This window comes from Gilliamella sp. B3127, assembly GCF_026536935.1.
Taxonomy (GTDB): Bacteria; Pseudomonadota; Gammaproteobacteria; order Enterobacterales; family Orbaceae; genus Gilliamella; species Gilliamella apicola_E.
The window spans coordinates 1-57671 of the sequence record NZ_JAFNNI010000006.1 but is presented as its reverse complement, the minus strand read 5'-3'; the positions used below and the strand labels follow the sequence as shown (position 1 = coordinate 57671).

Annotated in this window: 52 protein-coding genes and 4 tRNA genes (1 of these 56 running past the window's edge); 17 read left to right on the top strand and 39 right to left on the bottom strand. The window is 33.8% G+C overall.

Features of this window, described 5'->3' with window-relative positions:
* The 4 genes from J3U00_RS09740 to frdD all read left to right on the top strand — a co-directional run.
* On the top strand, positions 1–129 hold the 3' end of the coding sequence (locus tag J3U00_RS09740) for a hypothetical protein (RefSeq protein WP_065562408.1). Its footprint begins 384 nt before the window's first position; 129 of the gene's 513 nt are visible here — the last part of the coding sequence; its start codon lies beyond the left edge, outside the window; it ends in the stop codon at positions 127–129.
* A 99-nt stretch (positions 130–228) separates the two neighbouring features.
* Positions 229–759 (top strand): hypothetical protein, encoded by a 531-nt coding sequence (locus J3U00_RS09735; RefSeq protein ID WP_065562409.1) that lies wholly within the window; start codon positions 229–231, stop codon positions 757–759.
* 385 nt (positions 760–1144) lie between these two features.
* Positions 1145–1576, top strand: a complete 432-nt coding sequence (locus tag J3U00_RS09730; protein ID WP_065562410.1) for a hypothetical protein — start codon at positions 1145–1147, stop codon at positions 1574–1576.
* 14 nt (positions 1577–1590) lie between these two features.
* Complete coding sequence (gene frdD, locus J3U00_RS09725; RefSeq protein WP_065562411.1) at positions 1591–1947, top strand: fumarate reductase subunit FrdD; 357 nt, start codon at positions 1591–1593, stop codon at positions 1945–1947.
* A 63-nt stretch (positions 1948–2010) separates the two neighbouring features.
* On the opposite strand, the gene J3U00_RS09720 is transcribed toward frdD, so the two are convergent.
* The 5 genes from J3U00_RS09720 to J3U00_RS09700 form a co-directional block, all read right to left on the bottom strand.
* Positions 2011–2871, bottom strand: coding sequence for a hypothetical protein (locus J3U00_RS09720; RefSeq protein WP_267330011.1), 861 nt, complete (start codon positions 2869–2871; stop codon positions 2011–2013).
* A gap of 69 nt (positions 2872–2940) precedes the next feature.
* Positions 2941–4686 carry a microcin C ABC transporter ATP-binding protein YejF gene (yejF, locus tag J3U00_RS09715; protein WP_267332275.1) on the bottom strand — a complete coding sequence of 582 codons (1746 nt, stop codon included), beginning with the start codon at positions 4684–4686 and terminating at the stop codon, positions 2941–2943.
* On the bottom strand, positions 4683–5714 hold the full coding sequence (locus J3U00_RS09710) for a microcin C ABC transporter permease (RefSeq protein ID WP_267330009.1): 1032 nt from the start codon (positions 5712–5714) through the stop codon (positions 4683–4685). The genes yejF and J3U00_RS09710 overlap by 4 nt, the downstream gene beginning before the upstream one ends.
* Positions 5714–6802, bottom strand: a complete 1089-nt coding sequence (locus J3U00_RS09705) for a microcin C ABC transporter permease YejB (RefSeq protein ID WP_324169899.1) — start codon at positions 6800–6802, stop codon at positions 5714–5716. The genes J3U00_RS09710 and J3U00_RS09705 overlap by 1 nt, the downstream gene beginning before the upstream one ends.
* Before the next feature lies 1 nt (position 6803).
* Positions 6804–8750 (bottom strand): extracellular solute-binding protein, encoded by a 1947-nt coding sequence (locus tag J3U00_RS09700; protein ID WP_267332273.1) that lies wholly within the window; start codon positions 8748–8750, stop codon positions 6804–6806.
* Between the two features lie 399 nt (positions 8751–9149).
* On the opposite strand from J3U00_RS09700, the gene J3U00_RS09695 reads away from it, so the two are divergent.
* Positions 9150–9308, top strand: a complete 159-nt coding sequence (locus tag J3U00_RS09695; RefSeq protein WP_176701513.1) for an HD domain-containing protein — start codon at positions 9150–9152, stop codon at positions 9306–9308.
* Between the two features lie 33 nt (positions 9309–9341).
* Here J3U00_RS09695 and J3U00_RS09690 read toward each other — a convergent pair whose 3' ends face one another.
* The 13 genes from J3U00_RS09690 to J3U00_RS09635 all read right to left on the bottom strand — a co-directional run bounded on the left by J3U00_RS09690 (position 9342) and on the right by J3U00_RS09635 (position 19998).
* Complete coding sequence (locus J3U00_RS09690; protein ID WP_267330006.1) at positions 9342–9575, bottom strand: hypothetical protein; 234 nt, start codon at positions 9573–9575, stop codon at positions 9342–9344.
* Between the two features lie 37 nt (positions 9576–9612).
* Complete coding sequence (locus J3U00_RS09685; RefSeq protein WP_267332272.1) at positions 9613–10128, bottom strand: ClbS/DfsB family four-helix bundle protein; 516 nt, start codon at positions 10126–10128, stop codon at positions 9613–9615.
* A 1-nt stretch (position 10129) separates the two neighbouring features.
* Entirely contained in the window at positions 10130–10288 is a 159-nt protein-coding gene (locus J3U00_RS09680) for a hypothetical protein (RefSeq protein ID WP_267332271.1), read from the bottom strand.
* Complete coding sequence (locus J3U00_RS11700) at positions 10255–10401, bottom strand: chorismate mutase (RefSeq protein ID WP_416380194.1); 147 nt, start codon at positions 10399–10401, stop codon at positions 10255–10257. Before J3U00_RS11700 ends, J3U00_RS09680 begins: the two co-directional genes overlap by 34 nt.
* A gap of 129 nt (positions 10402–10530) precedes the next feature.
* Positions 10531–10606 (bottom strand) — tRNA-Ala (locus tag J3U00_RS09675).
* A gap of 120 nt (positions 10607–10726) precedes the next feature.
* On the bottom strand, positions 10727–11725 hold the full coding sequence (secF, locus tag J3U00_RS09670) for a protein translocase subunit SecF (protein WP_416379915.1): 999 nt from the start codon (positions 11723–11725) through the stop codon (positions 10727–10729).
* 12 nt (positions 11726–11737) lie between these two features.
* Positions 11738–13594 carry a protein translocase subunit SecD gene (secD, locus tag J3U00_RS09665; protein WP_267332269.1) on the bottom strand — a complete coding sequence of 619 codons (1857 nt, stop codon included), beginning with the start codon at positions 13592–13594 and terminating at the stop codon, positions 11738–11740.
* 45 nt (positions 13595–13639) lie between these two features.
* Positions 13640–13969: a preprotein translocase subunit YajC gene (gene yajC, locus J3U00_RS09660; protein ID WP_267332268.1), complete on the bottom strand. Its 330-nt coding sequence runs from the start codon at positions 13967–13969 to the stop codon at positions 13640–13642.
* Between the two features lie 123 nt (positions 13970–14092).
* Positions 14093–15595 (bottom strand): NADH-quinone oxidoreductase subunit N, encoded by a 1503-nt coding sequence (locus J3U00_RS09655; RefSeq protein ID WP_267332267.1) that lies wholly within the window; start codon positions 15593–15595, stop codon positions 14093–14095.
* Between the two features lie 207 nt (positions 15596–15802).
* On the bottom strand, positions 15803–17341 hold the full coding sequence (locus J3U00_RS09650) for a complex I subunit 4 family protein (protein ID WP_267332266.1): 1539 nt from the start codon (positions 17339–17341) through the stop codon (positions 15803–15805).
* 17 nt (positions 17342–17358) lie between these two features.
* A complete protein-coding gene (locus J3U00_RS09645) occupies positions 17359–19206 on the bottom strand; it encodes an NADH-quinone oxidoreductase subunit L (protein ID WP_267332265.1) in 1848 nt (615 codons plus the stop codon).
* Positions 19203–19505, bottom strand: a complete 303-nt coding sequence (nuoK, locus tag J3U00_RS09640; protein ID WP_065562424.1) for an NADH-quinone oxidoreductase subunit NuoK — start codon at positions 19503–19505, stop codon at positions 19203–19205. Before nuoK ends, J3U00_RS09645 begins: the two co-directional genes overlap by 4 nt.
* Position 19506: 1 nt before the next feature.
* Positions 19507–19998 carry an NADH-quinone oxidoreductase subunit J gene (locus tag J3U00_RS09635; RefSeq protein ID WP_065562425.1) on the bottom strand — a complete coding sequence of 164 codons (492 nt, stop codon included), beginning with the start codon at positions 19996–19998 and terminating at the stop codon, positions 19507–19509.
* Positions 19999–20321: 323 nt separating this feature from the next.
* On the opposite strand from J3U00_RS09635, the gene ppc reads away from it, so the two are divergent.
* Positions 20322–22964 (top strand): phosphoenolpyruvate carboxylase, encoded by a 2643-nt coding sequence (ppc, locus tag J3U00_RS09630; RefSeq protein ID WP_267332264.1) that lies wholly within the window; start codon positions 20322–20324, stop codon positions 22962–22964.
* A gap of 10 nt (positions 22965–22974) precedes the next feature.
* On the opposite strand, the gene J3U00_RS09625 is transcribed toward ppc, so the two are convergent.
* The 5 genes from J3U00_RS09625 to aspS form a co-directional block, all read right to left on the bottom strand.
* Positions 22975–24048, bottom strand: coding sequence for a tetratricopeptide repeat protein (locus tag J3U00_RS09625; protein ID WP_267332263.1), 1074 nt, complete (start codon positions 24046–24048; stop codon positions 22975–22977).
* Between the two features lie 192 nt (positions 24049–24240).
* Positions 24241–25704, bottom strand: a complete 1464-nt coding sequence (ubiD, locus tag J3U00_RS09620; RefSeq protein ID WP_267332262.1) for a 4-hydroxy-3-polyprenylbenzoate decarboxylase — start codon at positions 25702–25704, stop codon at positions 24241–24243.
* 50 nt (positions 25705–25754) lie between these two features.
* A complete protein-coding gene (locus J3U00_RS09615) occupies positions 25755–26171 on the bottom strand; it encodes a hypothetical protein (protein WP_267332261.1) in 417 nt (138 codons plus the stop codon).
* 15 nt (positions 26172–26186) lie between these two features.
* Positions 26187–26636 carry a dihydroneopterin triphosphate diphosphatase gene (nudB, locus tag J3U00_RS09610; RefSeq protein WP_267332260.1) on the bottom strand — a complete coding sequence of 150 codons (450 nt, stop codon included), beginning with the start codon at positions 26634–26636 and terminating at the stop codon, positions 26187–26189.
* Between the two features lie 10 nt (positions 26637–26646).
* Positions 26647–28404, bottom strand: coding sequence for an aspartate--tRNA ligase (gene aspS, locus J3U00_RS09605; protein WP_267332259.1), 1758 nt, complete (start codon positions 28402–28404; stop codon positions 26647–26649).
* Positions 28405–28689: 285 nt separating this feature from the next.
* Between aspS and J3U00_RS09600 the strand changes: the two genes are divergently transcribed.
* From J3U00_RS09600 to dusC, 6 genes are all read left to right on the top strand, one after another.
* Positions 28690–29235 carry a cysteine hydrolase family protein gene (locus J3U00_RS09600; protein ID WP_267332258.1) on the top strand — a complete coding sequence of 182 codons (546 nt, stop codon included), beginning with the start codon at positions 28690–28692 and terminating at the stop codon, positions 29233–29235.
* Positions 29236–29267: 32 nt separating this feature from the next.
* The gene (locus J3U00_RS09595; protein WP_065562433.1) at positions 29268–30044 is read left to right on the top strand and encodes a DUF3100 domain-containing protein; all 777 of its coding nucleotides are present in this window, start codon (positions 29268–29270) and stop codon (positions 30042–30044) included.
* A 10-nt stretch (positions 30045–30054) separates the two neighbouring features.
* Positions 30055–30504, top strand: coding sequence for a hypothetical protein (locus J3U00_RS09590; protein ID WP_220225223.1), 450 nt, complete (start codon positions 30055–30057; stop codon positions 30502–30504).
* A 20-nt stretch (positions 30505–30524) separates the two neighbouring features.
* Positions 30525–31844: an amidohydrolase gene (locus J3U00_RS09585; RefSeq protein ID WP_220225224.1), complete on the top strand. Its 1320-nt coding sequence runs from the start codon at positions 30525–30527 to the stop codon at positions 31842–31844.
* A 76-nt stretch (positions 31845–31920) separates the two neighbouring features.
* Complete coding sequence (locus J3U00_RS09580) at positions 31921–32700, top strand: molybdopterin-synthase adenylyltransferase MoeB (RefSeq protein WP_220225225.1); 780 nt, start codon at positions 31921–31923, stop codon at positions 32698–32700.
* Entirely contained in the window at positions 32691–33641 is a 951-nt protein-coding gene (gene dusC, locus J3U00_RS09575; protein ID WP_267332257.1) for a tRNA dihydrouridine(16) synthase DusC, read from the top strand. Before J3U00_RS09580 ends, dusC begins: the two co-directional genes overlap by 10 nt.
* Here the strand turns inward: dusC and J3U00_RS09570 are convergent.
* The 5 genes from J3U00_RS09570 to J3U00_RS09550 form a co-directional block, all read right to left on the bottom strand.
* Positions 33638–34573: a hypothetical protein gene (locus J3U00_RS09570; RefSeq protein WP_267332256.1), complete on the bottom strand. Its 936-nt coding sequence runs from the start codon at positions 34571–34573 to the stop codon at positions 33638–33640. The two genes, dusC and J3U00_RS09570, sit on opposite strands and share 4 nt — an antisense overlap.
* Positions 34574–34601: 28 nt before the next feature.
* Positions 34602–36140: a murein biosynthesis integral membrane protein MurJ gene (murJ, locus tag J3U00_RS09565; protein ID WP_267332255.1), complete on the bottom strand. Its 1539-nt coding sequence runs from the start codon at positions 36138–36140 to the stop codon at positions 34602–34604.
* 138 nt (positions 36141–36278) lie between these two features.
* Positions 36279–37634, bottom strand: a complete 1356-nt coding sequence (locus J3U00_RS09560; RefSeq protein WP_267332254.1) for a citrate/2-methylcitrate synthase — start codon at positions 37632–37634, stop codon at positions 36279–36281.
* Positions 37635–37651: 17 nt separating this feature from the next.
* The gene (gene icd, locus J3U00_RS09555; protein ID WP_267332253.1) at positions 37652–38914 is read right to left on the bottom strand and encodes an NADP-dependent isocitrate dehydrogenase; all 1263 of its coding nucleotides are present in this window, start codon (positions 38912–38914) and stop codon (positions 37652–37654) included.
* Positions 38915–38932: 18 nt separating this feature from the next.
* Entirely contained in the window at positions 38933–41197 is a 2265-nt protein-coding gene (locus tag J3U00_RS09550) for an aconitate hydratase (protein WP_267332252.1), read from the bottom strand.
* A 392-nt stretch (positions 41198–41589) separates the two neighbouring features.
* Between J3U00_RS09550 and J3U00_RS09545 the strand changes: the two genes are divergently transcribed.
* Entirely contained in the window at positions 41590–43149 is a 1560-nt protein-coding gene (locus tag J3U00_RS09545) for an AbgT family transporter (RefSeq protein WP_267332251.1), read from the top strand.
* Between the two features lie 21 nt (positions 43150–43170).
* On the top strand, positions 43171–44400 hold the full coding sequence (pepT, locus tag J3U00_RS09540) for a peptidase T (RefSeq protein ID WP_267332250.1): 1230 nt from the start codon (positions 43171–43173) through the stop codon (positions 44398–44400).
* 284 nt (positions 44401–44684) lie between these two features.
* Here the strand turns inward: pepT and J3U00_RS09535 are convergent.
* From J3U00_RS09535 to znuA, 8 genes are all read right to left on the bottom strand, one after another.
* A tRNA-Lys gene (locus tag J3U00_RS09535) sits at positions 44685–44760 on the bottom strand.
* Positions 44761–44896: 136 nt separating this feature from the next.
* Positions 44897–45640, bottom strand: a complete 744-nt coding sequence (gene ybgF, locus J3U00_RS09530; protein ID WP_267332249.1) for a tol-pal system protein YbgF — start codon at positions 45638–45640, stop codon at positions 44897–44899.
* A 67-nt stretch (positions 45641–45707) separates the two neighbouring features.
* Positions 45708–46181, bottom strand: a complete 474-nt coding sequence (gene pal, locus J3U00_RS09525) for a peptidoglycan-associated lipoprotein Pal (protein WP_267332248.1) — start codon at positions 46179–46181, stop codon at positions 45708–45710.
* Between the two features lie 171 nt (positions 46182–46352).
* Complete coding sequence (gene tolB, locus J3U00_RS09520; protein ID WP_416379916.1) at positions 46353–47648, bottom strand: Tol-Pal system beta propeller repeat protein TolB; 1296 nt, start codon at positions 47646–47648, stop codon at positions 46353–46355.
* A 373-nt stretch (positions 47649–48021) separates the two neighbouring features.
* Entirely contained in the window at positions 48022–48831 is an 810-nt protein-coding gene (gene mutM / locus J3U00_RS09515) for a bifunctional DNA-formamidopyrimidine glycosylase/DNA-(apurinic or apyrimidinic site) lyase (protein ID WP_267332246.1), read from the bottom strand.
* Positions 48832–48844: 13 nt separating this feature from the next.
* Positions 48845–51169 carry a bifunctional glycosyl transferase/transpeptidase gene (gene mrcB, locus J3U00_RS09510; RefSeq protein ID WP_267332245.1) on the bottom strand — a complete coding sequence of 775 codons (2325 nt, stop codon included), beginning with the start codon at positions 51167–51169 and terminating at the stop codon, positions 48845–48847.
* 124 nt (positions 51170–51293) lie between these two features.
* Positions 51294–52655 carry a murein DD-endopeptidase MepM gene (gene mepM / locus J3U00_RS09505; RefSeq protein ID WP_267329985.1) on the bottom strand — a complete coding sequence of 454 codons (1362 nt, stop codon included), beginning with the start codon at positions 52653–52655 and terminating at the stop codon, positions 51294–51296.
* 29 nt (positions 52656–52684) lie between these two features.
* Positions 52685–53617, bottom strand: a complete 933-nt coding sequence (gene znuA, locus J3U00_RS09500; RefSeq protein ID WP_267332244.1) for a zinc ABC transporter substrate-binding protein ZnuA — start codon at positions 53615–53617, stop codon at positions 52685–52687.
* Positions 53618–53711: 94 nt separating this feature from the next.
* Between znuA and znuC the strand changes: the two genes are divergently transcribed.
* From znuC to J3U00_RS09485, 3 genes are all read left to right on the top strand, one after another.
* Positions 53712–54482, top strand: a complete 771-nt coding sequence (gene znuC, locus J3U00_RS09495) for a zinc ABC transporter ATP-binding protein ZnuC (RefSeq protein ID WP_220225240.1) — start codon at positions 53712–53714, stop codon at positions 54480–54482.
* Positions 54482–55282, top strand: a complete 801-nt coding sequence (znuB, locus tag J3U00_RS09490) for a zinc ABC transporter permease subunit ZnuB (protein ID WP_267332243.1) — start codon at positions 54482–54484, stop codon at positions 55280–55282. The genes znuC and znuB overlap by 1 nt, the downstream gene beginning before the upstream one ends.
* Before the next feature lie 119 nt (positions 55283–55401).
* The gene (locus tag J3U00_RS09485) at positions 55402–56925 is read left to right on the top strand and encodes a YifB family Mg chelatase-like AAA ATPase (RefSeq protein ID WP_267332242.1); all 1524 of its coding nucleotides are present in this window, start codon (positions 55402–55404) and stop codon (positions 56923–56925) included.
* Positions 56926–56929: 4 nt separating this feature from the next.
* On the opposite strand, the gene J3U00_RS09480 is transcribed toward J3U00_RS09485, so the two are convergent.
* The 3 genes from J3U00_RS09480 to J3U00_RS09470 all read right to left on the bottom strand — a co-directional run bounded on the left by J3U00_RS09480 (position 56930) and on the right by J3U00_RS09470 (position 57563).
* Positions 56930–57268 carry a DUF413 domain-containing protein gene (locus J3U00_RS09480; protein WP_065562455.1) on the bottom strand — a complete coding sequence of 113 codons (339 nt, stop codon included), beginning with the start codon at positions 57266–57268 and terminating at the stop codon, positions 56930–56932.
* 134 nt (positions 57269–57402) lie between these two features.
* A tRNA-Trp gene (locus J3U00_RS09475) sits at positions 57403–57478 on the bottom strand.
* Between the two features lie 8 nt (positions 57479–57486).
* Positions 57487–57563, bottom strand: a tRNA-Asp gene (locus J3U00_RS09470).
* Positions 57564–57671: the final 108 nt, after the last annotated feature.

Genomic DNA, 57671 nt, shown 5'->3' with positions numbered 1-57671 from the left:
TTTAAACTAGATAGAGGGCAGATTATAGTTGTTTCCAGTAATAATTCTGAGTTTGAAGTAAAAGGCAAAACATTAATCCCCATTAAGCCAATTAAGATCTATGAAAATATGGATAAAAAACTGAAATAAACTGCTAACAAATTGTTTTAAACAATTTAGAGGTTAAACAAGAAGACATAGTCTGTTTTATGGCCATACCTAAAGCAAAAAAATATTAAGAAATTAGAAATGAATAAAATAATAATACTATTAGTGATAACATTCATATCAATAGTAACATTAACCAGTTGCAACAGTGAAAGACCTTTAGAAAAAGCATTAAAAGATATAGAAGAAAATCACCCTCAAACCATAACCTTATCTGATTATACTAATTTTAAATGGGATGAAGCATGGTTAATCTATGGCAATATTAGCGGACGTTATATTACATTAATGCGGGAACAAAATATTAATGTTAAGAAAGTAGAATTTTCTGATAAAAATCCTGATTTTGGAAAATATCAAGAGCATTCTGATGCTGTAGTGTATGTATATAATAAAAAAGTAGTTTATTACGAATTCCCTCCGGATAACAGGGACAGGGAATTTTCTCCTTTAGGTTTTGTAGAGCCATTTCCACTTTTAGAGTTTAACTTAGAAAGAGGTCAGATAATAGTTGTTTCCAGTAATAATTCTGAGTTTGAAGTAAAAGGCAAAACATTAATCCCTATTAAGCCAATTAAGATCTATGAAAACATGGATAAAAAATTGAAATGATCCCTAATGCATTAACAATTCTAGATATTCTGAAAATTTCAAATGCCATGATTTTTATATTTACTTATTGAAATATTATCCCCAATTAAAAAATATAAAAATCTATCGTACACAATTTAGTTTTTATGATATCTAGTGTTTAATCATACTAATTATCTGCTTAAAGGTAATTTGTTAATCTCGCAACAATGCGATATAGATTTCTTTTATACTTAATATGAATTAAGCCCAACGCACTTTCTGCCTAGTGTTGATAAGTAAAAAACCGATATCATTCGTGACTTTAATTTGACGATATTAATCACTTAGTGTTTATAATACTGAAATGAACATTGATCGCTTAAAAGATTAATAACGTGATAATACTACCTCCATTGAGAATGTTATGATTAAAAAAAATAATGAAAATTATCAATCCAATACTAAGTTAATTAATACTAACAATCAGCCTGAACATATTAATTTATCAAAAAAACAGGCGCGATTTTTTTCAATTGTTAATAAATTAACCCCTTTTTCCATGATTTGGGTAAGTATAATATTGATGTATGGGGTTATTTGTATGTACACAAACGCAATGGGGCAAGACGAGTTTTATCGTTTTATCTTTTTCTTGCAAAAGCCTTTAGTTGTTGTCATCAATTCTATTGCTTTATTACTTGCTTTATTTCATTCAATTAATTGGTTTAGATTAATACCGAAAGTTATTTTTAAGCAAGATTCGCATAAAAAGGGTAAAGTATATTTACTTATTATTGGCTTTTGGTGTGTAACACTTTTACTTTCATATTACTTACTATTATTGATTATTAAATAAGTGGTGTTTGATTAATGAAAAAACAAGAAAATCAACCAATACGCTCTGATTCAACAGTGGCAAAAGGACTATTTGCTTTAGGTGGACTTTGGGCAGCTATTTTTGCTCCCGTGGTATTGGGTATCATTGCATTTATTATCCCTTTTGGTGATGCAATAACGCGTTCATCAATTCTTAAATTAGCCAATACTGAATTAGGCAAACTATTTTTATGCTTAATGATTTCGCTACCAATTTGGTGTGGATTACAACAGATTCTAACTTTGCTGCATCATTTCAACATACATCCAAAACGAGAAAAGCTACTAACTTTCTGTTTAGCATTCGCATGGACTGCTCATGCAATTTATATTTTATTTGTCAGAGTCTAAAGCTACTTTGATATTAATTTATTGGCGCTATCGATTACTTTTGATAACGCCATTTAAATTTGATTAATAATAGGTAATTTGTCGAACAATATTAGTCTGTTTGTTTTTTCTATTTTGTTTAGACTGACTTGCACTAAGCCAATCATTTTTTTCATTAAAAGTTAAGAAATCGGTTATATAATTTGTTGTATCTTTACCCACCATTGAATAAGCTGAATGAATGGCGATTAATCGGTTAATTTCATCAAATTGGTAAGAAAAATTACTTTCATTTTGGGTTTTATTGCTATATTGCGCTGACACTTTTGCTAATTGATGATTTTGGTAAGTAAATGAATATACCGAAGCACCTTTTTGAACAGTTCCAACTACATCTCCATTAGCATTCAACTCTTTTAGCTGCCATTGAACATTTTTATTAACTAAACAATTGTTATTATCAAACTGATAATTGTCATTCTCAATAAATGTAAAATCAGGAGCCTTCTTTATTTGTTCCGACGCAATAATACGCCCTTTTTCATCTGTTTTGAATTGAATCGTACTGTTAGTTTTATCTTCAATATCTTGAATAACATTTTGCCAACCAAATTCTGTTTTTTGTAGATGCTCAGAATAAAGTTTTTCATTTTTATCAGAATAAAGGTCGTAATGACTTTCAGTAATTAAGCCATTGGAATCATAATTTAAACTATGTTTCGCAATTGAACGGATCGCACCTGTATCTGATGTGATTGTTGAAGTTCTAACTTCTTGTTTTATACCTTTAGCTTTAGAATCAATAAAATCTAATATTTTGAAGATATAATTATTTGCCTCAACTTTATTTTGCTCAACATCATCAGAACACGTTAATGCCATGACATTTATTGAGACAAATGATAAACATGAAGCAGTTAAAAATCGGAATACTCGTTTTTGCATAATTAACCTGTTTAATCTTTTTTACTAAATTAAATTTTTAATTATGGCCTATACCTAAGCCGTATAAATTTATTTTTTGCGCATTAACAATGCATCTTCCCAATTGACCTTTTTTTCTTCTTCACCATAATGCTTTTCAACCTTTTCTATATTTTCTTCTGTTTCAGCTTTCTGCGTTTTTTCCAGAATATCAGCATGAATTAGGGTTTTAGTTGCTTTTCTAGGAGGTTTATCTAAAAATGAAAGCAAATCTTTTGTATAGTCAGTTTCAGGCGTATAGAAGATTTGTTCACGAGAGCCTTGTTCAATAATTTTTCCCTCTTTCATCACAACAATTTGGTGGCAGAAAGAATAAACTAAGGCAAGATCATGACTAATAAATAGATAACTAAGGTGGTGTTTTTCTTGCAATGATTTAAGCAAATTAATTATTTGCTTTTGAATAGTATGATCTAATGAAGAAGTTGGCTCATCTAAAATCAATAATTCTGGTTGTAAGATTAAAGCTCTAGCAATGGCAATTCGTTGTCGTTGTCCGCCAGAAAATTCATTAGGGTAACGAAAACGCATTTCAGGCTCTAATCCAACTTCTTGCATAATATCAATCACGGCTTGTTCACGTTCTGTTTTACTCAATTTCTTATGAGTAATTAAGCCTTCACTAATAATTTGTTCAACGTTTAAGCGCGGATTAAGTGAAGAGTATGGGTCTTGAAATACCACTTGGATTCGGCTGCGAAATGGTAATAATTTTTTAGCGGATAAATTCTGTATAGGATGGCTATCGAATAAAATATCACCTTGTGATTGAATTAAACGCAAAATAGCTAGTGCAGTAGTACTTTTACCTGATCCTGACTCGCCAACTATACCCACAGTTTCACCTTGGTGCACCGTGAAGCCAATATTATCAACAATTTTCTTCTTTTTACTACTAAATAATCGTTTTTGCGCGATAACTTCAACATTCAGATGATTAACACTGAGCAATATACCCGGTGTATCAGGTAAAGGAACGGGTTCACCACTAGGTTGTGAATTTAATAATGTTTGGGTATATTCTTGTTGAGGGCGCAAAAAGATGCGTTGTTTATTATTGAATTCAACAATTTGCCCATTTTGCATTACTGCCACTTTATCTGCCAGTTTTTTTACAATCCCCAAATTATGTGAAATAAATAGCATACTCATATTAAGTTCTTTTTTAAGTTCTTTGAGTAAATCAATAATTTGTGCTTGAACTGAAACATCTAAGGCTGTAGTTGGTTCATCGGCTATTAATAATTTAGGATGCGTTAAAATTGCCATTGCAATCATGACCCGTTGTCTTTCTCCGCCAGACAATTGATGAGGATAAGCAGAAAGTTTAGTTTTAGGCTCTTTGATTCCAACACGATCTAAATATTGTAAAATCTCCCCCCGAGCAACATTACGTCGCATACCACGATGTAATGATAGTACTTCGTAAAGTTGTTTTTCCACTGTATGTAATGGATTAAGTGATACCATTGGTTCTTGGAATATCATACTTATTTCATTACCACGAATTTTGCGTAACTCTTTTTCAGGCGCATGTAATAACGATTTATCCTCAAAAATAATATCGCCAGATGGATAGATCACCTGCTCTTTGGGTAACAATTTTAAGATCGATAGTGCAGTCACACTTTTACCAGAACCAGATTCACCAACTAATGCAACCGTTTCTTGTTCGCCGATATCAAAGCTAATATTTTCGACAATTTGACTTTGCAAGTCTTGACCAGTTTTAAACGCAATACTTAAATCAACAATCGATAATAAAGGAGAACTCATTTATATACTCCTTTGTTTGGATCAAATGCATCTCTAATTCCTTCACCAATAAAAATTAAAAGTGACAATAATATAGAAATAACTAAAAAAGAACTAATACCGAGCCAAGGTGCTTGTAAATTGTTTTTACCTTGTAGAAGTAATCGACCTAAGGATGGTGAATCAATGGGCAAACCAAAACCTAAAAAATCCAATGCAGTTAAAGTTGAAATTGAACCACAAAGAATAAATGGTAAATATGTTAATGTCGCAACCATCGCATTGGGCAACATATGTCGAAACATAATTTTACTATCACTCACTCCCATTGCTTTGGCAGCTCGAATATAATCAAAGTTACGAGTACGTAAAAACTCGGCTCGCACAATACCAACTAAAGCCATCCATCCAAATAATACTGTAATAGCTAATAACCACCAAAAATTGAGTGGTAAGATACTTGCAAGTAGAATAATTACAAATAATTCTGGTAATCCGCTCCAAATTTCAATGAATCGTTGTCCCAATAGGTCGACTTTTCCGCCATAATAACCTTGGATTGCACCGATTAGTACACCAATAATGGAAGTGAAGAAAGTTAAGAATACCGCAAAAAACATCGATATTCTAAATCCGTATAAAATATTGGCTAATACATCAAATCCAGCATCAGTTGTGCCTAGCAAATGCGTTTTAGATGGTGGTGTTGGAAATGTGCTAGCTGTATCATGAATTACAGTATTATAGGTATATCGGAATGGAGGCCAAAATATCCAACCATCTGATTCAATCTTATTTTGTACTGCGGGATCTAAATAATTAGTTTGCGTTTGAAACTGCCCACCAAACTCTGTTTCCGGATAAAAATGAAATATTGGCGAGTAATAGTTATTTTGATACTTTATGAAAATGGGGCGATCATTAAATATAAAATCAGAAAATAGACTTATTATAAATAATATTGAAAATAGCCATAACGAATAATACCCACGTCGATTGCGTTTAAATCGTTGCCAACGTAGCTGATTAATTGAATAGTGCATAGTCATCAGTTGCGAGCCTCAAAGTCAATACGTGGATCAATTAACATATAAGTTAAATCTGATAAAAGTTTAGTGAGTAGGCCAATTAATGTAAATATATATAATGAGCCAAAAATAACAGGATAATCTCGTTGAATAATTGCCTCATACCCTAATAAACCTAATCCTTTAAGTGAAAATATCGCTTCAATAAGTACTGAGCTAGTAAATAAAATTCCGACAAATGAGGTTGGAAAACCCGATACGATAAGTAAGGTTGCATTGCGGAAAACATGTTTATACATAATTTGCCTTTCACTCAAACCTTTAGCTCTGGCAGTCACAACATATTGTTTGCGAATTTCATCTAAGAATGAGTTCTTAGTTAGCATAGTTAATGTTGCAAAACCACTAACCACCATAGCAATAGTTGGTAAGCAAATATGCCAACAATAATCTTTGACTTTGCCCCAAAAATCTAATTGTTCAAAATTATTTGAGATTAATCCTCGAAGCGGGAAAATATCCCAATAACTTCCCCCAGCAAAAAGGACTATTAGCAACACGGCTAATAAAAAAGCGGGTATTGCATAACCAATAATGATTAAAGTACTTGTCCAAAAATCAAATATTGAACCATCTTTAACTGCTTTACGAATCCCTAATGGAATTGAGATTAAATAAATGATTAATGTACTCCATAACCCCAATGAAATAGAAACAGGTAAACTTTTTGCAATTAAACTTAGCACTGATTCACTTTTGAAAAAGCTGTTACCAAAATCAAACTGAATAAATTGTTTCAATGTATTAATGTAGCGTTCCCAGATCGGTTTATCAAAACCATATTGCTTTTCAATCATTGCCACAACTTCAGGATCAAGACCTCGCCCGCCCTGATAATTTGATTGTTTTTTTTCTTCTTTTAATATTGTTGGGCTAGTTTCACTGCCTGGTAACAAGGTTTGTCCTGCTTCTGGTCCATTTTCAATCATAGACAATGCTTGATCAACAGGACCGCCGGGTGCAATTTGTACAATAAAAAAGTTGATCGTCAAAATGATTAGCAATGTTGGAATAATTAGCAATAATCGACGGATAAAATAATTCAGCATATTAGTGTTCTCTATTCTTTGATAAGCTAGCTGCTTTATCTTCATCATACCACCAGCTATCAATTCCTATTGCATAAGTTGGTTGTTGGGTTGGCTGGCCAAATTTATTCCAATATGCATAAAAAGTTTTACTGTTATACCACATTGGAATCATCGGATATTCTTGCGTCAAAATTCGATCTAGTGCTCGTCCAAGTGGAACTAATTCCTCCTGGTTTCCAACATTTTTAATTATTTCATTAATAATTGAATCAATTGCCTGATTATGTAAGCCTGAGCCATTATATGTAGAGTTTAAATATTCGGTTCCCCAAAAAATCATTAAACTTGAGGATGGATAATCTATCGAACTATAATTACGTGGCATCATATCATAATCACGTTCACGCATTCTGCGATTGATCTGCGCGTAATCAAGTGAGATTATGTTCATTTTAATACCTAAACGAGCTAAATTTTGCTGGAAAGGGATCGCATATTTGATGTCGTCACCAAGGTAAGTTAACAATTCAAATTCAAAAGGTTGTTGGGTTTTAGGATTAATTAATTTACCGTCTTTAATGATCCAACCTGCTTCTTCCAATAATTTAGCAGCTGTTAATAAGTTATTGCGATTAAAACCTTGCCCATCACTTTTAGGGATAGTAAAAGCTTCATCAAACGCTTGTTCAGGAATAATATTTTTATAAGGAGTTAACCATTTAAGCTCAAGTTCACTCGGTTTACCTTTGGCGGCATAAATAGTATTTTCAAAAAAGCTAGATGGTCTTTTATAACTATCATAATAAAATGCATGATTTAACCATTCAAAATCAAAAGCTAAGGTAATCGCTTTTCGAACTTTTATATCTTTAAAAAAATCTTTCTGCAAATTAAACGCTAACCATTTAGTATCTACAGCTGTTTCAACGATTTTTTCTTTTTTAATGATATCTTTTGAATCAAAGTATTTTCCTTGATATTGAGTAAACCAATTTTTCGGTTGTCCTTCACCTCGAAAATCATACTCCCCAGCTTTAAAAGCCTCTAAAGCAATACTGGTATCCATATAATAATCGATACGTTTTTCATCAAAATTATTTAGACCTCTATTAATTGGTAAATCTTTTGCCCAATAATCAGGATTTAGCTTATAAACGACATACTGTCCCATTTTATAATCACTAATATAATAAGGTCCGCTACCAATCGGAGGAGTACTTACTGGCTCGGAAAAATTACGATCTTTCCAATAATGTTCAGGAATAACATGCATATTACCAACAAAGGATAGTAATTTTTCACGGTCGGCTTCAGGTAAGTCGACACGAACGCGATAATCGTCTATGGCTTTAACATTTATCCCTTTGTTGTAAACCCGATATTGTGAAACACCTTCAGTCATAAATTTTTGAAAAGTAAATTCCACATCATGTGCGGTTATTGGCTTACCATCTTGAAACCGCGCATTAGCATTAATTTCTACCTCTGCCCAACGATAACTATCTGAATAAGTGATTGAGGTCGCAATTAGTGGATAAAAACTCGAAATATCATCAGCTGTTGTGGTAAATAGAGAATCATATAAGGAGCCTGAATAATGTTCAGGTGCGCCACGACTTGCGAAACGATTAAAATTATCAAAAGTCCCTATTTCATACAATTTAATAATTCCACCTTTAGGAGCATTAGGATTGACATAGTTAAGATGTTCAAAATTTTCAGGGTATTTAGGTTCACCTAACAATGAAAATATAGTTTTGTGATAAATATGTTCATTAGGTTGAGAAGGCTCAACATTATCAATTGATTCTATAGTCTCAGTTGAGGAATCAACCTCTTCTACCGTCTCGGTTTGCAACGTGAGATTTGAGTCTTCGGCATAAGCAGTCATTGAACAAAGGAATAATCCACTCAAACAACTTGAGATGAATAACCTCTTAATAATTTTTTTTCTTTGACTAATCATCCTAATTTAGTTCCTGTTTTATCTTCAACCTATCAATATGAGATTTTACTTTAATTGAAAATTTTAAATTATCTAAAGTACTTAAAATAATACATAGTAAGTTAGCTATTTTGCCAAACTTCAATCAAATGAGCAAAACCTAATTAATAAACTTAATAGCTAATCTTAATTATCCCATTAATATTTATCGATATTTGTTTAAGATATATCCTGTTATCGTTAACCGAATATTTTTAGTAGGCAAATGTGATAGCCAATTAAAAAAAGTTGAGGAACGGGGTTTTTGAGTATAAAAATTTAGCAATTTAGCCAATATTCTTTTATTATTCTGATATTAATGGTGATACTCAGCTTCACATTTCAAATAATTGGCTGATAAATATAGGGATATCCTTTTTAATGTGCGAATCATTTTATCAATATTGGGGAAAGTGCCAACCAGTCGATCAATCAAGTGATTATCATCTTTTACCTTACCACAATTTAGATGTCGCCGCGTGTGGATACCATATTGTCAAAAATAATGACTTAAAATTAGGGTTTATCACATCTATATAGAGACAAATTTAATAGTTACAGCAAAAAAATCAATTAACATTGATTGACCAAAGCCAAAATATTTTGGATTGCGGTTTTTGCCTGATGGCTGTTTTTCCAACATGATGATCCGGTTAATAAGGCACCTTTATTCAGTATTTCAACTAAAGTAGTATTACGCAACTTTTCAAATGAATCGAATTCCATCTGTTGTAATCTTTCTATGATTTTATCGCCAACGTATTTTAGTTCTAAAAGGTGTTTCTTTTCTTGTTCTGAAAAAGCCATACAGTTCCTTATCTTTTTGGGAATAAATGTTATGATTTTACTGATTTGAATTTAATTTTTTCCATTTTCTAATTTTAGCTCTAAAGGATTTAAATGGTGCAACAGAATTAATATGGATAAATCGTGCAACAGTCCATGCTGGAGGAAAAGGTTTAGTCCAATTACGTGTGTCTTTTATGAAAAGTGTACTATCATCTAATGAGTTAATCCAATTATTCCAGATAACAAGTTTCTCATTAAATAATTTAATCAGTTCTTGTAATGAATAATCCTGATAAATCTTATAAAAGTGTTGATATAATGTGCCTAACTGATTCCATTTATAGCCTTCTGCTGGTAATGTTGGGGTTTGTCCAGCAAGTTCAAGATCATCCCAAGACTTAACAAGATCCAACCATCCTAACTGATAAGCAATCATTTGACTTGGAGTTCGATCTACTCCATCTATTAACTTATCTTTATCTAGTTCGGATAATTCGCTGAATTCATCAATAAATAACTTAGCAGTTTTATTTATCTCTTCCAATAGATGCTGTTTGTTTTCATAATTCATCTTATTTATTTGCCTTATTAAAATGTTTCATTTCTTCATTGATAAAATATTTAACTAAGTTAGCATACAATTGTTTAATCACTTCACCATCAAGTCCCAACTCATTAGCCCAAAGCATACGTTGCTCTAACATACTGTTAAAACGAGCTTGAGCCTGCACATCAGTGACATTTTTTTGAATTGGCTTGCAGCTTTAACATACTCGAACCGAGCGGCTAATAATTGAATTACCAAATGATCTATTCTGTCGATTTCAGCTCGAATATCATTCATATCACGACATTCATTAGCTAATATTTTTGAATGGTATTGAATCATATAGAGTACTCAATAGTGAATAGTTTTGCTATCTTAGCACTAGATATATGTATTTGAAAGAATTTGATTTAAGAAATGGGGAATTGGTGGAGCCAAGGGGGATCGAACCCCTGACCTCAACGCTGCCAGCGTTGCGCTCTCCCAGCTGAGCTATGGCCCCAAATAGGTAAAACTGTGGCTAATAATATGCAACTAGTTAGAGGGTGTCAAATGGTTTGGTATTGTTCGCTTAAAAAACAGTCTAATAAAGCTCTGCCAAACCATGACAGAGCATAAATAATTAACGAATAATTGCGTTTTGATCTGCACCTTCAACTTCAACTTTTGGTGGCATAAAGTGCTCACGTTTAACACCCAACTTAAGTGACATATATGCAGCCACATAGATTGATGATATCGTGCCTAACACAATCCCTACGCCTAATGTTTCAGAAAAACCTTTTAACATTGAACCGCCAAATATATACAAAATAATAACAACAGCTAAGGTTGTACCTGATGTCATTAAGGTTCGATGTAATGTTTGAGTTAGTGAGATGTTGATCACATCGTATGGCGACGCACGTCGAATTTTTCTAAAATTCTCACGAATTCGGTCAAATACAACGATGGTATCATTAAGTGAATAACCAATGATAGATAACATCGCTGCGATAATAGTCAAATCTAACTCTCGATTAAATAACGATAAATATCCTGCGGTTATTACAACGTCATGCGCTAATGCGACAACAGCACCTGTACCAAATCGCCATTCAAATCGAAACGCAATGTAGATTAAAATACAGATTAAAGCAGCACAAATCGCTAATATTCCATCTTGAGCTAATTCAGTACCAACTGTTGGGCCAACGAATTCAATTCGTTTAATTTCCGCATTACTATCAATATTTTTATGCACTAAATTTGAAATTTTCATACCTAATGCATTATCAATCGTTGATGATACACTACCTTCACTTTGGTTGGCAGTTGGTAGTCGAATAATGATATCTTTACTGCTACCATAATATTGAACGATTGGTTCATGATAGCCCTCATCACGTAAACTGTTACGTAGGTCATCAAGGTTTATAGCTTTAGTAACGGTTAACTCAACAGTTGTCCCACCAGTAAAATCTTGTCCAAGATTAAATCCTTTAACAAAAATTACTACAAATGACGCCACAACTAATATCATTGAGATGGCAAAAGCAATAAAACCAAATTTTAAAAAGTCGAGGACTCTGCGGCCATGATTTAGCTCTCTAACATCATGATTTTCTTTTTTATCAACAATCACAATAAACCTCTAAATTGATAACTTATCAACACGACGACCACCATAAATAAGATTGGCCAATGCTCGAGTCCCTACGATCGAGGTAAACATCGATGTTACAATACCGATACCTAATGTAATAGCGAAGCCTTTAATTGAGCCAGTACCAACTGCATAAAGAATAACCGCAGTAATCAGTGTGGTGATGTTGGCATCAAAAATACTACTCCAAGCGCCCGCATAACCTTCGCTAATTGCGTGTTGAACACCTCGTCCGTTACTTAGTTCTTCTTTTATTCGCTCGTTAATCAATACATTAGCATCGACTGCCATACCTACGGTTAAAACTATTCCGGCAATACCTGGCATACTCAATGTCGCACCTGGTAATAATGACATGGTACCAACAATCAAAATTAAGTTCGCTACCAGTGCAAGACTTGCAAATACTCCAAATAGGCGATAAACCACCAACATAAATATGACAGAAATTAATAATCCCCAAACACAAGATTCTAAGCCTTGTGTGATATTTTCTTGCCCCATTGAAGGACCTACTGTTCGTTCTTCAATTATTTGAATCGGAGCAATCAACGCACCGGCTCTAAGTAATAATGATAAATTCTTAGCTTCATCAATACTACTTATGCCTGTTACTTGGAATCTGTCACTAAAAATACCTTGGATAGTTGCGACATTGATGACTCTCTCTTGTTTTTCAAGAATAGGTTTATCATTTTCATCACGTTTTCCAGTATCTTTATACTCGACAAAAAGTGTTGCCATTGCTTTTTTCAGATTTTTTTGCGTGAAACCAAGCATGGTTTTACCACCAGCACTATCAAGAGTGATAGAAACCTCTGGTTGGCTATATTCGTTTACTCTAAATGAAGAATCGGTAATATGATCACCTGTTAATACTACACGTTTATAAAGTAAAACTGGTCGGCCGTTTTCCATATATTTTATTTCAGAACCATATGGAACACGCATATTGCCGTTTAAAATTGCAGCTAAGTCAATTGAGCTATCATCATTCACTTGCCTAAATTCAAGGGTAGCTGTCGCACCTAAAATGCGTTTAGCCAATGCAGTATCTTGGATACCTGGTAATTCAACCACAATACGATCTGAGCCTTGGCGTTGAACAATTGGTTCAGCCACACCTAACTGATTAACTCGATTACGTAAAATGGTAGTATTTTGTTGAACTGCATCACTTTTCGCTTGTTGCAGTCTCTGTTGACTAACACTAATGACAATGCTGTTTTCATCTTGTGAAGTTAACTCATAATCTTGTAATCCATTGATCTTTGTAATAGCTTTATTTCGATCTTCAACATTATCAAATTGCATTGTTATTTGTTGATTAGGATTTTTGCTGAGTGTTTTATATACAAGATTGTTTTTATTAAACTCTGTTTTTAAATTTTCAATCGACTGGTCCGTCAATTTACTTAGTGCAGTAGTCATATCCACTTCCATTAAGAAGTGAACACCGCCTCGCAAATCAAGACCTAATTTCATTGGTTCAGCGCCTATCACAGCTAACCACGATGGTGTTGCTGGTGCTAGATTTAATGCAACAGTATAGTCTTCACCTAATTCTTGTGATATTAATTCTTTAGCTTTAAGCTGAGTATCATTATCACTTAATCGAATTAAAATAGATTTATTTTCATATACGAGTGATTTAGGTTCAATTTTGTTTTTCACCAAAAGTTGCTTAACTTTATCTTGCATAGCAACATTAATTTCGGTACCGTTTGAACCTGAAATTTGTATAGCAGGATCTTCACCATAAATATTTGGAAGCGCATAAAGCAGGCCGACGCAAATTACGACGACCAACATAATGTACTTCCACAAAGGATAGCGATTTAGCACGACATTTTCTCTTGTGGAATTAGATAATTAATACAATGAAATTTGTTATAATGATTTCATTGTTCCTTTTGGTAAAACAGATGTGATAAAGTCACGTTTGATAACAACTTCTGTTGTATCATTTAACTCTAACGCAATATAGCCATTGTCGTTAACTTTTGAAACACGACCAATAAGTCCACCATTAGTTAATACTTCATCACCTTTAGAAATTGATGCCATTAACTCACGATGCGCCTTAGCGCGTTTTTGTTGTGGGCGCATAATCATAAAATAGAAAAATAACCCGAATACCACTAACATAATTGGCATTAAATAATCAGCACTAGGCTGAGCGCCATCGGCTGCATATGCATTAGAAATAAAAAAGTCCATATCGGTCCTCTTAATTTTTACAAAAATATTAAAGTTCAGAATTATAACACAATAAATATGTCGATAATTAACTATTTCTTGTCAATGTCTTTTTAATCAATCTCAATAAAGCAACAAAAATAATTAAGTCGTTAAATATTGAGCCATACTAACTAAGTTAACTAACCATTTTGGATAAACACCACATATAATCGTTAAAACTGCTGCAAGAACAATTAGCAATTCGCTCATTTTTATATCCTGCCATTTTAATCTGATGTTCGAATTCAACTGTTCATCATTAGATGGTTTGATATAAAGGTTGAGAATAAGTCTTGCATAAAAATAAAGTCCTAGTGTACTACCAATAACCACTGCCGCAATTAACCACCATAATTCAGCCGTTACACCCAATAATATTAGAAGGAAACGCCCAACAAAACCAGCTGTCAGTGGAGCACCGGCTAAAGAGAGTAAACCTATACCCATTGCTAATGCTAAAACAGGACGACGCCAGAATAATCCTGAAAGATCGACTTCGTTTTCATGATCCTGTAACTCGTTGGAATGTGATTCTAAACTGATCACGCCCAAAATACAGATATTGGCAAGAATGTAACCAATCAAATATACACCAATGGTTTCTAAGGCCAATACTTGATATTGCACCGCAATTAAAGCAAGTAATAAATAACCAAAGTGAGCTACGGATGAATAAGCTAATAAACGCTTTAAGCTACTTTGCATTAAAGCAGATAAATTACCCCATAGTATTGAACAAAAAGCCATAATCACCAAAATAATACGAATTGTTTCATTATTAACAATTGGCGCAAGTAAAAATAATCTGGCAATAGCACAAAATACTGCCACTTTTCCTACTGTTGATAATAATAATGCTACTACAGTCGGCGCACCTTGATAAACGTCAGGCAACCAAAGTTGAAAAGGTACCAATGAAAGCTTAAAACCAATTCCCACTAATATTAAACAAATGCCAATTAATAATAATGTACTTTGATAATTCATGGTTGAAAGCTGGTAACTTAAACCACTAAATGTAAGCTCTCCAGTTGTTGCATAGTAGAAGGCTATTCCCATTAACAAAAATGAACTAGCTATTGCAGATAGAATCATATATTTAATCGCAGCTTCTAACGCATGTGTTTGTATATATTGATAACCGATCAATCCAATAAATGGTATCGAAAGTAATTCTAAGCCTAGGAAGAATGACATTAAATGACTTGCATAAACTAAAGTTACGCCGCCTAATGCCATAAGTAATAAAATTACATAGAATAAACCATGTACGACCAGTTCTTGTACAAACCATTGATAAGCGAGTGAAGCAACTACAATAGAAATAATCAAAATCAAACTGGTATAAAGTAATCCATAGCCATCACAGGTAAATAACGCTGTAACTTGATGAGCACGCCATTTATTATCAGTATTATCATCAGCTTGTGTAGTATCAATAACATTCTGAGGCGGGCCTACAAAATCTTGTTGAACCATCTGTTCAGAGTTCTGGTCATTTTGAGGGGATGATGTTTCCGTTGGAACCTCATCAACAGCTATAGTTTGCTCACTTGATAAATCAGTATCAGTTGAACCTTGTGAAGTAGGTACAGATATTTGCATATTGTCACTACTAATATCAGTTATTGCGGGTGTGTTATGAGAAATTTTAAAGCCTAGAATTGATGAACAAATTAAAGCGCATATCAACCCTGATATAGCTAAAATAGCGCATTTTTTAGTTCCTACTTTAAAAACAAATAGCGCTATGAGCAAAACAATTATGGCAAAGCTCAATATGAATATTGGCAATAAAGCTATCATAAATTTTTACTCTCCCACTCGTTCTGCTGTTATATACTGCTGTGTTTGGTTGACAGTAGAATAAGATATATCTAACACTATCTTAGGGTACAACCCGATAAAAATTAGAATAATCAATACACTAGATAATAATAAAATATCTTTTTTACTTAAAAAGTGTTTGGTTACATCTACGTTATCAACTACTCCATAAAAAATAGGTTGCATACGAATAATTAAGGAAATTGACAGTAACAGCAACCCAATTACCAACAAAATTGTATAATATGAATAAGAGGTATAACTACCTAATAACATCATATAATTACCAACAAAATTAGCTGTACCTGGTATGCCTAATACAGCTAACATAAAAAATAAAGTAAAAGAGGACAGATATCTCACTTGCTCTTTTAATCCAATAAATTGGTTTATATTCCGAGTTAAATAGCATTCAGCCAATAATCCGCTAATCATAAACATGCCAACGATAGCTAGGTTTATGGCTATCATTTGAATAACAACGCCTTGAAATGCTATTACAGATCCACTATAAATAATTGTAGTAACAAATCCCATTAACGCGATATGGATATAAGCAATTAATTTTTTTATATCTGTTTGGTTAAATGCTAGTAAAGCAGCATAAAAAACAGTAAACATAGCTAGTATTGAAATAACAGGCATAATGGCCAAAGACGCGTTTGGAAAAAGGGGAATTACAAAACGTAATAAACCAAATGTTGCCGTATTAAGTAATAAACCACTTATCATCATTGAACCACTTGTTGAAGATTCAATATGTGCTTCAATAAACCAATTGTGAAAAGGAACTAAAGGAATACGAATAAGGAAGGCTGCTAGAAATCCTAACATTAATAAAAATTCAGTATTACTTGAAATTGGTGTTTTAGTTAAAATTTGATAGTCAAAAGTCCATTGACCGGTTAAATTCCAATTAATTAGTGCTAATGAAACAATAGATATTAGCATTAATAAACTACTTATTTGTGTGTAGATTAAAAATTTATTAGCACCATTGAAGCGTTGTGAATTTAAATCTCTCCTTCCCCACAATGAAATTAAGAAATAAATCGGAATAGCTACAGCTTCCCAGAAGAAAAACATCAAAAACAGATCAGTAATGACAAATAACATCATAATGGCTGATGTCATAAATAATACACATAAGTAAAACAGCCCAAGGTTATTTAGGTTTTCTTTGCTAGAATAAATAATAACTAGTAGTACAATGAAAAGTGTCGAAGTAATTACTACCAACGATAGGCCATCCAATAGAAGATGAAAATGGATACCAAGTAATGGGATCCAGTCATAATTAACCTCTTTACTCCAACTTGTATCTGGTTCTACATTTATTGCATTCGCCCATAAAATTATGGCTAATATTAATGTGATTAATATAGTCGTGAAAGCAACCATAATTGGTAAACGTTGCCAACGCAATTGTACATCAGTTGATACTACGATTCTTTGTAAGAATACTTGACATAACCAACCAATGAATCCGCCAATTACAGGTAAGAAGACAAGCCATAACAACATGAAAGTTCACACCTTTATTAAATAAAAATCAATAACATTAATATAATAATGCTACCTATGACCATTGAAACCATATACCATCGTATCTGTCCATTTTCTAGGCTAACAATATATGAGTTTATTTTTTTAATTCCCCACATTATCCAGTTGTCCCATATCGCTAATGGATCCTTTTTCAGGAAATCCGCTAGATAGATATAAGGTTTTACGAAGATATTGTTCAAGACAAAATCAAATCGCCAATTGCTTTTACATAATCTTCCTAAAAATTTGACCATCGGAGTATTAAGTATTTCATGAACCTCACTATTAAGATGCCCATAAAGAATATAAGCAATAACTAAACTCAATAAAGTCACTGCACTTAATAATATCCGAAATGGTAACTGTTCCTGAGTATCAAGATGGGCTATTGGAATTATTCCTTGTATTGGCAATGGGAAATAAATAAATAATGCAGTAGTAAATATTAACAATATAAAAATTGGAAAATAATTTATCGTTTTAATTTTTATAATATGATCCATTTTATGGGTATGATGGAAAACTAAAAAGATTATGCGCCAAATGCCCAAACTTGATAATAAAACACCTAATAAACCTATGGTGCCAGCCATCAAGCTATCTTGTGCCATTAATCTCCAAATAATATCGCCTTTGATATAAAAAGATGCAGAAATATAAGGGAATGCACTAAGTGAAAGCATTATAATTAGAAAAATAGCATATAATATTGGATTAGATTTTAATAAACCACCAATTTTGCTAATGTCTCTTTCACCTTGGCATTGTTTTAATAAAATTGCTGAAGCTAGTATTAATAATGTACTGGTTACAGAATAATTTATCAAACAATTTAATGATAAATTCCAACTTTGAGTTGAAAAGGCAAAAAATAGGTAACTAATTTGAGCTAAATTAATATAGGTTATAATTCGTTTTATATCATTTTGAACCAAAGCAATACTACTAGCAAATATAATAGTTAAAGATGCAAATAAAAGCATTATATAAAGTGTATCACTAGACATCATAAACAAATTGCTTAATCTTAAAACAAGATAAACTCCGGCCAATATGACTGTTGAAGACTGTAATAAAGCAACAGCTGGCATTGGTGCTAATGTGGTTTCTGTGAACCATGTATGCATTGGAAAAAGAGCCGATTTACTCATAGCGCCAAGGAACAACATAATGGTGATCCAAAAGATAATATCTGAATCGATAGCTAAATCGTTATGTGCTTTAAATAAAATCTCGCTGATTTTTAATGTTTCTACTGTTTGATAAAGTAAAAATATACCAATAATTAGAAATATATCGGTTAAATGCATCATAACAAAAGCTTTAACTGCAGCATAACCATTACGAGCCTGTTTGTAATAAATGCCAATAAGTAAGTAAGTGCTTATACTCACACCTTCCCAACCGAGTAGCATCACAAACAAATTATCAACAAGCACAACTGTTAACATGCTAGTTATGAGTAAATTACTATATGCATAGAAAGTATAAATATCTTCCCGTGATTTTAGATAACAGGCAGCAAAGATAGAGATCAATAAACCAAAGAAAGAAATTAGCACTAAAAAAGTTAGCGATAACCCATCCAAAGTTAAGGAAATCGGAACTTCAAAATCACCGACAGAAAACCAAGTCCATAGATTTCTTGTATAAACGAGTGTCATATCTGGGACGGTATTGGTAGAAAAATCAATACATGAAAATATTGTTATTAAACCAACAATAGATATAGTACTAATTCCGATTAACTTAACATTAATGGATTGTATTTGTCGCCCAAAACAAACCTGTATTAGAAAAGATAGTAATGGAACAATGATAGTTAAATAAAGTAAATTCATCCTTTCATTTCGCTCAATGAATCAATATTAAAGTTTTTACGTCGATAAATTAATTTAACAAGTAAAGCAAGCCCGACACATATTTGAGTTAAGACAGTAATTACAGCTAAGATAGCTAAAACCCCACCATCTGATTGCTGCCAATAACTACTCGCGACAAACAAAGCTGCTATTGCTCCATTATTCATGATAATAAGGCTTAATAATAAAAAATATAGATTTCGTCTAATCATTACACCTAACAGCCCGATTACAAACAAGATAGAAGCAAAAATTAGCCCATGCATAAGTGGTATCACGTTATTTCTCCGAAAACATTCGATGCATAAAATGATAAGATATAACTACTGCACCTAATAACAAAAATGCAGCTAACTCCGTCATCAAAATATAAGCATATATTGACATTTGGTGCATTAATTCATGTGTTTCTTTAAGTTGTGAATAGTCAGTGCTTACTACACCATATATAAGAATAACTAACAATATGAATGCCAAAACTAATGGTCCCAACCAAATCTTAGGACTAATGCCATGTTTATTATTTTCAACATTATCATTACGAATTTTAAGCTTTAAAGAAACACCCCAAAAAAGGATTATGCCACCGCAAATAAAAAAGAGGATATATAAAGCAGCTGAAATATATGTTTGTAACAGAATAAATATTAATGCTGATGCAAAAAGTGAAATAGCGAGATATAAAATTGCCTTCTCTACTCTTCTACAAAAAATCACTTTTAAACTAGCAATAATAGCTATTATCGATGCAATATAAAAAACAACGATCATTAGATAATCCAATATTTATTCATAATGATATTAGTATATACCCAATCGACGACAATATACAGTTTACTAACGTTTCGTTAATACAAAAAATTCTTTCTAAATAATTTATTATCTTTATATAGTCTCCAGAATGTTATTTTTACCAAATATAATAAAAACGATGGAAATAATAAAAACTATAAGATTTTATTATTTAAATTCAATACAACATTGTTATAAAGTATATATCCTGAGCAATTAACTTATATTTATACCTTTTTCTTTAATTTTGGTCATACAGCTTAAAGGCTCTTAGGCAAAATATAAACAAAGTAGAGAATAGAATGAATAGCCAATACTCATCAATGCGAAGCAACGTCAATATGCTAGGTACATTATTGGGCGATGCAATTAAACGAGCAACAGGGAATGAAACTTTCGATTTGGTCGAAAAAATAAGGCAGTTATCAAAATCAGCTCAACAAGGTAACAAACAAGCACATAATGAATTACTAAAATTGATTGAAAATCTTAATGATCAAGATTTACTCCATGTTGCACGTGCATTTAATCAATTTTTAAACTTAGTTAATACTGCTGCTGAGTATTATGGAATTTCACCACATGGGGAAGCATCGAGCAGCCCTAAAAAAATGACCGAATTATTTAAAACACTTAAAAATTTAAATTTCGCGCCTAAAATAATTGAACAAGCTATTGATAATTTATCTATTGAGTTAGTGCTTACTGCACATCCAACTGAAATCAATCGCCGAACAATGATTAATACTTATACCGCTATTAATAATTGTTTGTCACAACTTGATCATAACGATTTAGCGGATTATGAAAGAGAACGTATCATGCGTCGCCTTAAACAACTTGTTTGCCAAGCATGGTACACCGACGAAATTCGTAAAAAACGCCCTACTCCTCTTGATGAAGCTAAATGGGGATTCTCTGTAATTGAAGATAGTTTATGGGAAGGCGTCCCGTTATTCTTACGTGAGTTTAATGACCAATTAGTTGATGCATTCAATGCTGAACTATCTGTTGAACATGTTCCAGTGAAATTTACCTCTTGGATGGGGGGAGATCGAGACGGCAACCCAAATGTAACAGCTAAAGTTACAGGAAGGGTGATGTTGCAAGCTAGATTAAAAGCAATTGAACTATTTTTAGCTGATATTCAAATTTTAGTTCGTGAATTATCAATGACTGAATGTAGCCAATCAGTCATTGACTTATTAGATGAACAAAATAAAACAGCATCAGAGCCTTATCGGGCTGTCATGAAGCAGTTACGTTCACGTTTAACTAAAACCCATAGCTACATAGTTGCATTATTAAATAATGAACAAGTTTTAGCACCTAATGATCTTTTAATAAAGAATGAACAATTATGGACACCACTTTATACATGTTATGAATCATTAATTGAAAACGGAATGTCAACTATTGCTCATGGCCCACTATTAGATACATTAAGACGTATTAAAAGTTTTGGATTGCAATTAGTTAGATTAGATATACGTCAAGATAGTTCAGTGCATACTGAAGCGTTAGACGCCTTAACTAAAGAGTTAAACTTAGGCAGCTATGCTTCATGGTCAGAAGAAGAAAAACAAGAATTTTTATTAACTGAATTACAATCTAATCGACCATTACTACCCTATAATTGGCAACCAGATGAAATGGTTAAAGAAGTATTAGATACTTGCCGTGTTATCAAAAAAGCAGGTGAAGAATCGATTGCGTCTTATGTCATTTCGATGGCAAAAGCACCTTCTGATGTCCTAGCTGTTTACTTACTTTTAAAAATTGTTGATTGCCAAAAAAATATTCCTGTTGCACCTTTGTTTGAAACCTTAGAAGATTTAAATAATGCAAAATCTGTTATGCAAAAGCTTTTAGATATTCCTTGGTATCGTGAAAAAATCAATGGCAAGCAGATGGTTATGATTGGCTATTCTGATTCAGCAAAAGATGCAGGAACTCTCGCAGCATCATGGGCACAGTATCGTTCACAAGAAGAATTAGTTAATTTATTTGAACAATATAATGTTAACTTGGTGTTATTTCATGGTCGTGGAGGTTCAATCGGACGGGGAGGCGCTCCTGCTCATGCCGCTTTACTGTCACAACCACCAGGATCATTAAAAGGTGGCTTACGTGTTACAGAACAAGGTGAGATGATTCGATTCAAACTTGGTTTACCTGAAGTTGCACTTAGTAGCTTAATGCTTTATGCATCAGCTATTTTACAAGCTAATTTATTACCACCGCCTGAACCGAAGCAAGTCTGGCGTGATATTATGGATGAAATGTCTGATTATTCATGCCAATGTTATCGTAGCTACATAAGAGAAAAAGCTGAATTTGTTGATTATTTTAGATCAGTTACACCAGAAACCGAACTTGGAAGATTACCTCTAGGCTCTCGACCACAAAAACGTCGTACCGGTGGGGGAATAGAAAGTTTACGAGCAATTCCGTGGATTTTTGCTTGGACTCAAAATCGCCTAATGGTTCCATCATGGCTAGGTGCAGGAAGCGCACTTAGGAAAGTTATCAATGAGGGCAAAAAAGAACAACTTAAAGATATGTATCATAATTGGCCATTTTTTAATGCCCGCTTAGGTATGTTGGAAATGGTTTACGCTAAAGCAGCGCCGAATATTCATGAGTACTATGAACAAAGGCTAGTTTCTCCGACATTATGGCCATTAGGAGAGGAGTTAAGAAATTTATTAACCGAAGATATTAATACCGTATTAACGATTACTGATGATATTAGCTTGATGGCAGACTTACCTTGGATTGCGGAGTCTGTTGCATTACGTAATACATATATTGAACCACTTAATTTATTACAAGCAGAATTATTAAGTCGTTCTCGTAAAAATGATAACGAAAATACTATAGTTGAACAGGGATTAATGATTACCATTTCTGGTATTGCGGCAGGAATGCGAAATTCAGGATAAAAAAAAGGGCTTATTCGCCCTTTTTATTTTTTTTAGCTATCTCTTCTAAATAAGCTTTAGCGTCGGTATCCCCTTGCTCACTAGCTTTAGTAAACCAATAAACTGCTAGGTTATCATTTTGTTTAACGCCTTCACCTTCTAGATATTTAATACCTAAATTATATTGCGCATCAACACTTCCTTGCTTGGCTGCTTTGGTATACCAATCTATTGCTTTTTGTTCATCTTTAGGAACACCCCCACCAACATCATACATAACCGCTATATTATATTGTGCATCAGCGTTACCACCTTCAGCAGCTTGAGTAAACCAATATGCGGCTTGAGTGTTATCTGGTCTTGTTCCTGTTCCGGTTGCATACATAATGCCTAAATTGTACATTGCTAGTACATAACCACGTTCGGCAGCTTGAGTATAAAAATAAAGGGCAGCAACATTATCCTGAGTTAAACCGTCACCAGTTTGGGACATTAATCCTAAATAGTAGTGTGCTTCTGGATTGTTATCTTTTGCGGCTTTACTAAACCAATCGGCCGCTACCAGGCGATCTTTATCAACACCATCACCCGCAAAGTACATAATGCCTAAATTTAAATAAGCATCATAAATACCTTGATCGCCAGCTTGGGTAAAATAATCAATTGCGGTAGACGTTTTTTTTTCTACGCCTTCACCATTTTTATACATCAAAGCTAAATTATATTTAGCTAAAGCATAATTTTGATCGGCAGCCAATTTAAACAATTTGAATGCCTCAGATAAATTAGCTTTAGTCCCTAAACCATTTTGGTACATATAAGCTAAATTATTTTGAGCTTTAGCTAAACCTTGATCAGCGGCTTTCTTAAACCAGAAAAAAGCCTTTAGATCATTAACCTCAACCCCTAAACCCTGCTTATAAATTGTTCCTAGCGTATATTGTGATTGCATATCACCCTTTTCAGCAGCAATTAGCAACGAAGGAATTAATGAACTAGGGTCACTTACTTTTAGCTCAGTATCCGATTGTGTTTTAGCTTCGCTTGCAGCTGCTCCACAAGAGATAGATAACATCAAAGCCAATATAATTTGAAGTTTTTTCATAATTTTTTAAATGTCATAATATTAGCAATAATTATACATAATTGATTAAAAGGGGAATAGTTTTGTTTTTTTAAATATACTTTTTTTTATTATTTAATTGAAAGTTAAAGTTATTTAAATATTGTAAATATTATTAAATCGCTTAATCGGACTCATTATAAAAAAATATAATTAATTATTTAACAAAAGCTATCACAATCCAAGTTCATCCCAAATTTCATCAATATGAGCAACTACTTTAGCGTCTTTAGTAATAATTTTACCCCATTCACGATTAGTTTCACCCGGCCACTTGTTAGTTGCATCAAGTCCCATTTTAGAGCCTAAACCGGAAATAGGTGAAGCAAAATCCAGATAATCAATTGGCGTATTATCAACAAATGTTGTATCTCGATGTGGATCCATTCTTGTCGAAATAGCCCACATAACATCTTTCCAATCTCTAGCATTAATATCGTCATCACAAACAATAATAAATTTAGTATACATAAATTGTCTTAAATAAGACCATACACCCATCATCACTCTTTTGGCATGCCCTGGGTATTGTTTTTTGATTGTGACAATGGCAATACGATAAGAGCAACCTTCAGGAGGTAGATAAAAATCAACAATTTCAGGAAATTGTTTCTGTAATATAGGGATAAATACTTCATTTAATGCTAAACCCATTACAGCCGGCTCATCTGGAGGTCTACCCGTATATGTAGAATGATAAATTGTATCTTTACGTCTGGTTAAATGTGTAACTGTAAAGACAGCAAATTTTTCTACTTCATTGTAATAACCAGTATGGTCACCATAAGGCCCTTCAACAGCTTGCTCATGGGGATCAATATAACCTTCTAAAATAATTTCGGCGGTTGCAGGAACATCTAACTCATTTGATAAAGATTTGACCACTTCTGTTCGGCTATTACGCAATAATCCAGCAAAAGCATATTCTGATAAAGTATCTGGTACTGGTGTTACTGCACTTAATATTGTTGCAGGATCAGCCCCAATAGCTACACTAACAGGAAATTTTTCATTTGGATAGGATTGTTGCCATTCAGCAAAATCAAGTGCCCCACCTCGATGTGACAACCAACGCATGATTAATTTATTTTTACCTAGTAGCTGTAATCGGTAAACACCTACATTTTGACGATCTTTATGTGGTCCTTTAGTTATAGTTAGTCCCCAAGTTACAAGTGGAGCTACATCATCTGGCCAACAATGCATAATAGGCAATTGAGTTAAATCGACCTCATCATTTTTAAATATTAATTCCTGACAAGGCGCTGAGGAACGCCGTTTTACCGGCATATTTAGAACTTGTTTATATTTAGGTAATATATTAAAAAATTGTCGAATACCTTTGGGTGGCTCTGGTTCTCGCAAAAAAGCTAGTAATTCACCAATTTCTCTTAATTCTGTAGTCTTTTCTCGCCCCATTGCCATAGCAACTCGTTTAGCTGTTCCAAAAAGATTGCAAAGTACAGGAATGTCATAGCCAATGGGGTTTTCAAATAATAGAGCTGGTCCCTGAGAGCGTAAAACTCTATCAGCTATCTCGGTCATTTCAAGATAAGGGTTAATTGGATAAGTAATGCGTTTTAATTCACCTTGCTGCTCAAGGTAATCTAAAAAATCACGAAAATTAGACAACGACATTATTACTCCTTTTAACTCTCGCTATTGAAATACTAATTGATGAAGATTAACTAATCTTCATCAAAGTTCTCACTATATATGGGAAGTTGTTTTGTTTGATTACATTCAACGATTTTAGGTAATAATGCTTCAAATTGTTTTTGGTCAACTTCAATAATTTCGTTTTTATCAACTTGATAAAATAGATAAAATTCTGATTTGTCATCAGTTTGTATCGATGCTAACCAATAATTACGATCTTCACTATTTTCATTTGTAAAAATTTTAATAATGCTATTTTCTCTTTTTTCAGGTTGATTATGTAACTTGTAATCAATAATTTTTTCAGCAATTTGTGAATCATATTCATCAAAAATTAAAGCTTCTTCTTTAGTTACTTTGCATTTTTTTATATTTATTTCTGCATGACTGATAGATATTACAAAAAACAAGCTGAATAACGAAATAACATAATGGCTAAGTTTCATTTTGGATCTCTTGTATTAATTTTTATCAATTGAGCCAATTTTACTAATAGCCTCACAATTATTTGGCGATATAGTAAGATTGGCTGCACTATTTATAGTTAACCATTGATAAGATAAATGTTCAGTAAGCAATGGCGTTATTTCATCATTAAGAGCTAAATAAAACCAATGTTCTTTATTTATCTTTACTTCTGGTGCGTACCGATATCTAAACTGAGGAAAAATTTCAAACTCAACCGTATGTTTTGCATCAATTAATTTAAGATTTTCTTCGCTAATATCTATACCGGTTTCTTCAAAAACTTCACGAATTGCCGTATCTCTAGGTAATTCATTATCTTCCATACTACCTGTAACTGATTGCCAAAAATTAGGATCATCCTTACGTTGCAACATAAGAACACGCAAAGTCCGTTTACAATAAATAACAACTAATACTGACTCAGGGCTCTTATATTTTTGCATATAAATATCGCTATTTTTTGCTCACTTCTATACCTAATTCCATTAAAGCTGTAGGATTTGCAGGACTAGGCGCATCAGTTAATAAACATGTTGCTGCTGTCGTTTTCGGGAAGGCAATAACATCTCGAATATTATCTGTTCCAGTTAACAGCATAGTTAATCTATCTAGGCCAAATGCTAAACCCGCATGAGGTGGCGTACCATATTTTAATGCATCAAGTAAAAAGCCGAACTTTTCACGCTGATCATGTTCATCAATTCCTAAAATAGAAAAGACAGCCTGCTGCATTTCACTGCGATGAATACGTACAGAACCACCGCCAACTTCATAACCATTGATTACCATATCATATGCATTAGCTACTGCATTTTCAGGATTGCTAATTAATTGCTCTGGAGTAAAATCTTTTGGTGATGTAAATGGATGATGCATTGCACTTAAGCCTTCGTCAGTTTCCTCAAACATAGGGAAATCAACAACCCAAAGTACCGCCCACTTACTCTCATCGGTAATACCTAAATCTTTACCAACTTTCAAACGCAATGCACCTAATGCATCACTCACTACTTTATAACTATCCGCACCAAATAATAAAATATCACCATCTTTAGCATTGGCACGATTAAGTAATGCTTCCATTTGAGGTTCATTAAAAAATTTAGCTACTGGGCTTTGCACACCTTCGAGGCCTTTACTACGATCATTAACTTTGATCCAAGCCATACCTTTAGCACCATAAACTGAAATAAATTGCGTATAATCATCTAATTGTTTACGTGTTAGTTGGGCTCCATTTGGAACGCATAATAAAGCCACTCTTCCTTTAGGATCATTTGCTGGTGTTGAAAATACTTTAAAATCGATATCTTTAACCAAATCCGCCACATCAATAATTTCAAGCGGATTACGTAAATCAGGTTTATCACTCCCATAACGACGCATTGCCTCAGCAAAAGTCATAATTGGGAATTTGCCTAAATCAACATTTTTAACATGCAACCAAAGTTCACGTATCATTTTTTCCATGATTTCGCGCACTTGTTCAGCTGTCATAAACGAGGTTTCAACATCTATTTGTGTAAATTCTGGTTGGCGATCGGCTCGTAAATCTTCATCACGAAAACATTTAACAATTTGATAATAACGATCAAATCCAGACATCATCAGTAACTGTTTAAACAGTTGTGGAGATTGAGGAAGCGCATAAAACTCACCATTATGAACTCGACTTGGAACAAGATAATCTCGAGCACCTTCTGGTGTTGCTTTGGTTAACATTGGTGTTTCGATATCTAAAAAACCATGCTCATTCATAAATGAACGGACAAATGCCGTAATTTTTGCGCGAGTTTTAAATATAGTCGCCATTTCTGGACGGCGTAAATCTATATAGCGGTATTTTAAACGCTGTTCTTCACTATTATTTTGGTTGAAATCAAGCGGTAAAACATCACTACGATTAAAAATCACAAGCTCAGTCGCTAGTATTTCAACCTCACCAGTTACCATATCTTTATTAATTTGGCCCTCTGGTCGTGCTCTTACTTTTCCTTTAATTTGAATACAAAATTCATTACGTAATTCGCCAGCTAATTGATATGCTTGTTGATAATCAGGATCAAAAAAAACTTGCACAATTCCTTCACGATCACGCATATCAATAAAAATCATCCCACCTAAATCTCGGCGTTTATTGACCCATCCACATAGTGTGACTTCTTGATTAATATAACTTGCGTTTAGCTGTCCGCAATAAATTGTTCTCATTAAAAATATCCTGTGTACAGTTGTCAAAAATAATAATTATTATAGAGCAATTTATCAGGGGATAAAGACTATGTTTGAAAATAATCACTATTTAATTTATTTATACTCGATTTATTATAATAATTTTACTTTATACATTTTTTTACAAACTATTTTAAATTCAATTAGATAATAAATATAAAATCGTTTTATCTTGATAAGCTTTTAAAATGATTTATTTAAGAGCTTGTCTTATCAGATATTTATTACTAAGCTTTAGTATTATTTGGATATTGCTCATATGATATGAAAGCTTTAATTTCAATTGACTATACTAATGATTTCATCGCTGACGATGGCGCTTTGACTACAGGTTCTGTTGGGCAACAAATTGAGTCAGAAATATTAAATTTAACTAAATCATTCATCCAAAATAATCAATTTATCGTTTTTGCGATTGATTCTCATGACCCTTCAGATAAATATCATCCAGAAAATAAACTCTTTCCCCCTCACAATATTATTGGAACTTTTGGGCAACAGTTATTTGGTGATTTACATACTCTTTATCAAAAACATCAGAATTCAGATAATATTTATTGGATGAATAAACGACACTACTCGGCATTTTGTGGTACGGATCTTGATCTACGCTTACGCGAAAGACATATTACTGAAATCCATTTAGTTGGTGTCTGCACAGATATTTGCATATTACACACAGCGATTGATGCCTATAATTTAGGCTACAAATTGATTATTCATCAAAATGCAGTTGCTAGCTTTGATCCAATCGGACATCAATGGGCTTTAAAACACTTTCAAAACACTTTAGGGGCAACCGTAATATAAAATATAGATAAAAATTAAAATAAGGAGCAGGAATGGAAGTTTTACGAGACTATAAATTGCATATAATTGCACTGTTAGTAGTAATTATTTGCGAACTAATCGGTAAACAATCAATATGGATTATCGCCGTTTATCCAATGTTATATGCAATGATCTTCGGCGGTGTAATCAGCCTACCAAAGCTAAAAATATTAACTAATAAAAATATGCAGCATGCCAGTTTAGTGATGATGGTTACATTAATATTACTTATTGCAAAACTTGGTGTGGCTGTAGGTCCTAAAATTGACATGATTTTAAACGATGCCAAGTTAGCCCTAATTTTTCAAGAATTAGGCCATTTCGCAGGAACAATTTTACTAGGATTACCATTAGCTATGTTATTAGGTATGAAAAGAGAGGCAGTTGGTGCAACCTACTCTGTTGCTCGCGAACCTAATATAGCTATTGTTGCAGATAAATATGGGCTAGATTCACCTGAAGGACGAGGTGTTATGGCTATGTATGTATGTGGGACTCTTTATGGTGCAATTTGGATGAGTATCCTTGCAAGCATAATAGCACAATTGAATATTCTTCACCCTTATGCTTTAGCAATGGGAGCTGGAGTAGGTAGTGGGAGCATGATGGCTGCTTCATTGGCACCGATAAGTGATTTATATCCTGACTTATCAGAAAATATCAATGCTTATGCAACAACAGCGAACTTAATGTCTGGTATTGTAGGCATATATATTTATACACTATTTTCTTTGCCTTTCGCTTCTTTCATGTATAACACTTTAGCTCGCCTTCGTCGCAATAAATAAGGAATCGAATATGAAAATTTTAGAAACAATTTTTGTACTTATTTTAGTAGCCGTTATCATGGCAGCAGGTAACACTGTAGGATATGAAATTGATTTTATGCTATCGCTTCAAGCATTAGCTGTGTTAGTTGTCATATCTATTGCAGGATTATTAATAAGTAAATTACCTGTATTAAATAAACTTCCTGTAATTCTATGGGTATCCGTTGTTGCTGCTATTGTATCAGCACCGATATTCCCATATCATCAAGAAGTGGTTGCAATTACAGATCAAGTCTCATTACTTGCTGTTTGTACACCAGTACTTGCTTATGCGGGACTAGCGATTGGTAAAGATCTTGCGCTATTTAAAAATATATCTTGGCGTATCATTCCCGTATCTTTAGCTGTTTTTTCTGGTACGTTTATTTTTGCTGCCCTAATTGCTCAAATTACTTTACATTGGGAAGGCGTTATCTAATTTGGATAAGGATTTTATTTATGACTAAAGAAGAACTAAAGAAAAAAGTCTGCGATGCAATTGCAAATCGAAAAGCAGATATCAAGTCGATTGCTGAAGCAATTTGGTCAGAGCCAGAACTTGGTTACAAAGAACATAAAACAGCTAAAAAAGTAGAAGACGCTTTAGAGAAATTAGGTGTTCCATTTAAAAATAAATTAGCCTTAACTGGTGTTAAAGGTCGATTAAAAGGTGTGAAAGGAAGTAAATATAGCATTGCCATTATTGGCGAGCTCGATGCAATTATTTGTGCCGACCACCCTGCCGCAGACGAAACTTCAGGAGCGGCTCACTGTTGTGGCCATAATGCGCAAATCGCTAATATGATGGCTGTCACTATGGGGCTAATTGACTCAGGTGCAATGCAATTTTTAGCCGGGGATGTGGTACCATTTGCTGTCCCTGCAGAAGAATATGTTGAAATTACCTATCGAAACCGATTAATTGAAGAAGGCAAAATCAAATACATTGGCGGAAAACCAGAATTGATTTCACGAGGTGATTTTGATGATGTTGATATGGCATTACAAATACATTTAACAAGCGTCCCAAATGAACGTCAGGATGGTTTTATTGAAATCTCAACCACAAGTAATGGTTTTATCGGAAAATTAATTAAGTATAAGGGAGAGGCAGCTCATGCTGCGGCAGCCCCTCATGCTGGCGTAAATGCTTTAAATGCAGCTATGATGGGGATGATGGGTGTTCATGCTATTCGCGAAACCTTTCAAGAAAAAGATTATATTCGCTTCCATCCAATTATTACCCAAGGTGGTGACTTAGTAAATGTTGTACCAAGCGATGTAAGAATGGAAAGCTATGTACGAGCAGGTAATGTTCCTGCAATGATTGATGCTAATGAAAGAATCAATCAAGCATTAAAAGCTGGTGCGATGGCTGTTGGTGCAACTTGTGAAATTAAAGATTTACCAGGCTACCTACCATTACATAATAACCCAACACTTAATGACCTTTTAAAGCAAAATGCTGAAAATTTAATTGGTGAAGAAAACGTTTCAATCGCACCACATATGACTGGAAGTACAGATACTGGTGACCTATCACATATTATGCCAGTAAGTCACCCTTGGATTGGTTCGGTTAGAGGTATTTTACATGGAAAAGACTATACCGTATTTGATGAAGATATGGCCTATATTCGCCCTGCTCAAATGATGGCTTGTACCATTATTGACTTGCTCTATGATGATGCGAAACCAGCCGAAACATTAATGGCGAATTACAAACCGTTAATGTCTAAGGAAGAATATTTAAAATTCCTATCGGGTTTTGACAAATAAAGTTAAAAACTTGGCACAATCTTGTGCCAAGTTTTTGTTATACTATCCACTTCATCATCAACCTTTATAACTTCATATGTTAACGCTTACCGACCAAGAATTGTTTCGTTATGACAGGCAAATAGCTTTGCATGGTTTTGATATTGATAAGCAGCAAGTTTTAAAAAACAGCTCAGTTTTAATTATTGGATTAGGCGGGTTAGGTTGTGCTGCATCCCTCTATTTAGCTGCATCTGGCATAGGCAAAGTGACTTTAATTGATTTTGATACCATATCCGAATCAAATTTGAATCGACAAATTTTATACACGCCAAAATCCATAAATCAATATAAGGTTGATATAGCCAAGCAAAAATTAACTCAAATCAATCCAAACATGATTATTGACACCATTAATCAGAAGCTGGTTGATAGTGAATTAATTACAGTAATCAAACAGCATGATATCGTCATTGATTGCACTGATAATTTAACCAGTCGTGAACAAATTAATCGTTGCTGTTTTCAAGAAAAAAAACCTTTAGTTTCAGGCGCTGCAATTCGAATGGAAGGCTTACTGACTGTATTTAATTATGAAGAAGATCAACCGTGTTATCATTGCTTAAGTCATTTATTTGGTCAAAATCAACTTACTTGTATCGAAGCAGGTGTAATGGCGCCATTAGTCGGTATGTTTGGTTCAATTCAAGCACTAGAGTCCATCAAAGTACTTACCAAGTATGGGAAACCTCTAGTTGGGAGAGTATTGATGGTTGATGGCATGACAATGGAGTTCAACCAAGTTACATTTGCTAAACAAAGTAATTGTATTATTTGTGGAAATCAAAATACTACACAGGTCATAAAATGCAAATAAATCGAATTATTTTAGCACCAATGGAGGGAGTGCTTGATTATCATGTTCGAGAAATATTAACTGAAATTAATAAGTTTGATTATTGTGTAACTGAATTTGTAAGAGTGACCAACCATAAATTATCTAATCGAACTTTCTACCGACTATGCCCAGAACTTCATAATGATGGCAAAACATTATCAGGAACGCCTGTACGTATCCAGCTACTGGGACAATCACCTGAATGGATAGCAGAAAATGCCGTTAAAGCTATCGAGTTAGGCTCTTATGGTGTAGATATTAATTTTGGCTGTCCGGCTAAAACAGTAGTAGGCAACCATGGCGGTGCTTATTTATTACAATATCCGAATCAAATATATAACATTGTGAATCAAGTTAGAACAGCAATAGGTTCTAATCCCGTATTATCAGTTAAAATTCGATTAGGATGGGAAGATAAATCCCGCTGTTACGAAATTGCAAAAACAATTGAAAATGCAGGAGCAAATGAAATTGTCATTCATGGTAGAACAAAAATAGATGGATATAAAGCTGATAAAATTGATTGGTCAACAATTGGAAAGATAAAACAAAAACTAACCATTCCAGTTATTGCTAATGGCGAAATTTTTTCTATTGAAGATGCCTACAACTGCATAAAACATAGCCAAACAAATGACATCATGCTTGGCCGTGGGATACTAAATATTCCTAATTTAGCTAATAAAATTCGCTATAAACATTCATCATTAATCTGGCAAGAAGTCATAAAAATACTACTTAGTTATGCGATGACGGCTATTGACGATGTAAAGCCACTTTATCATTCTGCTCGAATTAAACAATGGTTAGCTTATTTAAAACAGAATTATCCAGAAGCATCGGTATTACTTCCTGAAATAAGACAATTAAAATCACAAATTGAAATCTGTGATTTTTTGAAAACTAAATTAAATAATTAATTCGATTCGTTTTGACTCTTTTTAAAATTTGTCATACCGAAATAATATTTAGTTATTTTATTAAGAATTAGACAAATCAATAAAATAACCAATAATATTAAAAATAATTTATTAATATGGTTAAATATTGTCACAAACGAATCAATATAGTATTTGGTTGGATTGTTATTAATGATGGTAAAGGTAATATAAACAACAGCTAAAATTAAAATATTTGATATTGATACACTTTTGAAAAGTTTTACATATAGAACTTTATTAGAAAAAATGTGAAAACATCGCTTGCTCAATACAAGACCAAATAATAACGCACTCAGATAAATAGCAATTAAAAAATTAGAAACATAAAATTTATCTAAAAGAGGTTGAAAAAGAAGGATAAAACCTTTAATCAATATAAAGCAACTAAAAATAGAGAAAAGAATAAAGTGAATTTTAGAGGAATTTTTTTTAGTCCAAATAAATTCACTTTGATCTTTAACAAAATAAACTCTAGAAAAATCAATTAAATAATACAAAAGCAAGGCTTCAAGTGAATAACGAATAATAGCAAATGCTAAACTATATAATATTGAATAAAGGTAATAATTTTGGGGTTTAACGTCTGTATTAATTGCAATGAAAGATGCAACAATTGAATAAATCAACATTAAAATAATTAGCAAAGTTACATTAGCTTTATTAACAATGTGAATACGGAAAGAATAAAAAAATATCGCTAAAAGACCAAAAACCCATAATGCTTCTATAAAACTCTTTTCAAAAATAAATCGAAATAAAAAATTTGAATCAAAAAGTAAATACCAAAACAAATTATTTGGAATTGAAGCATTTTGTTGCCAATATAAAAAAGATATATTCAAAAATATGCTAAATAAAAAATAAACTAAACATCCTGTTAACGGCAATTTAAAAAAAGATACTTTTTGCATTTAACTTCCTTATTATCAAAACCACAACTTATTCAATTCTTTTAATAAAATGTTTTATTTTAAAGCCCATCAAAACCAACGAGCCAAAATAGATACAAATACCAACAATAACTAGCAGGAATAAATATCCAACTCTTGTTAGCATTGAGCCTGTAGACCAATCGGGTAATAATTGAGCTCCAAACCACAACGCTACTGACATCAATAAAACAGCAATAATAACCTTGAGTAAAAATCGATACCAACCTGGTTGTGGTTGGTAGAGTTTCTTCTTACGAAGTTGCCAAAACAATAAACCAGCATTAAAACATGCTGCAAGTCCAATTGATAATGAAAGGCCTGCATGTTGTAAAGGTCCAATAAAAGCCAGATTCATCAATTGCGTTAAAATAAGGGTTATTATTGCAATTTTCACCGGTGTTTTAATATCTTGTCTGGAATAAAATGCGGGGGCTAATACTTTAATCAAAATTAATCCAAGCAAACCAATTGAATAAGCGACTAATGCGCGTTGAGTCATCAAAGTATCATTTAAAGTAAATTGACCATACTCGAAAAGAGTTGATATTAATGGTTTAGAAATAACACCTAATGCCACAGTACTTGGCAAAGCTAATAAAAAACAGAGGCGAAGTCCCCAATCTAACAACTCTGAATATTGTTTGTGGTCACCTTTGGCAAAACTTTTGGCTAAAGATGGTAACAAAATAGTTCCTAATGCAACACCTAGTACACCTGCAGGAAATTCCATTAATCTATCAGCATAATACATCCATGAAACAGAACCTGAAATCAAAAATGATGCAAATATTGTATTAATAATTAACGATATTTGACCGACTGATACACCTAAGATAGCGGGACCCATCTGCTTTAACACTCGCCAAACACCACTATCTTTAAAACTAATACGAGGCAAAACCAACATACCAATCTTTTTCAAATAAGGTAGCTGATATAGCAATTGTAAAACTCCCCCCACCACAACAGAAACAGCTAACGCAAGCACTGGTGGATTAAAATAAGGGGTTAAGAATAAGGTAAAAGCAATCATGCTAATATTTAACAATGTTGGCACAAATGCAGGTACAGAAAAACGATTCCAAGTATTAAGTATAGCGCCCACTAATGATGCAAGTGAGATAAAAAAGATATAAGGAAAAGTAATTCTCAGCATAATTGTTGCAAGTTCAAATTTATCTGATGATTCTTGCATAAAACCTGGTGCAGTTATCATTATAATAAATGGTGCAGTTACAACACCAATTAAAGTAACGATAGCTAATACCAGTGTTAATAAACCTGCGATATAAGCCACAAAAGTACGTGAAGCCTCAATGCCTTGCTGATTTTTATATTCAGCTAAAATCGGTACAAAAGCTTGGGAAAAAGCCCCTTCAGCAAAAATTCGTCGAAGTAAATTGGGCAGTTTAAAAGCAACAAAAAATGCATCCGTAGCCATTCCCGCTCCAAAAAAACGGGCAATAATAGCATCACGAACAAACCCCAAAACGCGTGAAACCATTGTCATTGAGCTAACTGTAGCTAAAGATTTTAAAAGATTCATATACGATTTATGTACCAAGTACATAGTCAAAAACGATTAATGAAGCATAGTCTACAAACTATTGTTCTAAATCACCATGATTTTTTAATAAACAGCCATTTTAGTATCACCGTCAGAATGATACTGACGGTATATGTATCAACGATCTTTCAAAGGAATAAAAGGCATAAGTTCGCCAATGTTTTTATAGGCAGGACGTATAATTCGACGATCATCAAAATTAAGTTCTTCAATGCGATGAGCACACCAACCAACGATTCGCGACATAGCAAATAGTGGCGTGTAAACTTCTTTTGGTAACCCAATCATGTCATAAACAAAACCTGAATAAAAATCGACATTAGCACAGACTTGTTTTTTAGTTCTGGCATTTTTACGATTAACTATTGCATGAATCGCACGTTCCTCAAGTAAGTTTAGAAAGTTAAATTCTTTTTCTCGGCCTTTTTCTTGAGCAAGTTTATGGGCCATCTCTTTTAGCAACATGGCTCTTGGGTCTGATACGGTATAAACCGCATGACCAATACCATAAATTAACCCTTTTCTATCAAACACTTCTTTATTTAAAATACGTTGTAGATATGCATCAATTTCATTTGCATCAGTCCAATTTTTAATCTCTTCGACAAGATGTTTAAGCATTTTTCCTACTTGCAAATTAGCCCCACCATGCAATGGACCTTTCAATGATCCTATACCTGCAGCAATAGATGAGTAAGTATCGGTACCCGTAGAACTCGTTACGCGAACGGTAAAAGTTGAATTATTCCCGCCACCATGTTCAGCATGAATAATCATGGCTAAATCAAGTACTCTTACATCAAGTTCTGTGTATCGACCGGATCCTTTCATCATATAGAGAAAATTTTCTGCAATTGAAAAATCTTCGTGTGGATGGCGGATATGCAGTGATTTACCTTTAGCACTATGACTTAACATATTGTAAGCATAAGCAATAATTGCTGGGAATTTAGCAATTAAATCGATGGATTGACGCATTAAATTATCACGTGAGGTATCATCAGGTTCAGGATCATAAGTATACATTTCAAGAACAGTTCTAGCCAAAATGTTCATCACATCATGGCCTTCAAGTTCCATTATGGCAATCTTAGTTTGTTTTTCTAACGCCATCGACTCACAGAGTAAACGTGAAAAATCTCGTAATTCTTCTTTATCGGGTAAGTAACCAGATAATAATAAGTAGATAGTTTCTTCAAACCCAGTTCGTCGCTCTTGTTGAGCATTATGAACCAGCTCTTCAATATCAATTCCTCGGTATAATAATTTACCGGCAATTGGTTTTAGTGAACCATCTTCTAAGCGTTCATAGCCTAATACATCACCAATTTTGGTTAATCCAACTAATACACCAGTATGATCTGCATTACGTAATCCACGTTTTACATTAAATTGTTCGAATAACTGCGATTCAATTTTACTAGTATTTTTAATGGTTTCCGATAATTTATAAACCAAGAACTTTTCTTTCATTAACCATCCCCTTTGAATTATAAATTATCGATTACTGCTTGAGTAAATTGAGTTGTTGATAATGATTGTCCATTTTGCATAAAGCGTGCTAAATCAGTTGTTGCTTTACCTAATTGAAACAAACTTTCCATCGCATTAGTGATTAATTGCCCTACTTCATGCCAACCTAAGTATTCAAACATCATCACTCCTGACAATATAAGTGATGATGGATTGGCTTGATTTTGACCTGCTATATCAGGTGCGGTACCATGTGTTGCTTCAAATATAGCATGTCCGGTTAAATAATTAATATTAGCACCTGGCGCAATACCAATACCACCAACCATGGCAGCCAGCTGATCCGATACATAATCACCATTGAGATTTAATGTTGCAACAACAGAATAGTCCTCAGGTTTTAATAATGTATTTTGTAAAAATGCATCACAAATAACATCTTTAATAATTAATTTAGAGTTTGCTTTAGCGGTTTGTAATGCTTGTTCTGCTGCTGCTTTACTTTGGGCCTTCTGAATTTTTGCATATTGATTCATGGTGAAAACTGCGTCAGCAAATTCTCTTTCCGCAAGTTCATAACCCCATTGCTTAAATCCACCTTCGGTAAATTTCATAATATTACCTTTATGAACTAGGGTCACAGACGGTAATTTATGTTGTAACGCATACTTGATTGCTGAGCGTATTAGGCGTTCAGATCCCTCAATTGAGACAGGTTTCACACCAAAAGCTGAGGTTTTAGGGAACCTAACTTTAGTTACTTTCATTTGTTCAGATAAAAAATGATAAAACTTTTCAGCATCATCAGAACCTTGTTGCCATTCAATACCGGCGTATATATCTTCGGTATTTTCACGAAAAATGGTCATGTTTACTTTTTCAGGATGCTTTATTGGTGATTCAACACCTTTGAACCAACGGACAGGGCGCAAACAGACATAAAGATCTAATTCTTGTCGCAATGCAACATTTAGTGAGCGAATCCCTCCGCCAACAGGTGTCATTAATGGTCCTTTGATACCGATAAGATAATGTTTGAAGGCACTCATGGTCTCTTCAGGTAGCCATGATCCATTTAAATTAAACGACTTCTCACCAGCAAGTACTTCTTTCCATTGAATACTACGCTTACCTTGATAAGCTTTTTCAACTGCTTTATCAAAAATAGCTCGAGCAGCGTGCCAAATCTCTTTACCCACACCATCACCTTCAATAAAAGGAATCGTTGGATGATTTGGGACAACTAATTGTCCATTTTCAATTGAAACTTGCTGATTCATATTGTCTATTCCTCTTATTTACTTAACTTCTTCTTTTAACTTATTCAATGCACTACCTGCCTTGAACCATTCAATTTGTGCTTGATTGTAAGTGTGCGAAACGGCGAAAGACTCTTTACTACCATCACGATGATGAAGGGTTAATGTTAGATTTTTTCCCGGAGCAAAATTACTGAGTCCAGTAATGCTAATTTGATCATCTTCACGAATTTTGTCATAGTCATCTTTATTGACAAAGGTTAAAGCAAGCATACCTTGTTTTTTTAGATTGGTTTCATGAATACGAGCAAACGATTTAACCACAATGGCTTTAACGTTTAAAAAACGTGGTTCCATTGCAGCATGTTCTCTTGATGAACCTTCACCATAATTCTCTTCAGCAACAACTATTGACCCGATTCCTTGTGATTTTAATTTACGTGCTAATGCAGGTACTTCAACATAATCTCCCGTTTGTGCATCCAACACACTGTTCGTTTTTTGATTAAAGGCATTAACCGCACCTATTAGCATATTATTTGAAATATTATCTAGATGACCACGAAATTTTAGCCACTTTCCAGCCATTGAAATATGGTCTGTGGTACATTTACCAGTTGCTTTAATCAGTAGTGGTTGCGAAATAATATCTTTGCCATCCCAAGGAGTGAAAGGTAAAAGCTGTTGTAGTCGATCTGAATGAGGATCGATACGAACTTCAACTGCACTACCATCAGCTATTGGCCCAATATATCCAGCATCATCAACCGCAAATCCTTGTTTTGGCAACTCATCACCGAGTGGCTCAGGAAGTTTCACTTTTTCACCTTTAACATTAATGAGATGGTCAGTAAGTGGGTTAAAGCTTAATTTACCTGCAATTGATAATGCCACTACAATTTCTGGGGAACAAACAAACGCATAAGTGTTTGGGCTACCATCATTACGTTTAGCAAAATTACGATTGAATGAGGTGACAATCGAATTTTTGTGTTCATCGGCAACTTCATCACGACGCCATTGCCCAATGCAAGGGCCACATGCGTTAGCCATAATAGCAGCACCTGCTTGTTCAAAACGACTTAAAATGCCATCACGTTTAGACGTATATTTAACTTGCTCTGAGCCAGGATTGATAATTAATTTTGCATTTACTTTTAAGCCTAATTTGTTAGCACTATCAATAACTGAAGCTGCGCGCATCATATCTTCATAAGAAGAATTAGTACATGATCCAATAAGTCCAACTTCCATATTGTCTGGATAATCGTGTTCTTTTACGGCAGAAGCAAGCTCTGAAATAGGATAAGCTAAGTCAGGTGTGAATGGACCATTCACATAAGGTTCTAAGGTCGATAAATTAATTTCAATAACTTGGTCATAATAATTTTCAGGTTGCTTTAAAATTTCTTTATCAGGATTGAAACAATCTACCAATGTATTAGCTAAATCCACTACTTCTTGACGACCAGTCATGGCAAGATAATCAGCAGATTTTTTACTGTAAGGGAAGATTGAGGTTGTTGCGCCGACTTCAGCTCCCATATTACAAATTGTTGCTTTACCAGTAGCTGATAACGACTCAGTACCTTCTCCAAAATATTCAATAATTGAATTAGTACCACCTTTAACGGTTAAAATACCAGCAAGTTTTAAAATGACATCTTTTGGTGATGACCAGCCAGATAATTTTCCAATCAGCTTTACACCAATAATTTTTGGCATTTTTAGTTCCCACGGCATACCCGCCATCACGTCAACAGCATCAGCGCCACCAACACCAATGGCAATCATGGATAGGCCACCTGCATTAGGGGTATGCGAATCGGTACCGATCATCATCCCACCAGGAAAGGCATAATTTTCAAGCACTACTTGGTGAATGATTCCTGCATCAGGCTTCCAAAACCCGATGCCATATTTGTTCGAAACATCACGTAAAAATTGATAAACTTCATGGTTATTACTTTCAGCAATGATGAGATCATCATGGGCATTTTTATAAGCTTGAATAAGGTGATCACAATGGACTGTTGAAGGTACCGCAACTCGTTTACGACCAGAATTCATTAATTGTAATAGTGCCATTTGTGCCGTTGCATCTTGCATAGCGACACGATCTGGGGAAAAATTTACATAATCTTCCCCTCGTTTATAAGCTTTAAGCTCTTCACCTTCAGCAAGATGGGCATAAAGGATTTTTTCCGTCAAGGTTAATGGTTTTCCAATTTTCTGGCGAATAAGATCAATTTTTTGCGGGTAATGTTGATAAATATCTTTTATTAAATCAATATCGAAAACCATAATTAAGCTCCCATTGCTTATATTATAATATCCTTTAGAGCCTTACTCACAATCAGGATGATTGAATATTTATTCTTTTTTTATGATTAAATATTCAGACAATATAGCATTATTTTTGTTTTATGCAATCTTGCAGCAATACTTATTGTTAACTTTGATTAAAAACAATAAATTTAGATGTCATCGTTAACAGGAATTCTATACTAGCGAAATATTAAATATTATGCACATTAAAGAAAATTCAAAATTAGTAAATCCCATAAGTAAAAATAATGTAAAAAAAGTTGAGGAACGGGGTTTTTTAAGTCATTAAAATCGCGCCAACGCATTGTTTACTTACATTATTAAACTATGTTACATTGTTTTCCCGAATAATATTTACACTTTTTTTCATGAATCAAATAAAAAATACGTCACCATTAAAAACTGGTGGATTTTTAAATACAATAGAACGAATTGGAAACAAAATTCCTGATGTTACAACTCTTTTCTTTTATGCATTAATAGTTTGTCTGGTTGCTTCATTATTACTTTCTTTTGTCAGCTTTAATTATATTAATCCAGTAACGCAAGAAAAACTGGCAGTAGTGAATATGTTAGCACCCAACCAATTAGTTACCTTTTTTACAAAACTTGTATCAAATTTTGTCTCATTTCCACCTCTTGGAATTACCATTGTAGCTACATTGGGTATTGGTATTGCTGAAAGCAGTGGCTATATTCATGTTCTGCTCAAAAAATTATTAGCTATCACACCTAAAAAACTGGTTACTCCATCAGTTATTTTTGTCAGTATGGTTTGTCATATCGCATCAGACTCTGCTTATGTAATTTTAATGCCTGTGTCAGCAATGATGTTTTATGCGACTGGGCGTCACCCATTAGCGGGGATTGCTGCTGCATTTGCAGGATTAGCTGGAGGTTTTAGTTCAAGCTATACCCCGTCAATTATTGATCCAATAATGCAAGGCTTTACACAAAGCGCCGCTCAAATTATTGACCCGACATATCAAGTCAATGTTCTTTGTAATTACTTTTTAAGTTTTGGTGGTACTTTCTTTGTATTGATAGCCTGCTGGTTTGTTACAGATAAGATTGTTGAGCCTCGCTTAAATGCCACGATGCCTTTAAACAATGATATTCAATTAGATAACATTGCTGATTCTCCTGAGATTTCACCAATTGAAAATAAAGCATTTAAAATTGCATCAGCTGTTTTTTTAATTATTGCTGTCGGTTTAGTATTGGTTTTATTACCAGAAGATTCTTTATTACGCGCACCCGACGGTAGTATGACGAGTAACAAAGCACCAATCATGCAAATTATTGTGCCGTTGTTATTTGTATTTTTTGCAATACCAGGCTTAATTCATGGCTTTATCACTGGCGCATTTAAATCATCGCGAGATATCGTCAAATCAATGGAAAATATTACTAAGTCACTTATTCCATTTATTGTTTTTGCTTTCTTTTGTGCGCAATTTTTATATGTATTTTCAAACTCACAAATTGGTACCTTAATTGCTATTGGTGGAGCTGAGTTTTTAAAAGCATTACATTTGCCATCAGTTGTTACTATTTTTGGCGTAATAATTCTAACTAGTCTGCTTAATGTGTTAATCACTTCAGCCTCTTCCAAATGGGCTATTTTAGCGCCGATTTTTGTTCCGATGCTTATGTCTGTGGGGATCTCGCCAGAATTAACCCAAGCAGCTTATCGTATCAGTTCAGCAGTTAATGTTAGCACGCCTATGTTTGCTTTTTATCCTTTGATCATTGCTTATTGTCAGCAGTATTGTAAAAACACTGGTGTGGGTACTTTGAGTTCGATGATGATCCCATATACGGCAGCTCTCTTAATTGCTTTGACAATAAATTTATTACTGTTTTGGTTTTTAGGTCTTCCTATCGGTTTTGATAGTGGTTATGTCTATCCTCCAATAACTAGTTAATCGCAGATAAGGATTTTACTCATGAATATTACCGAACAATTAGTTAAACGATTTTTACGTTATGTAAGTATTCCAAGCCAAAGCAAAGCTGGCTCGGCAGTTGTGCCCTCTACTCCAGGACAAACTAATTTAGCAAAACAACTTGAACAAGAGTTAATTGATTTGAAGTTACAAGATGTTCACCTTGATGAACATAGTATTGTGACAGCCAAATTAACCGGTAACCAACCTAATGCGCCAAAAATTGGCTTTGTTGCGCATCTTGATACTGTAGATGTCGCACTGTCAGAGAAGATTAATCCACAAAGGGTGACTTTTACTGGTGAAGATATCTTATTAAATAAAGACAAAGATATTTGGTTTAAGGTGGCAGAACATCCAGAGTTGAAGAAGTATCTCAATGAAGAGCTGCTCGTTACAGATGGTACCAGTGTTCTAGGCGCTGATAATAAAGCAGCAATTGCAGTTGTCATGACCATGTTAGATCAGTTGCAACAGCAAAATTGCCTACATGGTGATATTTATGTTGCTTTCGTGCCAGATGAAGAAGTTGGGTTAAATGGCGCCAAAAAACTGGATCTGCAACGTTTTAAACCTGATTTTGCTTATACCATTGACTGCTGTGAATTGGGTGAAGTCGTTTATGAAACATTCAATGCTGGCTCGGTTACGTTTGAAATTGAGGGTGTATCTGCTCATCCTATGTCAGCAAAAAATGTCTTAATCAATCCAATTCGCATAGCGAATGATATTATTAACTGTTTTGATAGCTTTGAAACACCTGAACATACCGAAGGTAAAGAAGGATATTTTTGGTTTAATGATATTATTGGTAACCAAAGCACAACTACATTAAAAATGAGCATTCGTGATTTTGATTTAACTCGATATGAAGCTCGTAAAACTTACATTCAAGATGTGGTTAGTTTTATCAGCCGTAAATATCCTAAAGCAAAAATTGAATGTCAAATTACTGATATCTATAGCAATATTGCTAATTATTTAGGTGATGATCGTCGTTGTATTGATTTGATTTACCAATCATTTGAATTATTGGGTATTAAACCAAATACTATCGCCATGCGTGGAGGAACAGATGGTTCAGCACTATCAGCAAGAGGACTCACCACGCCAAACTATTTTACTGGCGCACATAACTTCCATTCTTGTTTTGAGTTTTTACCATTATCATCATTCTTGAAATCATTCGAAGTCACGATGAAAATTATTGAACTAGCGGCGAAAGTTTAAAAATAATCAACAAGAGGGAATACCATTCCCTCTTAAAAATACTTATCGAATATTATAATTTATAACTTGCAGTTAATAAAAGGCCCTCAAGTACCATACATACTACTTGAGCGCCAATACTCTTTATCAAATAAATTAGTGTTCGACTTAGATTGAATAGCGCTAATTTGTTTAAGAATCTATCTTATTTTAACTACGGTCTATTAAAATTGGCTAAGATGATTAATCGATAAATTTATAAGCTTTCTAAGTTTGATTAAGTGAATTTAAAATTTGAGAGGAAGTGGTGGGTCGTGAGCGATTCGAACGCTCGACAAACGGATTAAAAGTCCGCTGCTCTACCGACTGAGCTAACAACCCATTTTGATAGAATTACTTTCTGCTTTATTACTTGTCGCTTCAAGCAATTTCGGGTTGCTATAATACTTATAATTATAAGGCGGTGCAACCCTTTTATTGCTATTTTTATTCAATAGCTGGTTATTTATACATTTTATTATAACGATGCTATTTTTTTATTTGCTAGATCAACTGTCTTTTTATCTTTAGGGTATTTATTTACGACTTGTTGAAATACAGTTTTGGCATTCTTTTTATCACCTTTATCAAGTAAAATTAAACCCACTTTATAAAGGCTATCTGCTGCTTTTGGAGAAGATGGAAAATCTTTTACTACTGTTGCATAATAAAATGATGCATTATCTTTTTTTCCTTTTTTATAACAAAGTTGACCAAGCCAATAATTTACATTTGCACGGTAACTTGTCTTTGGGTAGGCTTTTAGATAATTTTGAAAGGCTATAATTACGTCATCACTCTGTTTGTCATCATTAATATATTGCATGACGTAATTATAATCCGCTTTATCATCACCTGAAGTAGACCATCCAGATAAACCTGAAGATGATGATGGCGATGCCCCAGCATCAGTGCTTGATGTTGAATCAGAACTGTCACCTTGGGCTTCATCATTTGAATTTGATGAGAATCCTGTCCCATTAGTCATTTGCTGTAATATCATTTTTTGGCGTTCAATTGTTTGATTAAGTTGATGCTTAGTTTCTTCCAATTGACCACGAAGTGTATCTACATCTGATTGTAGATCATTAATTTTTTGTTGATTTTGAATTATCAACTGTCCTTGCGCTTGTATTGTTCTATCCACATCAGAACTACCAGCAGCACAACCATATCCAGCAAATAATAAAAATAAGGACAATGTGAGTATTTTTTTATACATATTATATAAACTCGACGTGAACTTAAACATAAAAAACGGCTGATAAATCAGCCGTCATAAGATGGGATTAATACCCAGCGTAAGTAATTACTGCACGACGGTTTTTAGCATAAGCTGCTTCGTTGTGACCTAATACTGCTGGTTTTTCTTTACCATAAGAAACGATTGAAAGTTGTTCACCAGAAACACCATTACTTTGTAAGTAAGATTTAACTGCTCCTGCACGACGTTCACCTAACGCGATATTGTATTCTGGAGTACCACGTTCATCGGCATGACCTTCGATAACAACATTTAAGAATGAATTTGCACGCATGAAGATAGAATGTGCATTTAATAATGTTGAATATTCTGATTTAACATTGTATTTATCATAATCAAAATAAACTGTATTGATTTGTTGTAATTTTTGTAATTGAGCTAGAGCTTCTTTAGATAAAGAACCGTTACCTGCTTTGCTGCTGCTGTTTGAAGAACATGCTGTCACAGCAATTAATGGTAAAGCAACTGCAGCTACCTTAAGAAATTTAGAAAATTGCATTGAATTAACTCCTTTGTGTTTAAATAAATTATTATTGATATTTTGTATACTTCTAACCAACTTCAAAGTAACACCTGTTACCAACTAGAAAGATTAGAAGTATATATTATAACGACCTTAACATTTACACAATTTTAATAATTATAATATTGCTTAAAATTTAGTCGTTCCTCATAAATAAGGTGACCAAGATGGGAATTTTACTTGTCCATCAGTCGCTGGTAACCTTGCTTTAAAATTACCATCAGTTGAAACAAGATTTAAAATGGTACCTAAACCTTGCGATGAACTGTAGATAATCATAGTGCCATTTGGAGCAATACTCGGGGTTTCATCTAAAAACGTATCAGTTAATCGTTGATAAGTATTCGTTTCTAGATCATATCGAGTAATATGTTGCTCACCATTATTAGTAGAAATTACAGCAATAAATTTACCATCTGGAGATACGCGAGCATTTTGATTCTGGGTATTATCCCAAGTTATACGTTGTGATGCTCCACTATTAATGTTAATTGAATAAAGTTGAGGACGCCCAGCCTGATCAGAAGTATAGACAATTGTTTCATTATCAGGCATCCATGAAGGTTCAGTGTCATTACTACGCCCAGAAGTAATTTGAGTGATTTTTTTACTTCTTAAATTCATCATATATAAATTTAAGCTACCACCTTTTGATAAGGCAAAAGCTAATTTGCTACCATCTGGTGAAAATGCTGGTGCACCATTATGCTGTGGAAAAGATGCAATAGTTTCAACTGCACCACTATCTAATGTTTTTAACACTAATGCAGAACGACCACTTTCAAAAGTTACATAGGCTATTTTTTTGCCATCAGGTGACCATGTTGGTGACATTAATGGTTCTTTTGAACGGTGTACGGTGACTTGATCAAATCCGTCATAGTCAGATACACGTAATTCATGTGTGTAAGGACCCTTACTATTTTTAACGACGTAGGCAATACGTGTTCTAAAAGCACCCTTGATACCAGTTAACGCTTCAAAGATTTCATCACTTGCAGTATGGGCTGCATAACGTAACCAACGTTGTTCAATAGGAAATTGATTTTCAACTAAGACAGCTCCAGGACGTTCAACAGTATCAACTAATTGATAGGTGATAAGATATTTTCCTGATGCATCAGGTTGGATTGTACCGACTACAACGGCAGAAATACCAATATTGCTCCAAACACTAGGATTGACTTCAGAAGCGGTAGTTGGTTTTTGCGGCATTGCTGCTACATCAATTGGATTAAATTTACCACTATTACGTAAATCAGAAGCAATAATATTATCCACAACTTGTGGAGGTTCACCGCTACCTGTCCATTTAAATGGTATGACCGCAATTGGTTTAGCAGAACTTACGCTATCAGTGATTATAATTCTAACTTCAGCAGTAGCTATCATTGTATATAAAAAAACAAAACAAGCTATCAAAAAGCGAGAAGCAAATTTGATCATCTTAAATTCCTTAATCAAAAAGAAATATATTTAAGTTAAAATAAGTATAACAACCGTATTTAAATACAAAAAGATAAAACCTTTTAACAATTAACAAAATGTTATTAAATGGTATCACTCTTTACAAAATATAAATATCAGCGTGAAAGATAGCCGAAATTGCGTAACAAGTCCATAGCTATTTGAGTAAAAAAGATTTTTCTATATAAATTATTTATTATTCTTATATTCGCAATTACTGTCGCTTATTTACTATACTATGCTGATTTGGGTGGAGTTAAAAGTAGTCGCCAAAGATTTTTATTTAAATTAAATATAATCAGGCTAAAGATATTAAAGAATGATCAATAAGAATAAATTTTAAAATTTGCTATTTTTGGCATTTTTCGCAATAGAACGTATTGCGTTGGCCTATTCGATGAGACTTTATGTCAGATTTACAAATTAAACACTTTTCGCCTTCTCTACCATATACTTGGAGCTTTTGTACAAAATAACCAGGTTTACCATCAGATTGAACAAAGTCTTTAAGTGTAGTGCCACCTTGTTCTATAGATTTGGTGAGCACTTTTTTAATTGCTGTGACTAATCGTTCAAATTCTTCTAAAGTTAAACTGTTTACTTTCCGGTGCGGATTAATTTTTGCCATAAATAATGATTCTGAAGCATAAATATTACCAACACCGACCACAATATGGTTGTCCATAATCCAGCTTTTTATAGGAATATTTCGATTAGTCGCTTTTTCGAAAAGATAGTTTGCTGAAAACTCCTCGCTTAGAGGTTCTAATCCTAAATGCTTCAATTGTTTAAGATCATCAATAGAATTAGTCCAAAGCCATGACCCAAAACGCCTTGGGTCGGTATAACGTAATGTCACACCATTTTCTAATACCAAATCAACATGATCATGTTTATCTGGTTTTTGGTTTGATTTTACTATGCGTAAGCTACCAGACATACCTAAATGAATTACAATCCAATTTTGCGTCAACTGTAATAATAAATATTTAGCACGTCTAGTAATATCTATTATTATTTGACCTTGAGCATCGGAAATAGCCACATCAATAGGCCAACGAAGCTTGGGTTGTCGAACAACAACTTGTTTGATAATTTGGCCTTTTAAATAAGGTAAAATACCACGCCGACTAGTTTCTACTTCTGGTAATTCAGGCATTTAATAATCTCATTTAATTATTGAACATGTCAGTAACCCAGCTAGGAGCCGATTGATTTGTCTCAGTTTGAGAACTAACAGCACATAAACTTTGTGGATTGACCGTCCATGCCGGTAAAGTCCTTACTCCTACTCCATCGCACTGCCATTGGCCACTACTATCAATAGGTACCATAAAGATATTTTGTGGTACTGAAAGTTGTAATTTTTTCGGTGGATTATTTTGTAAGTATTCACTATATATTTTTAATGCACCTGTAGCGCCTGTTAATTTCATAGGTGAATGATCATCAAGCCCTATCCAAATGACTGCAACATTTTTTCCATCAATACCAGTAAACCAACTATCACGCGAATCATTACTTGTTCCAGTCTTGGCAGCTAAATTGAAAGATCCATATTTAGCTTTCAATGAACGTGATGTTCCTGATTCAACGACTTGTTGCATAGCGTAAGTGGTTAAATAAGCCGATTGCTGAGAAACCGCTTGAATTTGTTGCGGGTAATTTTGATAAACAAGTTCACCTTTATCAGTTAATACATACCGTAGTATTGTAAGCGGTGCACGTTGGCCATTATTGGAAATAGTTTGGAACATTTGTGCTGTTTCTAATGGTGTTAACTCTAGAGCACCTAATAAGCGAGAAGGCAAATTAGGGATACGATCTTCAGGTACCCCCAATGCTTGTAAAGTCGTTTTAGTTGCGTCTAAACCTAATGACATACCTAAGTTAACTGTAGGTACATTAAGTGAAAGAGCTAATGCATCAATTAACATCACTTTATCGCGAAACTTTCGATCAAAATTCTTCGGTTGCCAATAACCGCCGTTATCAAGTTTGATTGATAATGGGTTGTCATTTAACCAAGTATTAAGCTGATAACGTTCTGGCTGACCTAATGCAGTTAAGTAGGTTGACGGTTTTGCCAGTGAACCAATTGCTCGTCTAGTTAACCACGCTCTGTTATAACCAGGGTAACGTGGCTCAGCGCTACCAATAATAGAACGGATTTCACCTGTCTCACGGCTCACAATAACCATTGCTGTTTGTAATTCTTTATTAGTCGATTTACGTAATGTTTCTATTTCATCCGTAACCGATTGTTCTGCTGCAGCCTGAGCAACTGGATCGAATGTGGTGAAAATTTTCATTCCTGACAGGTGGTCTGCTTTGTCACCCAACTGTTTTCTAAGCTCACTACGAACAACTTGCATAAATGCTGGTTGCGGTGATATCACTCCACCTTTTGGTAAAACTGAAAGTGGGCGTTGGCTAAGTAAATTATATAATTCCTCATCAATAATTCCTTGTTGCTCATCAAGTTTTAATACAACATTACGACGTTCAATTACTTGTTGCGGTTGAGTCCAAGGATTATAGTACGAAGCACCTTTTACCATACCTACTAATACAGCTTGCTGATCTAATGTCAATTCATTAACTGGGCGACCAAAATAGTACAGGCTTGCTAATGGGAAACCATGAATTTCTTCACTACCAGCTTGACCTAAATAGACTTCATTTAAGTAAAGTTCTAAGATACGCTCTTTACTATATCGAGCATCTAAAATGATAGCCATATAGGCTTCACGTATTTTACGACTGATACTTCTCTCATTAGTTAAAAAGAGGTTTTTAACCGTTTGTTGTGTTAGTGTGCTTCCACCTTCAGTTCGGCCTGTTGTTAAATTAACATATATGGCTCGACCAATAGAATATAAACTTACACCATGGTGGTCATAAAAACGTTTATCTTCAGTTGCAACTAAAGTTTTTATTAAAGAGTCAGAAAATTCTCTTAAAGGCACAAAAAGCCGTTGTTCACCATTTGGGGAATGCATCATCGTTATTAATTTAGGATCAATCTTAAGTAAGCCAAAATCACGACCTGTGTCTAAATTAGATATGCGATCTATCCTGTTTTCATAGAAAGTAATTTTGACACGAAAAGCTTTTTCTTCACCATCAGGAAATGTAAATGGACGACGGTAAATTTCAACAGCACCATTTTGAACAATAAATTCACCTGGTCTAGTAGCTTTACTATCTTGCTGACGATATTGTGCACCTTTTAGCAAAGTAACAACATCACTAAGACTATAATCACTATCTGGTTCAAGGTCGACTATCTGTCCATAGACAGCCGCAGGTAATTCCCAAACATTACCATCTATACGTTCTTTAATTTGTTGATCTAAATAAATCCCATAAACGACAGTTACAGCAACAAAGATAAGACATAATTTGAAAAGCAACGACCAAAGTCGACGCCACAATGATTTCTTATTTTTTTTTGAAGATTTTTTAGTCGATTTCTTTTTAGTTGGTCTGTTCAAACTGCACCCAATATTAAGATTGAATAAAATTAACTTATAATAACATAACTTTTTAATGAAGCATTGAGCTTCTTATCAATAAGATATTTTAGTTTAAATAATATAGTTGAATATATAAAATCAATTAAAAACTAAGTTGTGGCTGAATATTTTTAACTTTTTCTATAAATGCTTTTTTAGACTTACCGGTTAAACCTTCATTAATAGGTAAACTTGCTGTTAATGGATTAACAGGTTTATTATTGATATGTAATTCAAAATGCAAATGTGGTCCAGTAGAACGCCCTGTATTACCAGATAAACCAATTTTGTCACCCTGTTTAACTTGTTGGCCTGGTTTCACTAAAATTTTGTCTAAATGCATGTATGCCGTCATATATTGCCTACCATGGCGTATAGCGACATAGTTACCTGCTGAGCCACTGTATTTCGCAATAACAACTTCTCCATTTCCTACAGATAATACTGGCGTTCCTCTAGATACTGCAAAATCAACACCATTATGTGGTGTAACAACGCCTGTAACTGGATGTAACCGACGCGGATTAAAACCTGATGATACGCGAGCTTTTTTAGCTAAAGGATATCGGAAAAAACTTTGAGATAAACTACCTGCATTAATATCATAGTATTTACCATCATCAGCTAGAATCGCATAATAATCTTTAGATCCATTTTTAATGCGAACACCAAGTAATTTACTATTGGATAAACGATTTCCATGCATTTCACGAGATAAGTATACCACGAATTTGTCGCCTACTTTTAAACGTCGAAAATCCAAACGCCACTGCAATGCACGTGTAATAATTCCAATCTCATTACTCGTTAAACCAGCTTTACGCGCATCAGCTACAAAACTGGATTTCAGCTCACCTTTAATAACATTATTTTGTGAGACACCTTCTACTGTTTCAGTACTTTCTATAAATTGATTGCCTGACTTTTCAAAAATTCGAACATTATTAGTTGATATTGTCCAGTTAAAAGTGAGCAAATTGTGATTATCATCGGTCGTCCAACTAACCTGCTGTCCAATTCTCAAATTGGCTAGTTGTTTATACTTACCTGTTAACTGTGCAATATCATTTTTATTTACATTATAACGATTCAAAATATCGTGTAATGTATCACCACGTGATATGGTATATTGCACTGTGTTATCTTTTTCTTCAGCAAGATCATCTAATTCGTCTTTAGCTATATCATCTTCAGGAACATCAGACGACTCTGTAACATTGTCAGTTTTAGACTTATCACTAAGCATATCAATTCGCCCATCGCCAATAACAACTGAAGACGAAGGCGTATCTGTAACTGTAGTTTGAGCTTGAGAATTTAGAGGGACGTACACTGTGCGATCTAAATTTAAAGGTCGCCACAATATAGTTACAAAAATAACAACAACAAGGGCTCCTAATACTGAAAAATAGGGAATTTTGAATTTATTTTTTGCAATATTAGGGGATTTAATCTGCTGTGCCAAAATTAACCTTAACTATCTTATAATCTAAACTATTTTTTATCTAAACAATCCAACAGCTCCTGAGTTAATGTTAATAAAAAGTGTGAATAGGCACCTTTTTCGACAATGATACCTGTCCCTAATGGATTTAATTCACCAATTTTAACATTTGTACCATTTACTAACTTCTTTATAACTGCAGGGCTAAACTGTGGCTCTCTAAAAACACAGACTGCTTGATGTTCCGCTAGCTTTTTTTGAATTGCATAGACAGTTTGAACGCCAGGCTGTACTGCTGGGTTTATGGTAAAACTTCCTAGATTTTTTAATCCGAACTGTGATTCAAAGTACCCATATGCATCATGAAACACAAAATACCCTCTATTTTGTACGCTAATTAGTTTTTTTGCAATGTTTTGTTCTGTTTCTGATAGATTTGTAATGAATTCGTTCAGATTTGCATCAAGCAACTGCACTTTATTAGGATACAGTTCTATAAGCTTATCATGGATTGATTTTGCAATAATTTTAGCAATTTTTGGCGAAAGCCATATATGTTCATCATATTCACCATGATGATGGTCATTATCGTTATGAGGTATTTCATCATCGTGATGATTCGTTCTAAGCAAACTCTTAATTTCGGAAACATCCATTAATTCTATCTGCTTTTGTTCATCAACATTTTTTAAAACAGTTGGCATAAAAACTTCCATATCTTCACCAACCCAAATTATTAAATCAGCATTCTTAATTTTAGCCAAATCGGAGGGTTTCAATGAATAAGTATGAGGAGATGCGCCATCCGGCAATAGTATATCTGTATTTGTTACGCCTGATGCAATTGCTTCAGTAATAAAACCTATCGGCCTTACTGAGGAAATTACAGTGGCATTAACATTATTTGTTAATCCAATAACGATTAGCGTAAGTTGTGTAAGAAAACGTAGAACTTGTCTGATGTTTTTAGTTAAATTTTTCACTTTGTCATCCAATATTTATAAAATATGATGGAATAAAACCACATTATTGTTATAATATAACATAACATATTGATCGGCAAGGACTATCGATATCATGACACAATTAATGGCTCTAAATAATATTTCGGTTAAAATAAATCAACAAAAAATATTATATGATGTTTCATTGACAATTAACTTAAGCCAAATTATTACGATTCTAGGTCCAAATGGTGCAGGAAAATCAACACTCGTCAAAGTTATTTTAGGATTAATTTCACCTACAACAGGCACCATTGAACGTGCTTCTGATTTGACTATCGGTTATGTCCCTCAATCAATAAATTTGAATCCAACTTTACCTATAACCGTCAAACGGTTTATGCAGCTAAATAAACAATTAAGTTATGATGATATCATCCAAACATTATCTTTAGTAAAAGCTCAATACCTGATTGATCGATCTATGCATCAATTATCAGGCGGGGAGTTACAGCGAGTGCTACTTGCTCAAGCATTAGCAAAACGCCCAAAACTACTTATTTTAGATGAGCCTACACAAGGTGTAGATGTAAATGGACAAGTGCTATTGTATGATTTAATTATTAATGCTAAAACGAAGTTTAGTTGTGGTGTTGTAATGGTTTCACATGATTTACATTTAGTTATGGCAAAAACAGATGAAGTAATTTGTTTAAACCATCATATCTGTTGTTCAGGAACACCAGCTAGTGTCTCAAACGATCCAGAATTTGTTTCTTTATTTGGACCTCACGGCGCATCACAAATCGCTTTATATAAGCACCATCACAATAATGATTGTTGCCAGCATCACAATGATCATAATCGAAAAATTATATTACCTGATTCAAGAGGAACAAAATAATGATTGAGTTACTCTTACCCTCTTTACTTGCAGGTTTATGCTTATCGTGTTTAACTGGTCCATTGGGTACATTTGTTGTTTGGCGAAGAATGTCTTATTTCGGAGATACGTTATCCCATGCAGCATTATTAGGGGTTGCTTTTGGCTTCCTTTTTGATATCAATCTATTCTATGCCATCGTTTTAGTGACACTGATATTAGCTATCGGGCTGTTATGGTTAGAATCTCAAAAACAACTACCTGTTGATACATTACTGGGTATTTTAGCTCATAGCGCTCTTTCACTTGGTTTAGTTGTGATAAGTTTAATGAATAGTATACGCATTGATTTGATGGGTTATCTATTTGGTGATCTTTTATCTATAACAATGTTTGATGTTTATCAGATTTTAATTTGTGTATTAATAATTGGAATTCTGTTGATATGGCGTTGGAATCAATTTTTATTTATCACTGTTAGTGAGGAACTAGCATTTAGCCATGGCATTAATGTACCACTAACAAAATTTATGCTTACAATACTTTTAGCATTAACAATTGGTATTGCTATGAAATTTGTTGGAGCTTTAATTATTACTGCACTATTAATCATTCCTGCTGCTACAGCAAAATATTATGCTAAAAACCCAGAATCAATGGCATTTTTTGCAATATTAATTGGGATGCTATCTATTTTGTGTGGGATTCTGTTTTCATTAATTTATGATACTCCAACAGGTCCTTCTATTGTATTAAGTAATACTTGTTTATTTTTTATATCATTATTTATTTCTAAATTCTTTTTAAGAACTAAAAATTAAAATATCAGTAAAATTAGAAAATTTATTGCGAGGGAACACGCATTTTTAGTTATCTGTTTGTTCACATTATTTAATTACTAATAAAGTGCTAAAAATCAGAAACTAATGAAGACAAAACTATGTCTCTCGCAATTATTTATACAAGAGCCTCTATTGGAATACAAGCACCTCAAATTAATGTTGAAGTACATATTAGTAATGGATTACCAGGTTTCGTTCTGGTTGGTCTTCCAGAAGCAACAGTTAAAGAATCTAAAGACCGAGTTAGAAGCGCTATTATTAATAGTGGCTTTACATTTCCAGCAAAAAAGATAACTGTTAATTTATCTCCAGCAGATCTTCCTAAAGAAGGTAGTCGCTTTGATTTGCCTATAGCTATCGCTATTCTTGCAGCAACCGAACAAATACCTAACAATAATCTAGCTAAATATGAATTTTTAGGTGAATTAGCCTTATCTGGGGAGATTAAGGCAGTAAAAGGTGCTATTCCTGCTGCTATATCATCTAAAAAAAATAATCGTACATTGATTATTTCTAGAGAAAATCAATCTGAAATATCATTAATCCATCATAATAATACGTTAATTACCCATAATTTATTAGAACTATGCCAATATCTATACAATGAATTTAATTTACCTACTGTTGAATACAGAGAATACAAAGATGATGATGAGCAAATAATTAACCTACAAGATATAATTGGTCAAGAACATGCTAAAAGAGCCTTAGAAATTGCCGCTGCAGGTGGACATAATCTATTGTTAATTGGTCCACCAGGGACCGGTAAAACTATGCTAGCCACTCGGTTAACTTCATTATTACCATCATTATCAGATGATGAAGCACTTGAAAGTGCAGCAATCACCAGTCTTGTTAGCGCTAATGGTTCAATTCAAAATTGGCGTAAAAGGCCATTTAGAGCCCCGCATCATAGTGCATCAGCAGCAGCTTTAGTTGGTGGCGGCTCAATACCTAAACCAGGAGAAATTTCATTAGCCCATAATGGAGTGTTATTTTTAGATGAATTACCAGAATTTAACCGTAAAGTATTAGATGCCTTAAGAGAACCCATTGAGTCGGGAGAAATTGTTATATCTAGGGCAAATGCAAAAATAAAATTTCCAGCAAAGTTTCAACTCATTGCAGCTATGAACCCTAGCCCTACGGGTCATTATCATGGAACCCATAATAGGACAACACCACAACAAATTATACGTTACTTAAATCGACTTTCTGGTCCATTTTTAGATCGTTTTGATATATCAATTGAAGTACCATTACTACCTAAAGGTACACTAAGTCAAAAAGTTAGTGTAACTGAACCAAGTGATAAAGTAAAAAAAAGAGTTATGGATGCTAGAAAAATTCAAATGATAAGAAATAAAAAGTTAAATAGTCAATTATCACCAAAAGAAATTCAAATTCATTGTTTGTTAACTGATGAAGATAATGAGTACTTAGAACAGGCTTTAATTAAATTAGGGCTTTCTGCTCGAGCTTGGCATAGAATATTAAAAGTATCTCGGACTATCGCCGACTTAGATTGTTCAAAGAACATAGAACGAAAACATATTTCAGAAGCACTGAGTTATCGTTCTATGGATAGATTATTAATTCAGATGCACAAAAATATTGGCTAATAAATTAATCATCACTATCGACAAAGTCATCACTCACGTCAACTTGAGGTTTTCCACCTGATAACGTGTGAAAACGTTTTGGTTTGTTAATTTTAGAAAGGTACTTTATCCATGTTTTTTCATAATCTGTAACTGGTTCCTTTTTCCCTTTACAAACTGCAACAAAAGATTTCTCTTCTGATGTAGTTGGCTTTTTAGTTTCTGCATCGAGATCTCTAAAAGCACAACCATATTTTTCTAAGATCTGTGCTTCTTTGATAGTAAAATCGCCATGACGAGAAAATCCTCTTGGATAATTCTTATTATCAAAAAAACGTTGTTGACTTACAAAACTTTCAGCCATGTTATATCCTCTAGATTATAAAAGTTGTTGGGCGGGAATTATAATTGACAAAGTTAATCTGTAAACAAAATTTTTTTATTTATATAAATAAAATTGAATAAATGACTAAAATTAGAACAAATCTATTATTTTTATGGCAGGGGCGGAGAGTCTCGAACTCCCAACACCCGGTTTTGGAGACCGGTGCTCTACCAATTGAACTACGCCCCTAGATAAGGTGGCGGAACGGACGGGGCTCGAACCCGCGACCCCCTGCGTGACAGGCAGGTATTCTAACCAACTGAACTACCGCTCCACCGTATTTGGTGTGTTTATAAATTAAAAGTCTGGCGGCACCCTACTCTCACATGGGTAATACCCACACTACCATCGGCACTACGGCGTTTCACTTCTGAGTTCGGCA

What these genes read in the sequence shown, in the direction of transcription:
- J3U00_RS09570 (WP_267332256.1), bottom strand. Translation starts at nt 34,573, where the DNA reads ATGCAAAAAGTATCTTTTTTTAAATTGCCGTTAACAGGATGTTTAGTT.
- J3U00_RS09710 (WP_267330009.1), bottom strand. Translation starts at nt 5,714, where the DNA reads ATGACTATGCACTATTCAATTAATCAGCTACGTTGGCAACGATTTAAA.
- J3U00_RS09600 (WP_267332258.1), top strand. Translation starts at nt 28,690, where the DNA reads ATGAAAGCTTTAATTTCAATTGACTATACTAATGATTTCATCGCTGAC.
- znuB (WP_267332243.1), top strand. Translation starts at nt 54,482, where the DNA reads ATGATTGAGTTACTCTTACCCTCTTTACTTGCAGGTTTATGCTTATCG.
- J3U00_RS09585 (WP_220225224.1), top strand. Translation starts at nt 30,525, where the DNA reads ATGACTAAAGAAGAACTAAAGAAAAAAGTCTGCGATGCAATTGCAAAT.
- J3U00_RS09485 (WP_267332242.1), top strand. Translation starts at nt 55,402, where the DNA reads ATGTCTCTCGCAATTATTTATACAAGAGCCTCTATTGGAATACAAGCA.
- J3U00_RS09645 (WP_267332265.1), bottom strand. Translation starts at nt 19,206, where the DNA reads ATGAATTTACTTTATTTAACTATCATTGTTCCATTACTATCTTTTCTA.
- J3U00_RS09700 (WP_267332273.1), bottom strand. Translation starts at nt 8,750, where the DNA reads ATGATTAGTCAAAGAAAAAAAATTATTAAGAGGTTATTCATCTCAAGT.
- dusC (WP_267332257.1), top strand. Translation starts at nt 32,691, where the DNA reads ATGCAAATAAATCGAATTATTTTAGCACCAATGGAGGGAGTGCTTGAT.
- yajC (WP_267332268.1), bottom strand. Translation starts at nt 13,969, where the DNA reads ATGGACTTTTTTATTTCTAATGCATATGCAGCCGATGGCGCTCAGCCT.
- mutM (WP_267332246.1), bottom strand. Translation starts at nt 48,831, where the DNA reads ATGCCTGAATTACCAGAAGTAGAAACTAGTCGGCGTGGTATTTTACCT.
- J3U00_RS09720 (WP_267330011.1), bottom strand. Translation starts at nt 2,871, where the DNA reads ATGCAAAAACGAGTATTCCGATTTTTAACTGCTTCATGTTTATCATTT.
- J3U00_RS09735 (WP_065562409.1), top strand. Translation starts at nt 229, where the DNA reads ATGAATAAAATAATAATACTATTAGTGATAACATTCATATCAATAGTA.
- pal (WP_267332248.1), bottom strand. Translation starts at nt 46,181, where the DNA reads ATGCAATTTTCTAAATTTCTTAAGGTAGCTGCAGTTGCTTTACCATTA.
- ppc (WP_267332264.1), top strand. Translation starts at nt 20,322, where the DNA reads ATGAATAGCCAATACTCATCAATGCGAAGCAACGTCAATATGCTAGGT.
- J3U00_RS09595 (WP_065562433.1), top strand. Translation starts at nt 29,268, where the DNA reads ATGGAAGTTTTACGAGACTATAAATTGCATATAATTGCACTGTTAGTA.
- J3U00_RS09615 (WP_267332261.1), bottom strand. Translation starts at nt 26,171, where the DNA reads ATGAAACTTAGCCATTATGTTATTTCGTTATTCAGCTTGTTTTTTGTA.
- J3U00_RS09545 (WP_267332251.1), top strand. Translation starts at nt 41,590, where the DNA reads ATGAATCAAATAAAAAATACGTCACCATTAAAAACTGGTGGATTTTTA.
- ubiD (WP_267332262.1), bottom strand. Translation starts at nt 25,704, where the DNA reads ATGTCGTTGTCTAATTTTCGTGATTTTTTAGATTACCTTGAGCAGCAA.
- J3U00_RS09655 (WP_267332267.1), bottom strand. Translation starts at nt 15,595, where the DNA reads ATGCAAATATCTGTACCTACTTCACAAGGTTCAACTGATACTGATTTA.
- murJ (WP_267332255.1), bottom strand. Translation starts at nt 36,140, where the DNA reads ATGAATCTTTTAAAATCTTTAGCTACAGTTAGCTCAATGACAATGGTT.
- frdD (WP_065562411.1), top strand. Translation starts at nt 1,591, where the DNA reads ATGAAAAAACAAGAAAATCAACCAATACGCTCTGATTCAACAGTGGCA.
- J3U00_RS09635 (WP_065562425.1), bottom strand. Translation starts at nt 19,998, where the DNA reads ATGATCGTTGTTTTTTATATTGCATCGATAATAGCTATTATTGCTAGT.
- J3U00_RS09550 (WP_267332252.1), bottom strand. Translation starts at nt 41,197, where the DNA reads ATGGTTTTCGATATTGATTTAATAAAAGATATTTATCAACATTACCCG.
- znuC (WP_220225240.1), top strand. Translation starts at nt 53,712, where the DNA reads ATGACACAATTAATGGCTCTAAATAATATTTCGGTTAAAATAAATCAA.
- J3U00_RS09580 (WP_220225225.1), top strand. Translation starts at nt 31,921, where the DNA reads ATGTTAACGCTTACCGACCAAGAATTGTTTCGTTATGACAGGCAAATA.
- yejF (WP_267332275.1), bottom strand. Translation starts at nt 4,686, where the DNA reads ATGAGTTCTCCTTTATTATCGATTGTTGATTTAAGTATTGCGTTTAAA.
- J3U00_RS09590 (WP_220225223.1), top strand. Translation starts at nt 30,055, where the DNA reads ATGAAAATTTTAGAAACAATTTTTGTACTTATTTTAGTAGCCGTTATC.
- aspS (WP_267332259.1), bottom strand. Translation starts at nt 28,404, where the DNA reads ATGAGAACAATTTATTGCGGACAGCTAAACGCAAGTTATATTAATCAA.
- J3U00_RS09730 (WP_065562410.1), top strand. Translation starts at nt 1,145, where the DNA reads ATGATTAAAAAAAATAATGAAAATTATCAATCCAATACTAAGTTAATT.
- J3U00_RS09690 (WP_267330006.1), bottom strand. Translation starts at nt 9,575, where the DNA reads ATGGCTTTTTCAGAACAAGAAAAGAAACACCTTTTAGAACTAAAATAC.
- J3U00_RS09685 (WP_267332272.1), bottom strand. Translation starts at nt 10,128, where the DNA reads ATGAATTATGAAAACAAACAGCATCTATTGGAAGAGATAAATAAAACT.
- J3U00_RS09560 (WP_267332254.1), bottom strand. Translation starts at nt 37,634, where the DNA reads ATGAAAGAAAAGTTCTTGGTTTATAAATTATCGGAAACCATTAAAAAT.
- J3U00_RS09480 (WP_065562455.1), bottom strand. Translation starts at nt 57,268, where the DNA reads ATGGCTGAAAGTTTTGTAAGTCAACAACGTTTTTTTGATAATAAGAAT.
- pepT (WP_267332250.1), top strand. Translation starts at nt 43,171, where the DNA reads ATGAATATTACCGAACAATTAGTTAAACGATTTTTACGTTATGTAAGT.
- J3U00_RS09650 (WP_267332266.1), bottom strand. Translation starts at nt 17,341, where the DNA reads ATGTTGTTATGGCTTGTCTTCTTACCTGTAATTGGCGGATTCATTGGT.
- J3U00_RS09695 (WP_176701513.1), top strand. Translation starts at nt 9,150, where the DNA reads ATGTGCGAATCATTTTATCAATATTGGGGAAAGTGCCAACCAGTCGAT.
- nudB (WP_267332260.1), bottom strand. Translation starts at nt 26,636, where the DNA reads ATGCAAAAATATAAGAGCCCTGAGTCAGTATTAGTTGTTATTTATTGT.
- icd (WP_267332253.1), bottom strand. Translation starts at nt 38,914, where the DNA reads ATGAATCAGCAAGTTTCAATTGAAAATGGACAATTAGTTGTCCCAAAT.
- J3U00_RS09705 (WP_324169899.1), bottom strand. Translation starts at nt 6,802, where the DNA reads ATGCTGAATTATTTTATCCGTCGATTATTGCTAATTATTCCAACATTG.
- ybgF (WP_267332249.1), bottom strand. Translation starts at nt 45,640, where the DNA reads ATGTATAAAAAAATACTCACATTGTCCTTATTTTTATTATTTGCTGGA.
- J3U00_RS11700 (WP_416380194.1), bottom strand. Translation starts at nt 10,401, where the DNA reads ATGAATGATATTCGAGCTGAAATCGACAGAATAGATCATTTGGTAATT.
- J3U00_RS09625 (WP_267332263.1), bottom strand. Translation starts at nt 24,048, where the DNA reads ATGAAAAAACTTCAAATTATATTGGCTTTGATGTTATCTATCTCTTGT.